This is a genomic window from Salibacterium qingdaonense, assembly GCF_900114715.1.
Taxonomy (GTDB): domain Bacteria; phylum Bacillota; class Bacilli; order Bacillales; family Marinococcaceae; genus Salibacterium; species Salibacterium qingdaonense.
Map to the genome: position 1 here is coordinate 1 of NZ_FOTY01000008.1, position 57671 is coordinate 57671.

Genomic DNA, 57671 nt, shown 5'->3' on the forward strand with positions numbered 1-57671 from the left:
AAAGAAAATCTTCAATCCAGGGATCCGTCATATCTTCATCCAATGGACACTTCAACCCCCGTTTTTCCGCAAGTCGTATGACTTCCGTCACCTTTTGCCGGGAGTGACGAGTTATAGCGGATATGCTTCGTAAACTCCTTTCTTCTTCGCCATGTAATTCCAGTATTCGACGATAAGGGAACATAAAAAACCTCCTGTATTCCTAATGTCATGCCGTAAGGCATGCCCACTAAGTATACAGGAGGCAGTGGAATGGTAAAGACAAATGCAGAGAGTGGTAAAATACGCTGCATTCGTTGGTAAAAAAGATTGCATTGGTGGTACAAATCAAATGCCGTACTCATTTTCTGTACAGCGTAAGTGTTCTCGAGCAGCCACGAGTGGTTCTGCGAGGGACAGAAAGTCTCAGCACCGCCGTCCGTTCTCCGGAGAAAAATAAAGGAAACCCCGATGCACACAGATGACGTTCGCGGCATCGGGGTTTTTCTCGATCGATTCTCCGGATTTCCTGATCGATTCTATTATTTCTCCATCGATTCCGGGGCGATTTCTGTTTTTCTCGATTGATTCTCTCGATTTCTCGATCGATTCTCAGAATTTCCCGATCGATTCTGATTGTTTTTGCATCACTCCCCTCTTTTTACCTGTGTTTCCTTATATAAAAGAAAAAGGGGGATGCACCGATGGAACGGATTCAATCCGACGCTCACATGGAAACCGCTGTCCGCTATTCTTATTTTTCCTCGATCGATCAGATGGACCGGCACGTCAAGCAGCACCGCCGCACGCTCACCTGGCAGTCGACGGAGGACGCGGTGCTCTGCCTGCTCGCCCGGCGCTCACTCTCCTACCCCGGCACAAGCTGGATGAAAGTGAAAACGATCGCCGCCGCGGTCGGCAAAAGCCCGCGCACCGTGAACTACGCCCTGGCCGCCCTGGAGGAAAAAAAGATCATCCGCCGCATCCCGGTCATGCGCGAAACAAACGGCGGAAGCAGCAGCAACGTCATCGCGATCCTGCCTTATGCCGCAGATTGCAGCCCGTCTCCTGCAGACCGCCAAAACGCCGGAACCCCTTGCCGCGCAGGCGCTGAAGCGTCGGAGGCGTCCGGGGAATCAGTTTCTTTAGAATCACTTAAACAAGAAAAATATAAATATATGAGCTATTTGAATTTTTCCTGGTTAATTCATCACAAATGGAAAGACAACTGCGTGAAGCACGGCTCGGCTTATATGGAAAAAGTCGTCGAGTCGTTGATGCGGGAATATGAATACCGGCAGATGAAAGAACGCCTCCGGAAGCCCCGCCCGCGCCGCGTGCCGCGGCCTGCGTTTCTCGACTATAACTGGCTTGAGCATTAATCGCTTTTCCGTAAAAAAAGCACCATCGTTACGTTTGTCGTTTTATTTTCACGACAAACGTTACCATGGCGCTGTCATGATGACGTTTTTTCATCAAAAGCCGTCTCTAAACGTAAGGATGGCACGTTCATGGTGACGTTTAGACGTCTTCGGACAGGTATAAACGTCACTTAAGAAGATGTCCGCTGGACCGGGATCCAGATTTCACTGCGGAAGTCGGGGGATGTCGTGTCGCTGCTTTCATTCCAGAGAATCTCCGGCCCTTCCGCCGCTTCATAGCCGGAACCGGGAAACCATTCGGAGTAAATCCGGCCCCAGACGTCCTGCAGCGCATCCGGAAACGTGCCGGCGGCTTCAAATACCGCCCACTCCGACGCTGGAACAATCAGGGCCTCCCATTTCGCAGGCACCTCGTGTGTCGTCGCCGCGCCGATGTAGTGATCAAACGTCCCGTTTTCCTCCATCCGTCCTTCGGAAAAATGAGTGGACGCACTGATCAAGCCGGAAGGTTCGGTGTTGGACAAGGCTTTCAGCTCCTGGATGTTCGCTGAATCAAGCGACTGCCACATCTCCTCAATCTCCGGACTCACCCCGTGGAACTGCACGGCCACTCTTTTCTTCAATCCGGCGATGGAAAACGATTCTTTTTGTACGATACGATACTTCATGCTTTCTCCTCCTTGGATTGTCAGCTGGAAGGTCATCGGAGGATAGGCCTGCAGCGGTGTCCCATCCTTTTTCGCGCGGGAGGGGGAAACTCCGTGCTGCGCCTGGAACGCCCTCGTGAAAGCATCCGGCGAATGGTATCCGTATTTCACCGCGATATCCACGACTTTCGCACCGCCCTGCTGCAGCTCGACAGCCGCCAGCGTCAAGCGGCGCCGGCGGATATATTCGCCCAGTGTCATGCCGGCGAGAAACGAAAACATCCGTTGAAAATGGTAAGCCGAACTATAAGCGGTCCGCGCCGCTTCTTCCATATCAATCGTGTCAGCCAGATGCTCCTCCACATAGCGGAGCGCATCGTTCATCCGTTGCAGCGAATCCACGCGATGACCTCCTTTCTCCTGTATCGTATCAACAACAGCACCCGGCTTCCCGACTTTTTCTGCCCGATGCCGCAGGATTATCCCATGTTGAAAAAACCGTACAGTACTGCGCCGGTTAAAAACAGAACCGCGGAAATAACGCTCAGGAGATACGTCCGCCGTCCTCCCGGGATGCGGGTGCGGTGCCACATGACGGCGAGGTACGCATAGTGAAGCACCGGCAGGAGAAAAATCAGGATGCGGTAAGAAGGAAACATAGTGAGGGTTAAAACTATAACGATGTGCACCATAACATACAGTGATTTATCTATGTATTTGTGCCGCTTATTAACATAATCGGGATCAGACGCCGGAAGTTCTACAATGCCGCCCCGGCGCAGTATGTATGACAGGAATTCACTTAACACAGCAATGCCGGCTATAAGGGCAACTGGCAGCAGCATCGTTTCGATTCTCTCCTTTGCTCTATCGATACTCAAAAGGCCGGTATCGCTTGTTATTCGAAATACGGCACACTCCGCGCCCGGCACCACTGCCGCATAAATTCGAGATACCCTTCAAGCCGGTACGCGTTCCAGTCTTCCTGCAGACCAAGTTCCACGACGCGGTCCTGAAAACGACGCATCCGCCCTGTCCCGGTCAACTCCCGCGCAAGCATCGTCCGCATCATCGGGTTGGAAAGCTCCCGGACAAACGCCTCCATCAGCGCGGACTCATCCACCTCGAGCCGGTTCGGCAGCGGCAGGTAGTCATCCTCTGTCGCCGCCACTACCCGAGCGGCCGCGCGGAATTCCTCGTCATCACGCGCATCCGGCGCTTGCAGCTGCGCCCGCCGCAGTACATCATCGCTGATCCGCAGGACCTCTCCCGTCTTTCGGTGCAGAAACATCGTCACCCCGTCCGGCGCATTCCGGACCGCTTCGAGCAGAGAGGGTAGATTCACAGACTGTTCCACCTGCATCTCCTCCTTTCCATTATGGTTCGCTGTACTATTTTAATCGTCACGTATCAAAAAACGCGGAACGACACGTATATAAACGAGTTCGCTGACAAGCTCTATCATCGTCTGGGTAATAACAACAGCAGCCACGATAGTTCCGATTTCCGGTATAGTTAGGGCAATAGGCAGCACAACGAGCGAATTCCGTGTGGAACAGCTGAAAATAAGAGCCCTTCCTTCGCCCGGCGCTAATCCAAACCACCGCGCCGCGTACTTCGCCACAAACGGCATCACCATCATAAACACGATATATAACGGAATGACTTTTACAACCTGATCCGCATAATCCGGCAGTTTTGTCATTTGAGAAGCTGTCACGACAAACAACGTCAACGCCATAAACGGAACCGGCAGCCACGCCGATCCTCGCAGCACCTTTTCACCAAATGCCCTGTTTTTCCCGAAAAACTGTAACAACAGTGCTGCCGCGAGCGGAAGGACGATCAACCCAAAAAACGCTTCAAAGAAAGGAGCAGGCTTCACCATCGCGGCAGCATCCGCCCCCATAAACAGCCACAAATACACGGGCAGCAGAACCATCTGCACAACGAATAATATCGGGGTCGACGTTAACACCAGGTTCTCATCTCCTTTTCCTAAGGAGGTAAACGCGATGACATAATCAATACAAGGCGTTAACAGCACCAGATAAAATCCAAGCAGCAGCGCAGGTTGATCAGGAAGCAGCTGCGATAACAGCCAGACTACGACCGGCACCAGGATAAAATTAACCAGAAGAAGCGCCTGGATATACGTTCTGTTCCGGAAAGCCTGTCTTAACGCAGCAAACGGAATCTGGGAAAACATGCTGTACATCAACAGTGCAATGACGACAGAAATCACAGCACCCAGGCGCTCCGCGTAGGACGGCAGCAGAAATCCGAATCCCGCCGCCATGATGAAACTTATGATATAAATCCCCACCTGCTTCGTTTCCAGCTGCTCCTTCGTGACCAATATCCTTCCCTCCTCTACCGGGAATCAAAAGCCGTACATCAACCAGGCAAAAGACACCGCGTTCAAACGTTTCTCTTTATATCAATCATACAGAAAAACATTTCGTTTATCAGCAGACAATCAAACAGCGCTGCTCCCCCATTCTAACCTAACGTACTGTTTTACTGGAAAGAGGCAACCATAGCCTGATCATCAACCACTATGACAACATTTCCGTTTCCGCACAAAGCTTTCCATTAATCTATGGTATAATAGTAAAAAATCCCGCCAAGCAGGAGGATCAGTCATGGACCAGAATATGGAACAAAAATTGGACACTGTGATGGAGACACTGACCGAATTCAAAAAAGAGTTCACTGCCTTACAGGAAGACATTCACACCCACCGTCTTGAGTTCTCCAGATTGCAGAATGACTTGAATGCCCACCACTTGGAGTTTTCCAGCCTGAAAAGCGAACTCGCCTATCACCCCGGAAAGTTACAGAAGAAAACAGTCGAACGACTGGAACGCATCGAAACATCGATACTGCGTCTGGAAACCGAAGCCCTTGAAGATCTGACCAACGTAAGACAGGAATTCAGCGGCCGCTTGACCTCACGGGACTATGAAACGCAGGCGTTAAACAAACGGGTCCTTCAGCTGGAAGGCAGGCTGGAGAGCCTGGAACAGCAATAAAAACAAAGCGCCGCCTCCACGTATTCTTTCTCTTCCCCTTACAAAAATGCGATTACGAACACACAACAGCCATGTTATACTAATAGCGCAGTAAAATCAGGATAAGGGTGAAAGAAATGGAAAAACAACAGGAGTGCAGCAAATGTGACGTGTCCGGTGTGATGCTCACAACGTGTGACAAATGCGGAGGAGAAACCACCATCAATAACAGCATCTGTATGACATGCTTCGGTAACGGCTTCATCGAACTCGACTGTGACGCCTGTGATGATTCAGGGGTTATTGAACCATAGCAGGTGCATAAAAAGAGGGGACAATCTATATCCCCTCTTTTACTATGAATCTTTCAGCAGATTTTCATAGGAACAGCCTTTTAAATCTATATCATAAGATACTTTTCCTACATTGGGATCATTCAGGTTCTGTAGAAAGTCACTCAGCTCTTTCCCCGGGAAATCCTCATCCACCGGGTACTGCCGCATATCCAATAATTTATATTTTTCTCCTCTGGCTTCTGAACCTTCCGGAAATCCAACAGCATCCAATTCCACATTTAAGAAAGAACGATCTAAACCGAGTGCTGCAAGTTCTGCCACCATATCTTCCAGAGATGCCCCCGTATTTGATTTTTCAAACCTGCACATTACAAGAAAATCCGGATCTCTCAGCTGAAATTGACTGCTTATAGTCAACGTATCTTGATATTTTGAAGTGGTCGACTTAACTTCAAATGCTTGGTTTCCTGATTCAACATCGTAAGTTGCATAGTCCGTCGGTTTCCACTTTACATTTTTTTGCTGCTTTAAAAGATACTGTACTACATACATTTCGCCCAAAATACTATGTACTTGTTTATGCTTCACAGCATTCCCAAGCAGTTCTCTCCATTTTTTCCACCATTCCAAGGGTTCTTCTTGAATTTCGCGCCGGTTTTGATGGTTTTCACCCGGATCTGCAAAGTCCGCACAGAATAAAGCAAATTCATTACGAAGATGCAGCAGAGTTGAAGCCAGAATTAGAAAGTTCTGCTCATCTTCGCCGAACACTGCATTGGTGGAATAAAATTTAACATTGGCAAATTGTTCATTTACCTTACTCCCGTCATATGGCACAGCAGTACCATACGTTCCATCCTCAAACATGAATACCCATGCATCATAGCCCTGCAGTTTATAAGCTTTACTTTTTTGAAGGTTGGCGAACTTATCTTTTATTTCCTGCACGAGATTCATATAAAAACTCCCCTGTCTATAAAGTCGAAGCTTTTTCTTTTTGAAGCCATTCCGCAATGCTCGAGGCAAGTGCTTTCGATAAGAGAGGCGGCACTGCGTTTCCAATCTGTTTAAACGCATTGCTCATTGTACATTGAAACATAAAATCATCGGGAAATGATTGAATTCTAGCCGCTTCGCGTACAGAAATGCCGCGGGGTTCCCACGGATGAATATGGCTGTATGTGTCTGTTGATAAATGAGCCACCAGTGTGTGGGATGTAATTTCCGGGTCCAATCTTTTCCATTTTTCCTGAAACTTATCCCGGCTGTATGGTGGAACAATCTTTTTTTTCATTTCTTTATATGAATCTTCATGCTTCATAGGATCAATACCTAAGAACCGGCATTGCTCTTCCAATAAGTCATCCGCAATCTTTGAAGCTTCATTGTAATTATCTCCGGAATTCATCCTCTCAAAAATAGGAAAATCCCTGGTAGTTTTTCTATAAGCATGCCCGCTCACCTTCAAGGCGTTCGTCTTTCTCATTTCCTGCTGAAATGCATTGACCGGATCTTTTTCATAAGGAAAAGAAAGATTAAGCGGGTAAAATTGATATTTATCCCTGGAGCTCTTATACAGTGTCGGAAGGTCCGATAAAGCATCTCCGACATTTACCCATTCTGGAAGATGCGCCTCCGGATAATTCGGTTCCATAAAATGCCGGGATTCATGAAAACCTTTCATTCTTTTCACAGCAGGCGTTATTTTATTCCTAATGGGTTTATGGTTAGGAATAGGAAGCACTTCGGGAGTAATTTCTTTATGTTTGGATGCTATCACAAACACTCGCTCTCTGATCTGCGGAACACCGTAATCCGCTGCGTTTAAGACCGTCCATCCCGTGTAGTATCCGTTTTCCTGCAGAATTTCACAGACAAGATCCGGGATGTTTAATCCGCCGTAGTTCACCGACTCGAGAACATTTTCCATCACTGCCATATCAGCATTAAGATCGACCACACCCTGAATAAAATCTTCGAAAAGCATTCCACGCTGATCTTTCGTATGGATGCGTTCATCCCCCAGAGATCTCAACTTGGCCCGGCCGATTTGGGAATAGGCCTGGCACGGCGGTCCTCCCAGCACCAGAAGAGGCTCGTCATCCGGAAGTTCTGATGAAAGCTTATCTAAATCAAAATCCCTGACATCACTGCGGAAATGATCCCGGTCTATTCCGTCTTTCCAATGTAGATTATAGGAAGCCGTGTTCACCGCACTCTCATCATTGTCCAGACCGCCGGTGACATCGTATCCGGCCATCTTAAATCCATAAGAGAACCCCCCGCATCCGGAGAATAAATCTACAATCTTAGGAAGTTTCCGACTGTAGTTGTTTCTGCTGGAAGTATTCGAAAAGTTCTCTGGCATAAGCTTCTTCTCCCTTTGGATGTAATTCTGGTTCGATTGATCTGACTTTAACGGTATTCAGTTTCATTATACTGCGGAACATTGAATTGCTACGGGTTTTTTGCGTATCATCCAATGAGCCGTACATTTTCATTAACTCCCGCGTTAGCTTCACACGATAACCGTTCGGACCGGACCGTTCAACCAGCTGTACGATTTCATCCGTAGAGTTGTTCCACAGTGTGTCCCTGGTTGTCTCCAAATCACCCTGCCATGATAAATGCACATACCACCAAATTTTCCGTAACCATATTCTCCGGGTGGTTCTGTAAAAGTAATCAGATTTTAACCCTGATCTTATGTATACTATATCAGGTATCACTTTGATGGATAAATATCTCCAAAAATCATTACTGGAGGCTGTTCTCAAAGTGAAATCAGAAGAGGAGTTTAAGTAGTCATATAACTGCAGACCGAACTCCATATCTACTTTGTACGTTTGTTTATTCCAGGAGCCCTGCTCCTCCAGCCCCAAATTCTCCAAAACGTCATTAAATATCTTTACCAAATCTTCTCTAATAGATTGGTATTCCCCGCTGCATGAAGCAGAAGGCTTCTCATCATTCCAGGATTGGAAAGCTTTTTCGGCTTCATGCTGTTTTAATGTTTTCCAAGTAATCTCAGACACCCCCGGTTCATAAATTATTTTCAAGATACTGGCGGATATGAAGACTTAAATTCTCCGGTGAAGAAAAATCCCAGTTAAAAGTTGATTTAAAATAATATAATGCTTCTCCAATACTTCCCGGCAAATTATTATAGTTTGCTATAATGTCAAACCAATAATCCGATTCCTTAACTTTACGGATGATGATTTCTAAAGCGGACGCCATGATCTCAATAAATAAATCCGGATCTTTAATGACATTCCCTTCATACAATCTCTTGTAATTTTTATGTCCTCTGTTAATACACAGTTTAACGTGTTCTTCATCAAATGGATCTTCCTGTGGATCAGTCCATAAACATTCCACCCACCAAAGCGGCATGGATGGTTCATAAACTTCCACAACAGGAAATTCCGAACCGCTTCCCTCCAGTATAATTTCCGTGTGATTAATTGTCCCGAGAAGCAGACCGGATTCATTACCCAGCATTTTCTCATCCTCTTCAGGAATTCCGGACTTCTTAATATAGACTACTGTTTCGAGTACAATTTCACTTTTCAATGTACTTTTGGGAAAATTTAATTGAACATTGCAATTCAACGGGGCTGGAGAATCCGAGCGTATAACCTGTATTTCTTCCGCTCCTCTGACACCTGCAGCTTTGCAGGACCATATGACGCCAACACCCAGCTCAGCACTGCGCGGAGCTACACCATTTGATCCGAACAAAAAGCGCGGATTATTAATCTGCACTTCTTTTTCTATTTTTAAATTGTGCTGATCCACATCCCATTCGCTGCCGGGATCTTCAATAAAGACAATATCCCTCATGCGGTTTTCATCCGGATATTGGGTGTTCAAATAGACATCTCTATTTTTCATGTATGAAAAGTGATACTCACCGTTTTGAACACCAAGCTTTTCAAACAATTTATCATTTATTTCTGGATAAAAACTAATTGAAATACTCACTCTTTACCACCCGCTTCATCCACAGTGGATATAGATCCCTGAATATCCCCCTGGATTGTTTCAAAAGTTACACGGCCCTTAATCGTACAGCTGTTTTCTGCTGTATTCTTAATCAGTTTAACACCATTCGTGACGTTATAACGGTTTGACTTCATTTCATACAAATCTACATGATCCATCTCTAAATAACCTGTATCTTTATGAAAAACAACATTAACCTTAGCATCATACTCATTAACTGAAATATTATCTATCTCCAATTGGTTTAACACTATAGGAAAAGGAGAACCTATTTCTTTTTCATCTTCCCAGCTGTCAGCTCTTATATTCCCTGATTCCGACATAACCCGCAGTTCCACTGCTGTTTTGTTCACATTTTTACCAATCGTTAATGTGAACGGAATGTGAATCTGAGCCTGCTCAAATTCGGGATTGTCCTCAAAAGTAATGACGGATTTTGAAGTGTGATCGCTCACCCCGCCGGAAGTATCTTCTCTCCTTTTCCCTGTAGGTTTTCTACCGAAATTGTCGGGAGGAAGAACTGCTTTCGCAATCGCTTTTCCGATACCGGCTTTTCTGCTTTTTTTGTCTTCTTTATTTTGTTCCACTAAATTTTGATTAATTTTACTGGAAACATGGTCTTTTGTCTTGGAAACGATTAGAGGATTGCGGTCATTAACTGTCCAATCATTCCAGGAAGTGTGATCAGCTTTTTCACCGCGTCTTATGTATTCTTCTAAAGACAAGCCTCCGAGCGAATCATTTAGACTATTTTGTGAGTTAGGGACGAACAAACCGATAATATACTCATTTGCAGAAGGCGGTTGAATATTTTTCATCCAGCTTCCATCTGCATCATAATTAACGATCATACCGGGTTTTCTCAGATAACTGATTAAAGGTGGATTATATTCCTCATCATTAAACCGGGTGTCAGCCTGCTCATAAGGAGACCGCTGATTGTCAGGCGGCTCCATCTGCAGTTCGTCACTGGTTACTTTAGCAAATACGATCCTGCCGGCTTCACCGGTGTTTTTAAAAATATTACGAAGTGATATTTTCTCGCTGTAAATCTTTTGACTATCCAGTAAAATATTATTACCGGGATTATGAGCATAACCTGAATTGTTATACAGATCCTGTACCGCCTGAAATGTGGACAACATATGCTCCGGCCGGATCATGCTGCCGTTAACAGATGCAACAATCGGTTTGTTTAATGCATATGCTCTATTATTTATGCGCGGCGCATACCAGCGCTGCACAGCAGCATAAACATAATCTTCCATGGAATACAGCCACCATCTCTGCCGCTGGTCATTCTCAGTGTGTGAAGCACGGGCACTTTTCATTAATGTATTTTCATCAATAAAGGGAATAATGATAGAGGTCCCGGTTTCATCATTTTCAAATGGAGTTATATTTAACCCCTGCAGAACATTCTCAATTTCCTGTTCATCCGTTAAAGGAATGGTTTGTCTGCTGTCTTTAGCGACTCCCCACCAGGCAATGCCACGTTTAGGACCATCTCCCTCTGAAGGAAGAAGCGCGTTGTCACTTCTTTCATCTTCGACCAGGCATGCTGCAAGCCGGGATTCAAAGCTTCCATCTTCTTTTTGAATCCTGCTGTAATAAACAACCAAACCAATGCCCACCCGGAAATAAATAGTTTTACCGAGCCCCCAGGAACCGCCGGCACCTTCACGCTGCTGGGGGCGGCTTATTTCATAGACCAAATGAATTAGATTCCCGAGAGAATGATCTTCGGCTTCACTATGATGAAGGGGGCCGGTCAACCCTGTTGTATTAGTATCACGAATTTCAAGATTTTTTGCTTCATCAGTATACGCTGCATTAAGTTTTTCTGTAATTCCCTCAAAATGAAGGGTTAAATTTGCTGGATCAAATGTATTGATATTAAAAGAAATATTCACTGTATCAGCATCATCAAGAACAGCATCAGAACTGTTTTGAATAGACTCACGTACCAGCAGATCGACTGTTGGAAGCTCATTATTTTGAATAAGCCTCATCAGCGAACTTCCTGTTTCTGACATTCTTTCGTGTGGTGCTATCTCAATCTTCATCTTCAATCTCCCCAATATCCTGTTTGTCTTGTGGAATTTCTATCTGCAGAGCTCCGTATGACTTTCCGGTACTTGTGTTAGTTCCAGGGATACGGAGACATAAGCCTATAATATCTTCTTCTGCATCTAGATTTGGACGATTTTTAAATTTTGATGTTGACGCTGATGTTGAATTTTTGTAAATTCTATAGATAATCAGCTGCGGTGTATCCTGAAGTCCGGCCGATTTCCGAATTTCGCCCACTTTTGTGACACTCGGACTGCTTTTGGTTAATTCATCAGCTTCACTTTGAGACAATTTGCTGGTATCAACATCAGCATATAAATCTGATGGAGCCCTTAACACACCAATATTTATAGTACTACTTCCTTCTGAAGATTCTTTTCTATTACGTGTTACCTTTCCTATTTGTCCGGCATTTGGTACCTCCCAGATTTTTTGGGGATCAGAGTCTTTTACAACAGTCCCCGATACGATTACGTTCCAGTTGTTCAGCAGTTTTTTTTCTGATTTTTCCTCTACCCACTCAATAAATGGGTCTAAATCTTTTGGACTAAATACATGAGTATTTGGATGAAAAGTCATTGCTTTAAGAAGTTGATTTTTTATTGTATTGAAATCTACATCACGCCAGACAACCCGGTTGTTTTTAATTTCAGGACTTTCCAATGAAGATAAAAACGCCTCCGCCGCATGAATATTATCAACCTGCTCTTTTTTATCGTTGTTAAAAAGTATCGTCTGTGCACTGGAACCTGTGAAGTCCATATCAACATAAGAGGCAGCCTGCTGCCGATTCGCAGCTGTAACTCTTAACCCTGATGCTCTAGGAGTATTCTTAACTCTCGGGCCATACTCTTTTGGACTTGCGCCGCCCTCAGAAAATTGTTTCAAAGTCTCTCTCAATTCATATTCCAGTGTAGACAGGAATTCAAATTTTTGTTTGGTATTACTAGGCATCCAAACTCGTGGATAAATTTCATAATTTGGACGATATCCAAACCAACGACCCATCTGCATTAACGTATCTGCTTGTTTCACAGATCGCTTAAAATACGTACTAACAAGGCCTTCCATTGTTAATCCACGGGAAAGTGTAGTTCCTCCTACCACTATAAACGCAGTAGCATGATTCAACTGTTCATTTTGTATTTTATCTGGATAAGCAAGTCTAACAAACATTCCGTCTTCATTTATGCCGTTGTTGGAACAATTATCAACGCATAGGTGTATGTGCTCCGAATAGGAAAAGTCACCTTCTTCATCCATTTGAATATGCGTTATATCTTGGATTAAAGTATAGATTTCCTCTTTAATTTCCTCAAACTGCTGAAAATCATACATTTTATCTCGAAAATCGTCGAAATGCGGAATCATTTCTATTAACTTGTTTTTTGTAAAACGATTGGTTTCTTTGTTCCATACATCTCTGCATGTATCAATAATCTCTTCAAATGTTTTGTTATTAAGCCACAGTTTTATAGAATGCGAAATATTGGAATGATGCTCTTGTTTCGGACTTGTATGGATCATCATAGTTAACGGCTTTTTATAGCCTTGAACCTTTAAGGAGGATACAGCACATAGAAACCATCCGATAGATTCCTCTAAGCTTTTCGGAATATTAAAATCATGACCTTTATGTATATTTTCTATCTGCTCCATATCGGGATCACCGATACGTCGGATAATGTCCAAACCTTGAAAGTCTTCATGCCCTTCAACCCCGAAAATTTCTTTCGGTCCGAAATAATCATTTGATGTACTTAAAGACTTTATAAAATGTCTAGGGTATAAAGATTCTAATGAATATTCATTTAAGAAGTTTGCATATGGAGTTGCTGTGTAACAGACGTAATTCATAGCTTTAGGTTTTTTATATAAATATGTGCCATTTTTATCGTAACCCTCTACCAAATTGACAATTAAACGGTTGATTGTGTTTCTGTCACTGGTGGATATATCTGCTGTATTTATGCTCCCTTGATCGGCTTCATCATCTATCACAAGTACTTTCATTTGTTCATATTTATTTAAATCTTTCTGCATCCAATCGAGCAATCCCTGCAGCCTGGTCTTATTCTTAAGACATACATATAAGTGTGCATCATTACTGTCGATAAAATAATAGTTTTGTACATCAGAACCCGTGGGAGCATTACGCTTGACATTGGATAAAGGCATCCAATTTATATTACCATTCTTCCTTAGATCTTGAATTAATCTTTCCTGCGTTTGTTTCCGTAAATTTTCGACCATACCAGATAGTACAATGAACATATTCCATCCATGATCAGCAGCCATCGCCATCAAACCTGCCATGTTTGCCGTTTTACCGGACTGAACGTTTCCTACAACCATACCTTTCACCGGATCCATATTTGTTGTATCACTGCTTAACTGCGATAAAATGGATTGACTTGCTGATTCAATTTGTGCAATTGCAGACTCTTTGAAATTCTTATCTATTAGATTGTTTTTATAGAGCTGCCAGGACGATTTTCGGTCTTCAGGAACTTTTGAACTATTGATTTCCGCGTTTTCAGTTATCATTGCTTCTTGATTTTTAACTTGGGCAGCCACTGCCTCGTCTTCTACCCTTTTCACCCCTTCAACCAGCACATACCATTCATGAGGTGAAATTTGAGGCCACCGGTCTTCATCTTCCTTTCGCTCCAAAAAATCTTTTAACCCCTGTTCGTTTTGTTTTTTTGCATATGCAATACTGTGCCAGTTTTCATCGTGATCTCTTTCCGTCTTGATCCATTCCCTGACCTTATCATACTTTACGTCTGAAACGTCATTCATGAAATACTCCACCTTTATGCACCTTTATTACTATAGAACTATTGCTTTGATTTTACCATTTAAACTGGTAGAAATTAATACATTTTGTCATTTTCTGCTGTGGTTTTTATATCGTTCATTTCAGGTTGATCATTCTACTTCATTCATTGTAATCAGCTTTTTACTTTTTAAATAATCTAATTGTAGCTTTGGGTCCGGTTGAACATTTTCGTATTCAATTCCTGCTAGTGAACGTAATAAAGCTTCAAATACATGACATCCTCCATCAGGGGGCACGGCCATTCCTATCTGCCTGCGAACTGACTGTTTACCTCCAGAAAAAATGAAATCATCCGGAAATGTTTGAAGTCTTGCTCTTTCTCTGTTGGTTAAGGCCCGATCTTCATCCCAATGATACATATGAGTACCACCACCTCCACTTCCAGTCACAGTATATGCAGGTTTATCAGGACGAAGTTTTCTGTAGATTGAGCTCATTCTAGCTTTACTTACATTCAACTGGTATTCTTCAGGAATCTCAGAGTTCCAAGCATTTCCTCCAGCTGGAATATGTTTCAGCATACCTTTTACTCTATCAGAGTGCACAGGTATTTCGTGATTCGGTGTATACTCCATTATGGGAGGGTCTGTTAATGCTTTGTACGATGTTATCTGGTTTTTTGGATATGGAGTGGTAGGAGCCGGAACTTTAAATTGAAAGCCTTGATTATGTAAATCATCACGAATACCCACTATTATAATTCTATGTCTGGCTTGTGGCACTCCATATTCTTCAAATTTATATAGATGTGGAGTTAATTGATAACCGCACTCTTCCAATTCAGATAGTATTTTCACAAACGCTCGACCTTCATTAGAACTCCGGAGTCCACTTACATTCTCAGCAACAAAACATTTTGGCTTATAGTGGTGAAGTACACTAACTCCATAGGTATACAAAGGACCAAATTCACCGTTCAACCCTAGTCTTTCTCCTACTTGACTGTGATCATTACATGGAAATCCGAAAGCAAAACAGTCAATATCTTCTAAAATACTGCGATCTCCTATTGGTAGATCTTCTACAGGAGAGTTAATAACAGTCGGATCTTTATAATCACCACTTATATTACGTTTATATGAATCACAGGAATCTTTATCGTAATCATTGGCCCATACATGTTCAAAAGACCATTCCTCACCATTATCATCAATTACAGGACCTGCTTTTTTTGCGGCAAGCCCTAATCCACCGGGGCCGCAGAATAATTCACCTTTTTTCAATTTCATTTGTTTACGCTCCTCTTACATCACTTGACAATTAAATTCTAATTAATGATATACACTTTTTTAAAATATATATGTTAACATTCTTAACAAATTGAATTTTTAGTTCATAACTCACTGATATACAAAACACTTAAATCTACTTAGGAGCAGATTAATTATGGCTGACAACTTAACTTCAGAACAGCGGAAGAAAAATATGAAGGCCATTCGTTCCCAATCCGAATTGGAGAATGTGGTATCCAGAGAACTTTGGAAACGGGGGTGGCGGTTCCGCAAAAATAATAAAACATTGTTTGGAAAACCGGATATCGCCATAAAAAAGTACAAGGTTGTGATTTTTATTGATTCGTGTTTTTGGCATTGCTGTCCCGACCACGGAAACTTCCCAAAAAGCAATCAGGAATTCTGGGAACAAAAGCTGCAACGCAATGTGCAGAGAGATCAAGAAGTGAATGATTATTACAATTCTATCAGTTGGAATATAAAAAGGGTATGGGAACACGAGGTGAAACAAGATTTAGACCAAGTAATTGATGAACTCAGCGGATTTATCGAGTCCTGTAAAAGTCATTGATTATACGGAATCTTATTACGCCGTTTTGTGCACCATCTACAGTCGCGCATCCCATCCCTCGGTTTTTTAGTACGACATCCCTCGCTGATTCAATAACTTCTCCAGCATTTCTTATTTTAATTACACTTATATGTTTTATGTATACTAAGTACCAATCTGTAACTTGCCGCTCCTCCCAGGTAGGCAGCGAGATCAATCGGATCGCTGATACTTCCGGGGACGTAAAACGGAGCCGCGTATTCCCAGAACAGGCCGGCACCAGCTGTGACGGCGATCTGGAACGCTCCGTTGTAGATAAGCTGGTCCGGGCGGTAACGGCTGATACGAGCGAGAATCTGCAGAACCGCAATCATGAACCAGCCGGCGAGCACGTCGTTGGCATAGAACTGGTACCACGACGGAAGATGGGTGTCCCCCATCCATTCATGACAAATATAAAGTACAGCTATCAGCAGCAGCGACACGCCGTTTATAGAAAAGATGCTATGATAATGGCAACCACAACGGCTCCTACAATACCCCAAAACCCCAGGCCCTGTCCTTCCCGTTCCGGTGGCGGTGGCGGCGCCTGGTTTCTCAACGGATGGCCGCAGTTCGGGCAGGTCCTTGCCTGCAGTGATACGTCGTGATCACATGCCGGGCATTTTGTTAATTGGTTCTGACTCATTTGGTTCACCCACTATGTAAAAATCGATATCATACACATCTTACCAGATCACTTGATTGATGACGATTCTTTTAAAAAAGATGTTTTAACAATGATAAAAGAGGGTATAGTGTTTATATCGCATTTTGCTTAATACAGAATCTATTATCCTTATGTTGGAGTGACCGAGATGGATGTTGTTTATAAACAAGGGCAGACGATAAAGGATTTTTTTGAGGAAAACCGGGATGTATTTGAAGAACAGCTGCTGCAGGAAGCGGTGACAGTCCGGGAAAGGATTAAAGAAATCCATCGGATTGGTAATATTAATCTGATTTCGAACGCCCATACCCTTGTAAGCTATATTATCAACCAGCAGGAAGAAGAACTGATCACGTTTTCCGAACAGGAAGGCGAGGCGTGGGCGAAGTATTCGTTGACGCTGACGTTGAAACTGGAATGGGTGCAGGCGATCCGCCGCACGTTGTGGCGTTTTATGGAGCGGTATGAGGAAGTCTCCACGGAGACGCGGGAAGCAGCAGATTTTTTTGCGCTCGAAAAACAGATCAATGATTGTGTGGACAAGTTTTTAAATTCGTTTTTTCTGCGTTATTCGAGTTACAAAGATGAACTGCTGGAATCACAGCAGCAACTCGTCGAAAATCTGTCGGTGCCGTTCATTCCGGTCAGCGACTCCATGTTTGTGCTGCCGCTTATCGGTACGCTTGATCTGGACCGGATGAATGTGATTGAAGAGAAGGTGCTGATGCAGATCAGCGATCAGGCCATCAAGACGCTGATTGTGGATCTTTCCGGCATTGCCGATATGGAGGCGGATGTGGCGCAGCGACTGCTCCGGTTGATCGACGGCATTCACATTATGGGAAGCCGGCCGGTCATCACCGGCGTCCGTCCAGAAGCGGCACGGAAGATGGTCGAGATGGGGATTGACCTGGAATCCAAAGTGGAGACAAAAGGAGACCTGCAGCAGGCGCTGGCACCCTACTTCGCCGCTGCCTCTTTCGAAGAATAAATAGAAACCAACCGGGAGGAACAGCCGCTTCCCGGTTTTTTTCTCCATCACAAAACGAATAACGCGATACATACCAGTCCCAATGCCAGCGTCAACAGGGTCGTCACGGGGTATCTTGCATCCCGGAGAAAAACCTGCTCCATCGCAGCCTGGTAAAGAAGCAGCACGGTTATAAATCCTGTCCAGAATCCAGGGGTTTCCCGGCCTGGCTCCGATGGCAGGACCGTAAAAACAATCCCAACTCCCGCCGCTGCCAACATCCCGGTTCCTGTCTGATAAATCATTTTCCCTGACGTCTCTTTTATTTTTCTACGTTCTTTTCCTATCATCATTCGGCCAAGTATTTCATACACGACGGCCATGACAATGAGAACCACCATGATTCCCATAGATAGATTTCTCCCCTCTCCTGCGTTTCCGCGGACTTTCCTGCTGTTATGTATTCCCGGAATCTGTTGTTGTATCGTTCTCCGCCTGTGTATCGCTGTCGAATACGTCATCATAATGGTCCCGGGGCCTCTCCGGAATGCCAAGTTCTTTTTTGATAATACCAATCTCTTCAATAATAATTCTTGTGTTGATCCAGGCGGCAATGGATCCGGTAATGGCAAGAATGACAACCATCGTAATGATCACTTGAAACATAATTTCCCCCTCTATCCTTCTAAACAATTACAGAACGAAAAACAGAACGTACACCAGCGTAGCAGCCAGGGTCAAAAGCGTGACGATATAATACCTCGGGTCCGGAAGATACAATCGCTCCATCAGTGCCTGATACAGCATAACGCTGATCATAAGAAGCGTCCAGAATGCTATATCTACTTTCGCTTCCATAGCAGCAAAGACAACTAAGCCCGTAATCACCAGTACGATGATGCCCGTATAATAGATGGTTTTTCCGTCTGTGTTACTGACATCTTCTCTATCTTTTCCCATTACGGCCCGGGCCAGTGTCTGATGGATAACCGGAACTATCGTGATAAGCAGGGTCCAGGTCATACCAATCCTTCCTTTTCCATACGGATTACACATTTCATTATTTCAGCAGATGGCTGGAAATTCAATATCTATGTGGAAAAGGAAAAATTCGTGGAAGAACGACACATGTGCCATTCATTCCCAATACATTTCGTTTGAAATTTTGTTGTGGGGTGGTAAAATAGCTTGGTCCTCAGTAAATAATTTACTGAAAATTACCAATCAACAGCAAGAGGTGTTTCTCATGACGGGTAACGATGCAGCATTAATACAGGATCCTATGGCTATTTTTGCTTATTTAACCGCGATTGTCGGAATTTTATTCATGTTATCTACGATAGATAATAAATTTCTGAATAAGCTTTTCCGATATGCTCCCCCTTTAATCTGGATGTATTTTTTACCGATGATTTCTACGACGTTTGGTATCATTCCGCAAAGTTCGGATTTATATAGTTTTCTAGGTACGTATATCCTTCCGGCGGGTTTATTATTATTAATGATTGGTGCGAACGTTCCGGCCACATTGAAGCTCGGCGGGAAAGCTATTGTTTTGTTCCTCGCAGGGACGGTGGGTGTTGTTATCGGCGGTCCTATCGCCTTTGCGCTGTTCCAGGGGATCCTGCCGGAAGACGCCTGGCGCGGTGTCGGCGCCCTTGCCGGCAGCTGGATTGGCGGAACAGGTAATATGGGTGCCATGATCGAAACCTTCCGTACACCTGAGGATATATTAAGTCCGGTTATTTTAACAGACACATTGGTCGGAATCAGCTGGATGGGTGTCATGATTGCATTAGCCAATTTCCAAAATAAGTTCAATACGTGGAATGGTGCGGATAATTCTACTATTAAACGGGTGAATGAAGATATTGCGACAGATATGCAGCGAAATGTTAAACCACTCCAGCTGCCGCAGCTGTTTGGCATTTTAGGAATTGGGATGGCAGGTTCTTATATCATCCGCGTATTCGCCGGCATGGACTTCCTTCCAAAAAGCGATATCATGAGCACGTCCACCTGGTCGTTTATTATCATTACGGCTGTTGGAATCGCTCTTTCCTTCACAAAAGTAAGAAACCTCGAATACTACGGGGCCAGTAAGATTGGTTATTTAGGAATATTTTTATACTTAACCGGTATTGGCGCGCAGGCGAATTTAGCAGATATTGTGCAGTCCCCGCAATTCCTGTTGATGGGCGTAGTTTGGTTGTCCATCCATATCCTTTGCATCTTTGGTGCTGCCAGATTATTAAAAGCCCCGCTCTTCTTCGTAGCTGTCGGATCCCAGGGCAATATCGGCGGAACCAGTTCTGCCCCGATTGTGGCTTCGGTCTTCCAGCCGGCGCTGGCGCCTATTGGACTACTCATGGGTATTTTAGGTAACGTTGTCGGAATCTATGCCGCCTTACTATGTGGACAGCTCGCAAAGATGATCGCAGGAGGCTAGGCAGAAAGCCGCCAGCTTATCGAGTGATTCAGCCGATCACTAACAAAATGATCCCGTGATCATGGAGACGGCCATGATTACGGGATCGTTTTTTTACGGTTTGGTCACGATGACATAAAACACGGCTTATCCCACCTTATCCGTTTATCACTTCTTCACCTCGTACGCAGTCATTCGATATGCTGCAGCACAAAAAACTGAATGCACAACAGACCGATGATTTGTGCAGGTGTTGTTGCACATACGAAGGGATAAATATATAATTAAGACAGTTGAATACGCAGGGAGGAGTGTAATTATGAAAGAGCTTACAATGGATTCTAAAGAGTTTAAACGGATTCAACAAAACTTACATTTAGAAAATTTAACTCTTCATCCATCCCTTCAAAAAAAGGTAATTGAGTTAATCAACTCAAATGTTACAATTACCCAGCATATGATTAAGGAAATATTGAGCGGCAATTGATCTATTAATGGAGGAAAATACCATGATGACATGAAACACATGTCACCCTCCCCTACTTCACCTTCTCCAAAGGAAAACTCCTGTCTGCAAAGAAGGAGACGGCCTTATCGAAGAGCGTCATCTATACCAAACAGCAGTCCCATGACAATAGGTACTAGTAAATAATAGAGACCAAGGAGGAAAGGAGACCCGATTCCTATATATTTTTTCTTCTCCGGCTCCCCTCGGAAAAGGGCTGTAAGTCCACTTATAAATCCCAAAACCATCAAAAATAAACCTAACTTAAACAACCATTCTATTAGAAAGGCGGTTAAACCTTGTGGTACATCCGGCGCTGCGTAGCTGAGCATATAAAAAAAGAAACCCGTTATGCTTGTTAAAGCAGCCCAGAAGCTGTACGTTTTACTGCCTATCATCCCATTATTCCTTCTCCAATCCGCAGAATGTACACCAGACCGGTGGCATGTATCAGCAGGCTGAAAGTATTCCCCGCCGTCTGCTTTTCTTTCCCTGCCAATACACGGCCTATACCCTTTTGCACCGCCGTCCTAACCATAAACATCCTTGTCAGGTTCATGCGTCTTATTCTTTTTCATATAGTGGTTTTTTCCAATTGTTTCAACCCTTCCGGTAACAGTCAATGACTATTCTAAGGTTCCATGACTGCTGTCGGGAAAGGGCACGAGGGGCCTGCGGTTATACCTTTATATCGTATTCCATTCTCTTCGCTGTTTGTTTCGCAACTGATTTGTCGTGCAGTCGGGAAAGGACATGAAAAGACATATTTATTCCTGCTGAAATACCGCCGGACGTAATAACAGATCCTTCATCCACGTACTTCACGTCACGCACGACCGATACGGCAGGAAACTCTTTTTCCAACCTGGCTGCGTCCATCCAGTGTGTGGCAGCCCTTTTCCCATCCAGAATTCCCGCTTTGGCAAGAAGAAACGCTCCTGTGCAGACCGATATCATGATTTCTGTCTTGAATTGCTGCCGTTGGATCCATTGGATAACGTTTGGGTTATCGATTTCAACGGCTTCCGCCCCGTATCCTCCGGGTATAATGACAATATCGAAGGCGGGGTGATGGTCAAAACTGTAATCCGGCGTCACCTTCAATCCGTTTCTGGCGGAAACTGTGCCGCCGTCTTCCGAAACAGTTTTCACGTCAAATAATGGGCGATCGGAATCAGGCAGAGCCCCCAGCGAAAAAACCTCATACGGCCCCGCAACATCCAGAACTTCCACTTCGTTAAACAGGAAAATTCCTACCGTGCGTACCTGCATCCCCGTCCTCCTTCGGCTGCCTTCATCACACATTTTTTCTACAACGTCGTAATAATGGGACCTTCTTTTGTCAGAATGATCGTATGTTCGTACTGCGCCACAAAGCTTCCCTCCGTTAACAGCGTCCACCCGTCGTCTGATTGATATACTTCTTCTTCATCGGTGGAGATAAAGGGCTCAAACGCAAGAACCATGCCGTCTGTCAGCAGTTCGTCATCCCAGCGCGAAAAGAAATTAAAAATATGCTCCGGTTCTTCGTGAATCGAGCGTCCAATCCCGTGTCCCGTCAGATTTTTAATAACGCTGAAGCCCTGCTGCCGTGCTGTTTTGTTCACCATTCTTCCGAGCCCGCTTTTTTTTGACCCTGGTTTGGCCTTCTCCAGTCCGGCGTCAAAAGCTTCCCGGGCCGTGTCACATAATCTCTGCAGCATCTCTTCTCCGTCCCCGACGACAAACGAAACGCCGGTGTCCGCGAAATACCCGTCTTTTGAGCCTGAAATGTCGACATTCACGAGATCACCTTCCTGAATCACGCGTTTCCCCGGGATGCCGTGCGCCACTTCTTCGTTCACGCTGATGCACCCGTACCCGGGGAAATCGTATTCGTCTTTCGGCGCCGACAACGCTCCTTCTTTCTCAAACATCATTCCGGCTGTATCATCCAGTTCTTTCGTCGTCACTCCGGGCTTGGTCCGCGAAACCAATTCATCCCGGATTTTTCCGCAGATGCGGCCGATTTCTTTCAAACCGTTAACATCTTCTTCTGTCTTCGCAATCATTTGTTAACCCCGCTTTTCCTGTATCTTCAAAGTCGTACTCTCTTTCATCTCCCTTATTTTTTTCAAAAACATTTTTGAAATGTGGTTGATGATCGTACCAGGGAGATCTCTTTATACAGTATAACGCACCACTGCCTCACAAGCATGCTATGCCGCTTCTTTCTATACGTTCTCCCCGCCGCTGTCTCCTCTTGATATCCACAAGTCTGTGCCGTCGTTCTTTTTTTGCCTGCGGGAATGGTTGAGCACCGGCCAAAGGTATTTACCAGCCAAACATCGACAGTTACGAGCCGAATTCCTCCATTTACATGCCAAATGAACAGCAATACGATCCGAGTCATACGTTACAGGCTGAACGCGGCCTGTTACATGCCAAGCAGAGCGATTTACATGTCAAACAAGCAGGTTTACATGCGGAGTAACATTGTCTCCCTATTTATTTAACTTCTATTTCGATAGGATCCACCCGCAATTCGCTTTGGGCGGCGTTTTTAGGTATCTCTCCCATATCATCTGTGACAGCCTCTTCATTCCCTTTTCCTTCTATATATTCACCATTTACCTTGAGAGAAGTCGTGGAGGCCGATACGTGCTGCGTTCCCGATTTTTGGACGTCAAAGGTTTTTTCCGCTTTCATCTTACCGCCGGGCTGCAGGGTGGATTGTATTCCTATATCGTTATATTCATTCGCTCCCTCTTCCCCGGAATAAGACATCCTTACAATAGGTTCACCGTGATAAAGGTCGATATCCTCGTTGCCGCGATACGTTAACACAGCTTGCACCTGCATCGATTCTCCTGCTTCCACGGTGGCGGGAGCACTTACTTCCAGTGAAAAATCGGAAGCTTCCACGCTGCTTGTTTTCCTTTCTTGAATGTTTTCTGTTTCATTGCTGCATCCGGCAATAAGAAGCCCCATGCATAGGGACATGATATACGTTTTACTCTTCATGTTTTCTCTTTTTTCTATAATAGAATGCGGTGCCTGCGGCAAGAAGCAGCATCGGCACGAGCACCGGCGACAGGCCGACGAAAAAAACCGCGATGCCGGATGCGGCGGAGACGATACCATTGAGGGTCCGCGTGAAGAGCTGCGTGGATCTTTCCCACGTGTTCAGGTCTTCCCCGCTCTGCAGCGATGAGGACCCGCGTTCCTGCAGGGTAATGTCGACGGTGGCGTTAGCGCTATGGTTTTCCAGGTAATTCATCCGCCCTTTCAGCTTCTCGATTTCCTCCTGCACCGCGGACAGGTCTTCCGAGATCTGCAGGAGCGCGTCGGTGTTCCCGGCTTCTTCCATAAATGCTGTCAACCGCTCTTCCTGGGTTTCTTTGGAACGCAGACGTGATTCGAGATCAACGTATTCTTCGGTAACGTCTTCCCCTTGGGTGGAACGATCCAGCACCGTGGTTCCGACTCCTTCCATATCCGTCATAAACGTAGAGAACTGTTCCTGCGGAATCCGTACCGACAGCGATCCTTCCCGTGCTTCATCTCCGGAACGCTGCACGCTGGATTCGACGATATAGCCTCCCATCTCGTTCACCCGCGTCTCAATATCCGACCGGGCCGCGTCGTATTCTTCCACTTCAAGCGTCAAACTTCCGCTGTGAATCACCATCCGCTCCGACGCGGCGTCTTCCTGCGTCGTGTCTTCCTGTGCACTATTGGACGCTTGATCCGACGCCTGATCGGCCGTGGACTGCTCCGTGTCCGCCGTTCCTCCCGCCGAACCTTCCGACGAGCGCTGCGCCTGACTGTCAGAAGATTCTTCATTGCTGCAGGCAGACGCCAAAAGCAGAACAACGCCAAGCAGGACCAGACCTATCTTTTTTACCATGTCTTCTCCCCCTCTTTTCGTCCATTTTTCGTTCTACCCCTTTGGACGGGAGAAACCACGCCTGTTGATTTACCATATAAAGGAATGGGAAAGGATTCTATGAGGAGGGGGCATCTGTGATCAAAGCATGTATCCCCTTTCTTTTTCGTTGGACGAAGCCGTCTGCCCAACGCCCGCGGAAAGCGGGAAGGAAAGGTGGAGTCCGACGAAACGATTCCTATATTTGGATAATCAACAGCCGTAGCAGTATCCAGTTCTTGAATGGAAAAGAGCATTTTAGAATGGAACCGACATCCTTAGAAAAGATGGTCGGTTCCATGATGTTAGACATATATTTGTTTCAAATGGGACATTCCAAAGCAGTCCGGGTTATGGTTTTCCGCGTTCATATATATCACGCCGATGGCCAACTTCTAAAATTAGAATAGTGATCGCCTCATCATCGATATGGGCAATGATTCTATATTCGCCTACGCGATATCGCCATTCCCCGGATCTGTTCGCTGTTAATCCTTTGCCGTGTACTCTAGGCTCGGCGGTGCCTTCTAAATTCTTCTTAATCCAGGCCATAATGATGCCAGCCTGATACTTATCCATTTTTTTTAACGCTTTTTGCGCTCTTTTTTCAAATCTTACCTGGTATGCTGTCATTGGGGTAAGTCCAGTTCCTTCATCATCTCATCAAAGGAAATATCGTTTGGATCATTGTGATGGTCTTTCATTGCTTGATGATAGAGTTTCAAGTCAATGTCATTTTCAATTTTTTCTAAAACAGAAGAACGGAGTAACTCGGATATGCTAAGGTTATTTATTTTGGCATATTCTTTAATTAATTTTTCTTCTTCTTCATTCATGCGCAAGGAAATAGTAGACATAATCTCCCCTCCTTTGTATTACATTGTAATACAAAAATCTAAAAAATAAAAGGTGCTATCGCCTTTATTATGGGTACGTTTTGAGTATTTACTGGGCGTATTGTTGTATGGTACCCAAAACGTCAAAAAAAGAAACGACAGCCTTTTAAAAAGACGGTCAGTTCAGGGTGTTAGACAGTCACTGCTGTTGTTGCTTTGATTCTTCGGCGGACACCAGAACGGTCTCTGTACCTTTGTGAAAAGATTCGTACTCGATGCCCTCTCTGGGTTTTTCTGTTTCCTTACCGTACCCGGCAATAAGAAGCCCCATGCATAGGGACATGATATACGTTTTACTCTTCATGTTTTCTCTTTTTTCTATAATAGAATGCGGTGCCTGCGGCAAGAAGCAGCATCGGCACGAGCACCGGCGACAGGCCGACGAAAAAAACCGCGATGCCGGATGCGGCGGAGACGATACCATTGAGGGTCCGCGTGAAGAGCTGCGTGGATCTTTCCCACGTGTTCAGGTCTTCCCCGCTCTGCAGCGATGAGGACCCGCGTTCCTGCAGGGTAATGTCGACGGTGGCGTTGGCGCTGTGGTTTTCCAGGTAATTCATCCGCCCTTTCAGCTTCTCGATTTCCTCCTGCACGGCGGACAGGTCTTCCGATATCTGCAGGAGCGCGTCGGTGTTCGCGGCTTCTTCCATAAATGCTGTCAACCGCTCTTCCTGGGTTTCTTTGGAACGCAGACGTGATTCGAGATCGACGTATTCTTCGGTAACATCTTCCCCCTTGGTGGAACGATCCAGCACCGTGGTTCCGACCCCTTCCATATCTGTCATAAACGTAGAGAACTGTTCCTGTGGAATCCGTACCGACAGCGATCCTTCCCGTGCTCCGTCTCCGGAACGCTGCACGCTGGATTCGACGATATAGCCTCCCATCTCGTTCACCCGCGTCTCAATATCCGACCGGGCCGCGTCGTATTCTTCCACTTCAAGCGTCATACTTCCGCTGTGAATCACCATCCGCTCCGACGCGGCGTCTTCCTGTGCACTATTGGACGCTTGATCCGATGCCTGATCGGCCGTAGACTGCTCCGTGTCCGCCGTTCCTCCCGCCGAACCTTCCGACGAGCGCTGCGCCTGACTGTCAGAAGATTCTTCATTGCTGCAGGCGGACATCAAAAGCAGGACAACGCCAAGCAGGACCAGACCTGTCTTTTTTACCATGTCTTCTCCCCCTCTTTTCGTCCTTTTTTCGTTCTACCCCTTTCGACGGGAGAAACGTGATTTTGTTTCTTTTAGAAAGGGGTTCTACAATAAATGTTGGGGTTTTAAAACCATTTCGTGCTAAAAAAACACGCAAACTCCCTTATCCTTTATACTTGAATTGTCCAGAAACAAGAAAGGATAGGAGTTGCGTGTCTAAGCATTTTACCATGAATGTGCCCGGTTTTTGTTTGAACGGACATCGTGTCTATTTTACCGAAAGCGTCGTTATGTCTGTTCCTGTGGTAAGAAGTTTCCGGAAAAAACCGTGTGGTGGAGAGTTATCAATGTCACACGGGGAATGGAATCAAGCGTTAGGTCTTCGGACCATTCAAGGTAAGAAATTTAAAGATACCGCAGGTCCGTTTTTACGTCTCCTTCAACAGCTATGCGGCGGTTTGACCGTCTGGCGGCACCTATGATCCAGGAAGTGAAAGAACTACCCGGGATCATTGCTGAGTATAAAGGTGATACAGACCATGGGAAGTATCAAGTCCTTATCGATCGTACAGCTGTCACCATCAAACCGTATTTACGGGAAAAAGGGGCGAAGGTGGAGATCGTGGTGGTGGAATAGGAGCCCTTCCTTTAAATCCGCTGTCCAGCAGGCATTAGGATCTCCGATCATCATCGCGGACCGTTTTCATTTCTGCCAGTATATTTACTGGGCCCTGGATCTGGTTCTCCGGAACGTTGAGAAAGACTTTCATGAATACGACCGCAAGAAGTGCAAACGTATGAAACATGTTTTTCACAAATCCCTCGAAAGCCTGAGTGAGAAGCAGTACTGGTATTTAGAACGGTATCTGAATTTATCCCATGCCTTTGGGTTTCAACGATATGATCAGCTGCGGAGTAAAATTTTATTACACCATCAGATGAAAGATCAGGATGTTCAACTAGGATAAAGGGGCAGAGGCCGACAGCCTCCACCCCAAAAATTGACTTAGAACCGGCTGTGTCAAGCTGACAATCCGGTGGTCTATTTGTGTTGTTCGGTTAGCCATCATTTGTTTCTGCTGCCGGTATACCTCCTGTATGACCAACAGATCCCGGTACTGAGGTCTTGAAAGAAGAAACAGTCCGGATCGCGATGCCCCTTCGGCGATATGTCGGAAATCCCGACGCACACACTGCAGCTGTTTTTGTTTGGTGATCTTCAAGTATTCCTTCCGGGTATTGCTGCGATAGGTTCTCGGTTTGGCTGCCAAACCATGCTGTGGTTCATGCAATGTATCAATGATGGCCTCCAGTTTTTTCTTTCCTGATTGAGAAGATTTACATCGGTTGGAAAAGCTATATCCGCCGAATTACATGTAGCATCCAGCAATAGATACCCTTTATGGGGAGGCTTTGTATCATGCGTCTTGTTGGGGATGCAGGATCTGATAATCCTGCATCCGACCCGGAATCCGGAAGATCATCGTCATCGGATGTCCGGTCTTCCTGTTGCGACACTGTGATCCACTCATTAACCTGCTGAATCATGTCGGGAGAGATACGCTTCTGAAAATGGGTCGTCGAGGAGGCATGAAACGGAGGCTCCTCCTGGTAAGCAGACAGCCCAAGAAAGTACTGAAGGTACGGATTCTCACAGACCTGTTCCACCAATTCCCGGTCACTGATCCCTAGCCGGTCTTGATAATAAGCGCGCCAAAAGCCATACGCACAGCGTAGGCCCGGCCTCCTTTATCAAAGCTTCGGAAGAAATAAGTTGGATGCAGTTGATGAAAGAGTTGTCATTAAACTGGGCTATCAATTAATTTAACGGCTATTTTCATTTAGCTTCTTTATAAGATTATTTATATAAATTAAAGCTAAAAGTATTGGCAACATAGGATAAAAAGTTATAGAAGGTACTTCATATTGATAGGGGTGAATCATCCCTAAAACTGAATAGATACCATTAATTACGACTGTAACAAGCAATAACACCCTCAAAATATTTCTTATTACCATTAGACTATTCATAACATTTTATTCTCCTGTTATTGAGAATGTATCCAATATAAGTCTCCTGAATTCGAAGTCCTTATTCTAATTCCAGTATTCCCATTATTTGCTGAAGAGACAGCTATTTCGCCAACGCTTAAAAAACCCGCAGCGATTGATCCTGGTATAGTCATGTGAGGTAAAATCGCTGATAGAGTTGAAGCAGTAGCACCTGCTTGCAAAGCATTTTCTAAAGTTTGGGCTTTGCATGAGTCTAAATAAATTACATTGTCAAACCAATTATCATTGACTTTAGTTACACCACGACAATTAGGAGTAACTGATCTCATTATCTTGTTTTGGTTATCTCTTATCTCTTGATTAATTTTTTTTATATCATCCGCGGTTTTTTCAGCAAGATTCTTATTTACACCGTTTTTAATCGCTTCTTCTTTATTAAATTCTACGAAAGTGCCCTTAGAATTTATATAAGGTTTAATTTGTTCTGCTTCTTTATTAATTTGTTCTGCTTCTTTTTTACTTGAATTTGCTACTTTTGATTGATTTGTCTCTGCAATAGCCGATTGCGACGATACAGACACAGCTATAATGATAGCAACGAAAAATAAACTAAATAATTTTTTCGTTCCAAAAAACTCCTTTTATGTATTGAATCTACCAATAAATTAACATTTAAATTTATTAGTGTAAATAGTTAGTTATAATAGTGAAGACTACTGGAAATATTTTAGTGCAGTAGAGGCTATGGGCATCGTTCTAACATCTGGTGAACCGACAGGCGCTATTAGTATAAATAATGCAATCAGACAATTAACAGGAGATCAAGACGCGATACAGGATTCAGAAGGAATTCCGGTTTGTCAGACAGGATTCGCAAGTGAATCAGCTCAATGCGGTACTTTGTCTAGTACTGATGTAAGTTATGAAATTTCTGGTTCGCAATTCTATGGTTTAAGAGGTACTACCATGTCTACAGTGGGTGCGACAGTGGAGGAAGAGTGTATAGTAGTCAAACTCTTTATGGCATAACTAAAGGATCTAGGGGAGGATATTCTCACGTGTATACTCATCAAGGACACATTGAGAGTGATCTTAACATGTTGTACTAAGCTATACAGTTGCAAGGTATCTAGCATTCATGGGGTCTATAACCTTCCAATAAACCCTATGGATGCCTTTTTGGATTCACATGTGGCTTTACAATAAATGTTTGAATTTTTAAACATTTTTGAGCGTAAAAAAACACGCAAGCTCCTTTTATCCTTGAATTGCCTAGAAACAAGAAAGGTTAGGAGTTTCGTGTATATGCATCTTACCATGCATATGCACGTTTAGAAGTATTCAAAGGATGAAAACTGAGATGTGTAACTGCTAGATTAAAGTTTTTTGGTTGATAAGATTGAACACTTTTTCGTTACGAATCTCACTTGGATACGGGATCAGGTCCAGATTCTTGAAAGAGTGTAAACGAAGTCTGTTAGCTGGAATTAAAGAATTAGGATGTGGGATTAGCAATCATTCTCTTCCCTCACGAACGTACGACTCCGTATCGGTGGTTTGGTGAAAAACAGATTGCGACACAGTATTTCTCCATTCTAACCCAGGGAAATCGATACGGTTCTAGACCACGCCGGAAAGGGGCTGCCCTCTTAACCCTGACCGAACGGCAGACACGCCAGGAAACTTATCATGAAAATCGCGGCCAAAACAGCGGAAGCTGTGAACCAAGCTGTCCAGCGGCTCAAAACCAGGTTTGGGGACGCTTTTTCATCCATTTTTCCATCTATCACATCCGACAACGGTTCCGAATTCAGTGAGCTGACCGAGGCCGTTGATTGTGACCAGATAAGCGTCTATTATACGCACCCCTATACCTCCATCGAGAGAGTCACGAACACCATAATGGACTGATCCGGCGGTTTATACCCAAAGGACAATCCATCGATGACCTGGACGATGCCGTCATTTCCTATGGGCAGAATTGGTGCAACACCCTCCCAAGCAAAATACTGGGATACCAGTCTCCTAATGACCGATTCGAACAGGGGTTGGCACCCATTTTACAATTACCAATAATGGAATTATGTGGTTGTTTCATTTATTATTGCAATTTAAGTTTTAAAAATAATATATAGATGGGAAATGCGTTTTCGATGTGCAGTTGTTCGGAGTCTCACAAGATGTGCGCGACGTAGAAGTTCCACTTTTCATCCGAACTTCTATGATTCACGGCGCTTTCGATTTCCTTATAAAAAAGGTTGTGACATTTCCTATCGAAAAGATGGATGGCTGGTGCATTTTTCGTAAAAATGGAGACAGAGAGGAGGAAGAGCATGAGACAGCGTTTGATTGTGATTGGAACCGGGATGAGCAGCCTGCGTTTGATGGAGACCGTGGTGTCCGAGGCGCCGGGTGCGTTTGAGATTCACGCGTTCGGAGAGGAGCCGTTTCTGCCGTACAATCGGATCAAGCTGTCGAGCTACCTCCAGCAGGAGCACGAAGAGACGGCGCTGTACCCTTATACACGCACGTGGTACAACGAAAACGGGATTACCCTTCACACCGGAGCGCCCGTCACGCGTATTGATCCAAAGCAGAAGCTTATTTTCACAGAAAACGGGGATTCCTGTTGTTATGATAAAGCAGTGCTTGCCACCGGGGCATCCCCGGTTCGTTTGAACATTCCAGGGGATGAAAAGGAAAACGTTCATACGTTCCGGACGCTTGCGGATGCGCGGCGGCTGAAAACGACCGCCTCCCGCGGCGGACGGGCGGTCGTTGTCGGGGGCGGTTTCCTCGGACTGGAAGCGGCGTACGGCATGGCAAAAGCGGGGACGGCGGTCGACGTCGTGCAGCGCGGTGCCACCTTGTTGAATCCGCAGCTCGACGAGACCGCTTCTTTGTATCTCCAGCGGGAACTGGAGACACACGGCATCCGGTTTCATTTCAACACCTCGGTGCAGGAAGTGACCGGAGACAGCGCCGCGGATGGCGTCATTCTGGAAAACGGCGGGACTTTGGCTGCGGATGATGTGTTGTTTGCGGCGGGAATCCGGCCGAACACGGGGTTGGCGGAAGAAAGCGGCATCCACGCCGGCCGTGGGATTACAGTCGATGATGTGATGCAGACGAGTGCACCGGATGTGTACGCGGTCGGTGAATGCGCGGAGCACCGGGGCAAAACGTACGGACTCGTGCCGCCGGTGTATGATCAGGCGCGCACCGCCGCCCTCCACCTGGCCGGAAAGTCCCCCTCCCCCTACCGCGGGTCGACGTCGTACAGCCATCTGAAAATCGCCGGCATCGATCTGTTTACCGCCGGCTCGATGGCAGAACCCGAGGGCAGCCACGTTCTCGTGCAGGCGGACAGCACCCGGCCGCTGTATCAAAAAGTCGTCATGACGCGCGATATGGTGCAGGGAGCGGTCCTTTTCGGTGACACCGCGGTCTCCGACGATATCGCGGCGCGGCTCCGGAACCAAAAACCGCTTTCGGCGTCGGAGAAGAAACAGCTTTTTTCCGGCGAAGGCAAACAGGAGACACTCATCCAGTGCGCGCCGGAGACAACGATCTGCAAGTGCAATCAAGTGAACAAACAGACGATCCTGCGTCACATCGCAGCAACAGAGGATGCCGATACCTCCACCATTCAAAAAGATACCCGGGCCTCCACCTCCTGCGGCGGATGCGCCAAAGACGTAAAAGGCCTTCTGCAGGTATTCGACCGCTGCCGGGATCAGGCGGCGCCGGCTGTGTTTTGTTCCTGTACGGACCTTGAGGAAGAAGAAGTCCAGCGCCGTATTTTCACCGGAACGTGGCAGCGATGGGACGACGTTTTTGCCTCAAGAGACTGGCATGGAAACGGCTGTGATGCGTGCCGGCCCGCACTTCGGTATTATTTTGCCGTAACCGGCCAGGCGGAGCTTACGCAGGCGCCGTGGATCACACGCGGGAGCGGCGGGTCGTATGCCGTCACCTCCCTGCCGCTCCGGGGACCGGATAACGCGGAGGGGATGCAGGTGTGGCTCGAACTTAAGCACACCCTCCCCGGCGCTGAACTGACCTTCGAACCGGGGTCCCGGCTGCGCCTTTCCGGTGTACCGGATGAAGAGGTGGACACCGTCTGCCGCCGCACCGGCACGCCGCGCTTCGTGCAGCCGTCCGCGAACCTGTATCCGTTCCTGCTGGAAACAACACAGCAGCAGGAGATTTTCATGACACTGGAAAGCCACCTGTTTCCGCTGTCGCTGCCGGGTCCGTTTACGATCCGCAGTACAGAAGCTTTTCCAGCGGAGCTTTCCCGGCAGGAACTGGCTGTCGTCTGGAAAGATGGGCTGTGGGAAATGCACGCAGAAAGCGCCGGCGGACGGATGATTATTTTTGCTGCGGATGCAGACGAACTGGAAGACATGATGAAAGGAATCGTGCAGTATTACCGGGAGACGGCTTTTTTCAACGAAACGTTTGCCGATTGGGTCGTCCGGCTGTCTCCAGCATCCATCCGGGAAACACTGCTCGACGTGGACATGACGGTTCTTGCCGACATGCTGGACGCCCATATCAACGCCGCCGCAGCGGAAGAAACCGCGCTGCAGCCGTAACACGCCGGAAGGAGGAAACATAATGAGCAATCAGATGCTCGCGACGTTCCGCTCGCGCCAGCAGAGCGTGGGAACAGAAAGGGTGTACCATACACAGTGCCCGTTTTGCAGCATGCAGTGCAAAAAGAAGGTGCTGGAGGAGAAGCAGGGCAGCCGCCTGCGTTACCGGACGATCGGGGTGGACAATCCAACGACAAAAGGACGGCTCTGCGTCAAAGGCAAAAACGCCTATCAGCATGCGGTGCACCCCGAACGCATCACCACACCACTCATCAAAGTGGATGGAGAATTTCAGAAAGCCGGCTGGGACGAAGCGCTTGATCTTATCGGGAAAAACTTCCGCGAAGTGCAGGAGGCTCGCGACAAGGACGCGGTGTCACTGTACGGCGGCGGCTCGCTCACGAATGAAGAAGCATACCTGCTCGGTAAACTCGCCCGCGTCGGCCTCGGGACGAAATACGTCGACTACAACGGCCGCTTCTGCATGTCATCGGCCGCTTCTGCCAGTACGAAAACATTCGGACTCGACCGTGGTTTCACGAACCATATCGATCAGATACCTGACGCCAAATGCATCATCCTTGCAGGCACGAATATCGCCGAATGCCAGCCGACGTTTGTCCCGTATCTTGAGGAAGCGCGCCAGAACGGTTCGTTTCTGATCGTGATGGATCCACGGGAAACGGATACCGCCGCGATGGCGGATCTTCATCTGAAAGTGAAACCCGGTCAGGACAAACAGCTCGCGCTTTTGATGGAACACTATATCGTGCAGCACGGCCTGCAGGATGACGCGTTCTGCCGGGAGCAGACAGCCGGTTATGATGATCTTCTGGCACGGCTTGCGGAGGTGAATCCGGTAAAGGATGCGGCGGAAACAGGCCTCAGGCTCGAGGATATCGAAGAAGCGGCCTACCGTTTCGCCTCCGCCCCTACCGGCATGATCCTGACCGCACGCGGCATCGAGCAGCAGGTCGACGGCCACGACACCGTGCGGCACTTTCTGCATCTGCTTTTACTGACCGGCAAGATTGGAAAATACGCGTGCGGCTACGGAGCGGTGACCGGCCAGGCGAACGGTCAGGGCGGCCGTGAACACGGCCAGAAAGCCGACCAGCTTCCCGGGTACCGCTCGATTGAAAATTCCGAGCACCGCCGCTGGATCGCAGAGGTGTGGGGTGTTCAGGAACCGGACCTGCCGGGAAAAGGGGTGTCCGCCTACGAGATGATGGAACGGATGGAGGAAGGAGAGATTCAGGCGCTGCTGTTAATCGGCTCCAATCCGGTCGTTTCCAACCCGAATGCCAACCTTGTGCACCGCGCCTTTTCGTCGGTATCGTTTATGGTGGTTGCGGAGATGTTTATGACCGAATCGGCAGCGTATGCGGATGTCATTTTTCCAACCAGTTCGTATCTCGAAGATGAAGGGACGCTTACGAATCTGGAAGGCCGCGTTACCCTGCGCGAAGCATCTAAGGAGCTGCCCGGGCAGTGCCGCCACGACTGGCAGATCATGATGGCTGTGGCAGAGGTGATGGGAAAAGGAGACTATTTTTCCTACGAAAAGGCCGAGGATATTTTCAACGAACTCCGGCTTGCGTCCCGCGGCGGCAAAGCCGATTACTACGGGATTTCGTATGACCGGATCCGGCGGCAATCCGGCGTGTTCTGGCCCTGTCCATCCGAAGACGCGGACGAGGCGGAAACACTCTTCACCAACTCCTTCGCGACGGAAGACGGACGCGCGCACTTTCTCACGGAACCGACGGCAGAGGAAGGAGCGAAAGAAACCGTCGACGCGGCGTATCCGCTCTATCTCACGACCGGACGCACGATGAGTCACTATTTAACCGGCGAACAGACGCGGCGGAGCTCCCGGCTCGCCGCCCGGGAATTTGAATCGTACGTTGAGGTCCATCCGGACACCGCCCGCGACCACGGCGTGCGCTCCGGCGAACTCGTCACGCTCGCCTCCCGCCGCGGCACCGCCGTTCTGCGCTGCGTCGTATCCGGTGATGTACGGCGCGACACACTGTTTGCCCCGATGCACTGGGGAGGGCGCCAGAACATCAACCGCCTCATCGACCGCACCCTCGACCCTGCCTGCCGCATGCCCGGCTTCAAACGCACCGCCGTCTCTCTGCATCCGGCAGCCGGGGGTTAGGCAGGGGTCAGACGGGGGGGGGTGGGAGTCACAATCCAGTTCCGGAATGGCTGAAGGGCATTTTAGAGTCGAGCTGGAGGATACATGCTGCTTTCCGGGCGGAGGGTGTGTCGGTTAGAGACATTTTGAGCGGCGGAATGTCTCTAAAATGGGGGTTACGGACACTTTTCCCGGTTTTTCTATCGAAAGTGTCCAGTAAAATGATTTACTGGACATATCAGGCATGAAAATGTCTGTAAAACTCCGGTTAGAGCCATTTTGGCATCCAAAGTGTCCGTAACCGCCGGAGCATATCAGCTGATGTCTAAGGGGCATATTTATTGGAGACCCTCTTCTTTTAAACCGCTGGACGATTCGTCGATTAATAGAGAGTCCAGTTCTGATAGGGATTTTTCAAAGGTTTGAAGGAGACGTCCTTTGTCAATTTCATTGGGATTAATCATCTCGTTTCTTTTATAATGAAAGGATTCATCAAAGGAACTCAATGCCTTCTGGAGCACCTCGAGCTTTTCAGCATCCATGTTATCCACAGATTGCTGTATCAAATTTCTCCCATTAGCCCACATGTTAGTTATCGTATGATAAGCGTTCTTCTGATCTTGATTTAGGTGAGCTATCTGTTTTTCCGGGAGCCAAAACCATCCTGTCGTTTCCGTAGATGTTGTGTATTGCAAAGAGAGCACAAAATGCCCCGCCCATTCGGTCCATGCTACATAATCCGCATGGACCATGTTGACGGTTGATTCCTGTACATTTTCATTTTGTATTTGTGTTATCAGCTCTTCTATAGATTGGGTGGTTTGTTGTGTCTCATGTTTACGCAGCAAATAATTTGTCATGACCTCGCTATTGTCCTGAAAATGATTCATACGGTTCGTCTGATGGTTTATGTGTACCTGCTGCACCACATTAAACACGATAGAAATAATACATATAATAAGCAAAATAATCGTCAGCGGGGAGTATTTTTTTATGAAGGTTTTCATATTGGTTTCCTTTCTGAACATGTCCTCCAGCGAACTTACTGGAGGATGAACATAAACTATCAACCATGATAACAAGCAGGAATTGATTTATTCTACGGCTCATGATGTAAAAATTATGTAAAGACATAGAAATTTCCCTATCTAAACATAAACGCCCGACTGCGGCGCCACTTTTTCCACTTCTTTGCCTTACGTTTTCGGTGTACGGAATGATGGATGTCAGCCGGGGGTTAAGTGACACCATGTGGTATCGTAGTCGAAAAAGCGTCGGTTAGAGGGAAGGTAAAAGACACAATCCAGTTCCGGAATGGCTGAAGGGCATTTTAGAGTCGAGCTGGAGGATACATGCTGCTTTCCGGGCGGAGAGTGTGTCGGTTAGAGACATTTTGCGCGGTGAAATGTCTCTAACATGGGGGTTACGGACACTTTTCCCGGTTTTTCTATGGAAAATGTCCGGTAAAAATTTTTACCGGACATTTCGATTAGCAATATGTCTGTAAAACCCGGGTTAGAGCCATGTTGACATCCAAAGTGTCCGTAACCGCTGGAGGCTGCATAGAAAACAGCCGTATGTCACACCGAAATCAAGCAGAACAGCAGCCTGCGGGTCACAATTCCTCCCGGTGGATGAGATTGTGATTGTTAGCCGGCGTCTAAGGGACACAATCCAGTGCCGGATTGCTTAAAGTGCATCTTAGAGTCGCGCTTAAATACACTTTTCACCTTCCGGGCGGCCATTGTGCCGGGTAGAAACTTTTCTGCCTATGGATTCTACCGGATCGTATCGGCCGGCGGCTGGGATTGTTCGACTTCTTTGCGGATTCTTGCCGATGTCTTCACTACGTACGTTCCGGCGATGAAGTCGTGGATCGCTTTGCGGTCTTCGCGGAGACCGATCATAAACGCGCTCACGATGACTCCGATCCCAAGCGTCCCTACGTAAACAAGGCCTGCCACGAGCACCCGCATCAGCATGGTACCAAGCGTGACATCCTCCCCGGATTCCTTCACGATGCGGATCCCGACAATCCGTTTGCCGATTACATAACCGTGCCAGAACACCGGCAGTAAAATAAGATAAGACAAGCTGATAAAATCGGTGATATTCCATTCCTCCCGGTAAATTTCCCCATATATCAGCCATGTCATCATACTGAACACAGTCCCTGTAATGAAGAAATCTAAAATAGATGCACCCAATCTGAGCCCGAATCCTGCCCGTTCTTCCATCACGGTCTCCTCCTTCTTCCATCATCTTGTTATTTTCCTGCTGTCATCCCTGTTATAATAACAATGGACAGCAGAACCACCCCAACGCCGAGAAGCAGTGAAATCATGCTCAGCCCCCTCCCTTCTCCTTTTCATTACGAAGCAACTCTTCTCATTGTTTCAATATTCTGGTTTTCCTTCAAGTTATATTACACAAAAACCATGAAGAAAAGCCATGGAAATTATTCTTCCATGGCTTTTCTTCTTACGATGAATTTGTCATATCATATGCTTCACGATCTATTATCACACTTAAAGAAGAATGATAACGAAGAATGCTGGCCGGATGAGCGGGTGATACTTCACCGTACAGCATGTCACGCACAGCGGATCGTTTCTTTATTCCATTTGCAATGACAATTACTTTAGAAGCATCAAGGAGCTGTTTCATACCAAGAGTTACCCCTTTTTGCGGAGGATTCATAGAAGAATGAAAATACTTTCGGCCTACTTCCTGTGTTTTTTCATCTAAAGATATGACATGGGCTTCCCCGTCGAGGGATGTACCAGGCTCATTAAACCCAACATGACCATTCACTCCAATTCCCAGTACGGCAACATCCAAGCCGCCTATCGAAGACAAATGGTCATTCATTTTACGGCACTCCATATCAAGATCTTCAGCTTTGGCATCAAAAACATGAATATTATCCTGTTTGATCCCAAGCGGTTGGAACAAATGATGACGCAGGAAATGCTGACAGCTTCCCGCATCACTTTCTCCCAGTCCTTCCCACTCGTCCAATCCTATAAATTGGCATGATGTGAAATCCACGCTGCCGTTTTCCTGGGATTGAACCAAATAGTCTATCATACCAGCCGGAGTGTCTCCAGCGGCTATACAAACCACAGCTTCCGGCTTATGCTGCACCGTTTGAATAACGCTTTCCGCGGCAATCCAGGATAATTCATCATACCCATCAGCTATGTTCACTTTTGTTTTGTGCGTTTTCATCGAAAGCCTCCTTTTACTTTGTTCAGGTTTTATAGATTGGATTTGGGGCGGTTTCCTTTATCCACAGACTGCAGCAGCATTGTACCTATCCAGCATAATGCCAATAATGTTCCTCCCATTCCCCCAAGCATTGCCAAAGCAGGAACGAGGTACATGAGTAATAGACAGACAATAATAGTCATCCCAAAAGCTGCGGTATGGAAAGGATAGGAAAGTGCTGTGAAAAACGCTCTCAAAAAGGTTTGCCGGTTGGAATGGTTATAGTCTGTTATCGTACAAATAATAATAGGAAACATAGATAAAAAGAAGAAACAAAACATGATATTAAACGCTGTGAACATCGTGCCGTACCATTCATTCCAATGAAGCGAAATGCGTAGATCCACAATGAAAAAAGCTAAAATGGCTGTAGATAGATAACCCAGAACATTGGCTTTGATGAACACTTGTTTATACGTCTTCCAGTACCTGAAAAATAACTTATCTGTCCCCTGTTTTTGAAAAATGCATCGGCGGACACTATCAAATAAAGCACAGCAAGAAGGAAAGAAACCAAGAATAAACAAACCCAGCAAAGTCCCTGCTAACCACAACACGTGGATTTTCAAAAATTGATAGAATGCGTTGGAAAGCGTATAGATAGCTGAGTTAAAATGACGTTCCATGGTTTTTCCTCCCCTCTCTTGTCATAGATACAGCGCTCCTTCAATACTTGGCAGCTGATTATTCACCTTCGAGCCATCAACAAATAACTCTCCCGTTTCATTTAAATGAATATTTCCATACCCGGGATCATTCACGGTGATATGTTTCACCTGTTCCTTGGCATATACGACATCTATTTTCGTTGAAAGTATTCTTTCCCTGAATGTCTGAAAATCATAGAATTCTTTCTCTTCTCCCATTCTAATCAACCAGAGATTACTTCGCCCTGGTGAAACAACTTCCCTGTGCTGGTCCATTCCTTCCGTGGTTAACGTATATCCATTTTGCGCAAACAGAGCGGTATAACTATTATTTTTTCTTAGGAATAACCAGTTTTCGTCGAAAACACATTCATCGAAGACTTCCAAAGGAACATAGGCATGCGTGAAATCCACTTCATGATGTTCTTCTATTTTAAAATAGCTGAGCAGGATGCCACGGTGTTGTTGAACGAGAGGGAGATTCCCATTTCCTGCCCAGTATCCCGGGCGTCCATCTCCTTTTTTGGCATGTTCCCCTGGATGATTGACCCAGATATTCTCTTCCGGACCAAAACTCGCCTGCCATACATGCTCCTGATATCCTTTTTCAAATGGGCGGTAGCAAAGTGCGGACGATAGCATATAACCTCTCGACTTAAATGTATACAACGGAACCTCTCCATCTAACCCCTGGGTATGATAATATACGAAAGTATTATTCGAAGCAGAAAGTAGATGGCTGTATTCAAACGGAGGAATATAGGTAGACAGAGCCAGTGCAACAGATGCAAAGGAAGAGTAGTTGATATTCGCTGCTCCCCAGGCCAGCCAGGATAAATTTGTCGTCTGTGTATTATAATGACCTTTCAACTCTTTTTCATATACTCTTCCCTGAGAGCAAGTAAGGTATCCATTATAGCTATTGGCGGCCAGCCAATAGAATATATAATCGAGTGCTTTCAAAGCCCGTTGACTAATCTCATGGTCTGTGGAAAAATCGTATAATTGGATCAATCCTATGACATTGATAGGAATATAAGGACTGGAATTCCATTCAGCCAGTCCATCTTTGAAAAATCGCTCAAACCATGAAAGCAGAAGCTGCCTTGCTTTTTCATAATGCTCTTTGCCGTACATGGAAGCGTTTGGGAAAAATGTATCCGGATAACGCTGCCCGGCAAGCAGTTCGCTCGTGTGAAAAATCAAGGCGTGATTTTCGCTGAAGAACCACATCACATCGTTGCCGGGTTCATCCATCCAATAGCGGTAGTCGATAACAGCTTGTTCGATACGATTTCGTAAGGCTGGAGTTAACACATGCTCTCTATCATCCATATCCAGTAATCGAAAGTACATGACAATACTGAAATCGCTGCAATCCAATCTATCTTCCACCCAGCTGACATCTTCACGCAGTATTTCTTCCCAATCGGCGGATGATTTTGTGGTTGCTTTAAACATAGCCAGCACTCTGTGAACATTGGGTTCTCCGTGCACAGAAACAAGATCAAGCAGCAATTTTTTCCGGTCATTTAATGTATCCGCATGAAAATGTTGAAAAGGTTCCGGATAAATCTGTATACCGAAGTTTTTACGAAGATGCACGTTTCCATTACTTAGAATAACGGTAACAGCGTGATATCCCATCTGAAAGGTTTCAGCGGCACCAAAAGTTATTACGTTATCTTCTGATTTCAGTTCCCGATGCAGCGTCTGGGCGTTACATCGCTCCACCTTGAATACTCCAGTGACACGGAACGGATGTTCAGCTTTTTTTCCAAGATGGAAGATTACTTTTTCATTTTGATACGTATCCTGACTGAAACACCCCTTCTCCAATAACTCTTTCATCCGACCGATTTCTACAGGATCCTCTCCGGCGATCGGAAGCATTCCTTTTAATGATGTATTTCCGGAGATATAATCCATTCGGAACAAAAACTTCGTATCTCTCTCCGCCAGATCATCGTAATACACATAGATAGAATTATTTCCTTTGTTTAATGGAATGGTTAGATTTTCTGTTTGTGCTTTATTCCGTGTGAAAGGCGCCATGGTATGCTGCAGCACTTCATTCACCCAAAGAGACATTCCTCCGCACACAGAGATGGAAAATGTCACCCACTGGTTTTCAGAACTCTCTATTTCCGTATAAGCCCATGATTCAATATGCGCGGGTTCTGACCAGAACCCCTTTGTTTCCACCGCTGTTTCTTCAAATGGAAGATGAAGCTCCCAGGTTTTCTGTTGTCCCTGATAACGTACTTTTTGCTGCAAATCGGGTGCTTTTATATCTTCAGGAATAGTTCTGTATGGTTCTCTCGAGCTGATAAACTCGGAACGCCCGGGAAATTCATGCGAAGCCGCCCCTGTTTTTAACCAGGCATTCACTTCTCCATCCATCGTGCTTGCTTCAAACGTTTTACGGTTTTCAAAGGTTCCGAGAATAAGCCAATGATTTAATGAATCTCCGGGATCGAGAGTGAAAGGTAATTTGTTCATCTTTTATCATCCATTCTGTCATGGGTTAATCTTTCATGCCTGTCATCATAATCCCCCGTATGAAAAATCGTTGAAAAATCAAGAATATGATGATTAGTGGAACCATCGTCAATACTGCCATAGCAAGCAGTGGTCCCCAGTCCACCGAATACTGACCAACAAAATTGGCCAGTGCAAGTTCGAGTGTATACAAGTTGGAATCCGAAATGGCAATGAGCGGCCAGATGTAATCCTGCCAACGCCACATGATAGAAAATATCGTCAATGTAGCAAGAATCGGTTTCGCCAATGGAAGGATCAACCGAATGAATATTTTCCAGTCACTTGCTCCATCGATTTTTGCCGCCTCAATCATTTCGTCCGGCACCGACATCAAATACTGTCTGACCAGAAATACACCGGTTGGAGTTGCAGCTGGAGGAATGATAATCCCCCAAAGCGTGTTATATAACCCCAAATTCTTTAAGACGATAAACATCGGAATCATCAATGCCTCTAAAGGAATCATCAAAGTTGAAAGAAAAAAGACAAGGATAACCGCACTGCCCCGAAACCTATATTTTGCCAGAGCATAACCGGCCATGGTGTTAATTACCAATGTTAATACAGTAGCCGCGACTGTCACAAAAACAGTGTTAAATAAGTAACGTGTAAAATTAGATTCCTGAAAAGCACTTATATAGTTGTTCAGCGTGAAATTCTGAGGAATAATGGAAGGCGGCCAGCTGAAGAGTTCCCCGGATGGTTTCAGTGAAGAACTTACAACCCATAACACCGGGAAAAGCATGAAAATGGCAATGAGGATTAAAGGAATGTACAGGATCCAGTTTTGTTGTTTCGTATGTTTCATGCTATACCCTCCCTCCGTTGCTGACTTTCCATTGAATCAAGGTGACAATTCCCATAATGACAAACAAAATAAGCGACAAGGCACTCCCGAGACCGAATTCACCCATTCCAAACGCCGTGTCATAAGTGTATTGCACGTAGTATCTGGTAGCGTTGATAGGACCACCGCCTGTTAATGAAACAACCAGGGCGAATGTTTTGAAAAACTCAATAAAACATAAGATGATAACAAGCAGTGTAATCGGCCTTAGCATGGGAATGGTGATGTTGCGGAACTTCTTCCACGTACCTGCTCCGTCTATTTCGGCGGCTTCATACAATGTAGGAGAGATATTCAGAAGACCGGCAATAAAAATAAGCATGAAGAAGCCGACTCTGTTCCACACCGTCACCAAGATGACAGAAATGTTGGCAAACACTGGATTGGAAAGCCATCCAACCGGCTCAATATCCACCAAGGACAAAATATAGTTAATGAGACCCGTATCCGTCTGAAGTATCCAGTTCCAAATTAACCCTGCGACAATAAAAGAAATCATGACAGGTAGAAAAAAGATGGCCCTGAATACATTACTTCCTTTTAATCCTCTGGTTAGTAACCATGCCAGTCCTAAAGCACAGACAACTGTTAATGGAACGACGGCAATGACATATATTAATGTGCGAAAAAGCATTGTCCAAAATTCACTATCAGTTAGAATAGTCTTGAAGTTCTCAAGACCTATAAAGGTTGCGCTGGAAATACCGTTCCATTCCGTAAAAGAATACACGATTCCATAGACGGCCGGTAACCCGACGAATATGCCGAATATAAGAGCATTTGGCAGCAGAAAAGCATAAGGAATCCAAGGTTTTTCGCTTTTCATATTTATTCTCCTCACCTGAAAACTCGATAAATTGTTAGAAGAAAGATGGGGGAAACCCTCATCTATACGCCCTTATGAATGGTTCCCCCACGTTGCTTTTACTCTGAACCGACGTCAGAACTTTCTACGATGCTGTCCATTGCCTCCTGCGGAGTCATAGCTCCATCCAATGTCCGCTGCACATTCTCTGTGATCTTCTGTTCAACGTCCGGCATATATTCAAAGTTACTCCAGTCTTCTGCAGTCGCTTCTGGAGTGACCGACAGTTCATTGTTAAAAATGTTCATGGCTTCCGTTTCTGCTGCGTATTCTATATTTTCAATATCTGATCTCGGACTTATAAATAATGATTCTGATACATATTTTTTATTCTGTTCTTTGGAAATGAAATATTTCATGAACTTCACGGCTTCTTCTTTGTGCTCAGAATCTTTAAACGTTACCATTTGTTTCCCACCTGCAACGGAAGAACGCTGTGCCTTTTGCGGCATATACGTCACTCCCCATTCAAAGTCCGCGTTATCCGAGTAATTCTGCAGATTCCAGTTTCCGGATAAGTGAGCTGCTGCCTGTCCTGAACGGAATAACGAGTTGGGATTCTCTCCTCCAAGCCATATGGACTGAGGAATAATTTCACGTTCATGCAGTTCGTTAAAGTACTCCAGTGCCTCTACGGATTCACTTTCATTAATTTTTAGTGACTGTCCATCTTCCGAAAAGATTCTGCCGCCGTTTTGATAAATGAGGGTGGAATACCTGGAAGGTGACATATCATAGGCGAGACCCATGCGGGCGTCACTATTCTCCTTCACTTTTTCAATCGCATCGGCAAATTCCGACCAGTTCCATATATCCTCGGTAGAATCCGGAACTTCGACACCGGCTTGTTCAAAATACTCCTTGTTATAATAAAGGCCATGTGCTGTAAGATCTGTCGGTACGGCTACAAATTCACCATTCACTTCTGCCCAGGGACGAGCAGACGGCTTCAATTGATTGTAAAATTCTTCTTTGTTTCCAAATTCTCCATCAAGTCTTAACAGAGCATCAGAAACTGCTCCAGGATTGGATATCCGAGCGAGATCCGGAGCGTCTCCACCTGACACTCTGGTGCGAATACGGTTATAGATATCATCATAAGGCGTCTCTATAATATTAAATTCGACATTCGGATTTTCACTTTTGTAATCTTCTGTAATTTCTTTAAATACTTCTCCTTCATTACCATCACTAAACCAAATGACGTCCAGTGTTACAGTATCACCGCTGGAACTATCCTGACCCGTTTCCTCTCCGCCGGAACAACCGGCTGCCACCAGACCACTCAATACTCCCATGGCAATCATTGCTGCTGGTTTTTTCATAATCAAAACCCTCCTAATTAGAATAATGACAAGCTGATTATTGAATTCGCTTTCAAATTTTTTAAGAAATAGGTTAAAATACGTAAAGCATTTCAACCCTATAATTCTTCCGCTTCTTCCAGTTCCGTGTATGCGTGATAGATGGCTCCATATGCACCAGCAGCTCCTCCCAGACTGGCTAGTTTAATGTTGGTTTTAATCGGTGTTAAAGAAGCAACTCGTTCATTCAATTCTTCTATCATTGAATGCATGGACTCTGAGACACCTCCTCCAATCACCACTAATTCCGGGTTCAGCAGATTGACACTATTGGTAATGACAAGACTCAACTCTGTGAAGAAATTCTTGACGACGGGCGAGGATCCATTTGTATGCCCGGAGTATTCAGCAAACACATCTTTTGCAGTACGATCTCCGTTTCGAAAAGCTTCCCCGGAAATTTTCTTTTCAAATTCTCCAAATTCACCCTCCGTGTTTAAATCTTTTCGTTGGAGATCTTCCTTAGACAACTGATAACCAATTTCCCCACTTTGATAATTGTGACCATACACGAGTTCACCACCAGATATAATGGCACTGCCAACTCCTGTTCCAATCGCAATAAAATAAAGGTTATCTGACTCTTCACCTGATCCCAGCCATTTTTCACCTAGTGCAGCGCAGTTTACATCATTGTTAATAAACACCGGATAGTCAAAATGGGGCTCCATTTCTTCTTTTAAATTACGTTTGTTCCACTTTAATGCAGGCGCTTCTATCACAATGCCAGTATCAACCTGTACCCATCCGGGAACACCGATTCCAAGTGCGATAATATGACTGCTGTCCAATTCTGACTCTTCAATAGAATAATGGATTAGCTGAATCAACTCCTTCACGTCATTTTGAGATGAGAATTTCTTTTCATAAAGAATTTCTCCATCTAAATCTGTCATAGCAATCTGGATCTTGGTTCCTCCAACATCCACTCCTACCGCGAGGGAAGATTTGGGATTAAACTGCAGCAGCTTTCTACGGCGGCCGCCTTTATTGGTGGACGAACCTTTTCCCGATTCCTCGATCAACTTACGTCCAAGCAGTTCTTCAACAATGGCTGATACCGTGGATTTGCTAAGTCCCAGTTCTTGAGCTATCTCCGTCCTGCTGATGCCATCACTGGTTTTCACTTGATCCAATACCATTTTTCTATTCATTTTTTTTATGGTCTCGATTGCGTTCGATTTGTTATTCATTGAGTACTCCTAGGAAATGTAGTATTAATTTAAGTTAGTTTGTTCATTTGAATTAACTAACTTAAAAGTATCAGTGATTCATCAAGTTGTCAATCTGATTTTTCTGAAACGATATAAGTGCGTCTTTCGTATATTTTTATTAAATGGGTAGAAGGAGGCAGGGCTATGATTTCTTCCAAAATCGAGCAGTACACCGATTATTATGAAACGTTGAAAAAGGAGCTTCGCTGGAAAGCGTTTGATAACCTGGTGATCATGAATACGGCGTCGATCTATGTGATGAACGGGCGTACGCTTGATACGGCGCGGTTTCTGGAGCTTGCGGAGCAGCTTAAAAAGAGGTCGGGGATGTTTTCGGCGATGAGTTCGCATCCGCGGTTCACGATGGCGGGGATGTTGGATGCGTCGTTGGAGGATCCGGAGGCGGCGGTGCCGGAGCTTTTCCGCGTGTATCAGATGCTGAAGGATCATAACTTCCGCAGCGGCGCTTCGACGTACATGGCGGCGTTCACGGTGATGAAAAACGCCGCGCCGCCGGAGGAGACGGCGCGGCGGACGATGGATCTTTTTCAGAAAATGAAAAAAGAGCATCCGATGCTGACGGATGCCAACGATTATCCGCTGGCGGTGCTGCTTGCGATGGAAAAAGAAAGCGACATGGCAGCGCGGATCGAGACGTGTTATGACGCGTTGAAGCGGGAGGGGCTGACGTCCGGGAATTCCCTGCAGTTTCTCAGCCACATTCTGACGCTTGGCAGCGGCGGGCAGCCGCAGCAGGCCGCGGGGCGTGCGGCAGAGGTGCTTGATAAGTGGAAACGGACGGGGTTAAAGGCGAAACCGATGTATTATCCGGTTCTCGGGATGATGGCGCTGCTGCCGGAGGAAAGCCTCGATCTCGAAGCGGTACGTGATACAGCAGCACAGCTGAACCGGACGAAAGCGTTCAAGTGGAGCAAAGATATGAATGTACTGGCCGCTGCTTCGTTCTTTGTGAGTGATAACATGGAAGAAGGCAGCCTTGCAGAAACGGGCCTGTACACCTCGGTGGAAGCGATCATCCAGGCGCAGCAGACCGCGATGATTGCCGCGGTATCAGCCGGCGCCGCCGCATCCGCCGCTGCCAACTCCGCGAATTGATTTTTGCGGCGGGGCAGGCTGCCGGTGGCGGACATTTTTCACCCGGAAATGTCTCTAATCCCGCGTTTACAGACATTTTAATGGATGACTTGTCCAGTAAATATATTTACTGGACATATTTTATAGAAAAACCGATAAAAATGTCCGTAACCCCCATGTTAGAGACATTCTGCCGACGCAGCTGTCTCTAACCGGCACACTTCCTGCCCAGCCGGCAAATGGTTCCCTCCATCCCCACTCTATGATGCACTTCAGGCATTCCGGAACTGGTTTGTGTTCTCTAGACATCGCCTGACATCCACGCCGGGAAGCATGGTGACCCGCTGCCCTCACTGTTTTCTGGAAAAATACAGACTGCCGTCCTGCTCCATCTCGGCATAAAAGACGTCGGATACCTGATGCAGCCCGGCGTTCTCCATCTCACGGAGCACCTCTTCGCGGGAGAGATTGAGTTTGTTCATGTTCGCCCTGTGCCAATGTCCGTCGGAAATAATTTCAGTCGGGAGCATGGGGGAAACGTTTGGAGCTGCAGGATTTAGATCGCTCTTGACCGCGGGCTGATTGGCTGTTTTCTTCATGACGGACAGGTTGCCGTCCGTCTCGAGCACCGCATAGGCGACCTTTGACACAGCAAACGCGTTTTTCTGCCGGAGCATAGCTTTCAATGCATTAACATCCAAACGGGTGCGGCGCAGCGCCTTCTCCAGGATTTCCCCCTGGTGAATAAGAATGATAGGCTCCCCCTCCATAAGATGGCGGGCTTTACGGGAATGCAGATCGACCAGTCCGAACAGAACCGTCAAGGCGGACCACACAACGAGTGCTGTCATCCCGTTAAGAAGACTGAATGTGTCACTGGCGATGAGGTCGGCGGCAATCGAACCGATGGCAATGCCGGAGATAAAATTGAAAAACGTGAGCTGCCGCAGCTCCTTGCGTCCCATGATCCGCGTAAGAACAAGCAGCGCAAGGAAGGCACACACCAGCCGCAGCAGAAGTTCTGGCATCGACACTATAACCGCTCCTTTTTCTGCTTAGTCTGGCTGAAAGCAAGGCAAACCATACACCCAAACCGTTTGGATGCCAACATGGCTCTACCCCGGCGTTTACAGACATTTTAATGGCTGATATGTCCAGTAAACATTTTTACTGGACATATTTTATAGAAAAACCGATGAAAATGTCCGTAATCCCCATGTTAGAAACATTCTGCCGCGTGAAATGTCTCTAACCAACACAACCTCCGCCCCGCCGGCAAAGTGTGTCCTCCAACCCCGCTCTAAAATGCCCTTCAGCCATTCCGGAACTGGATGGTGTCTTTTAGACCCCGGCTAACATCCACAATCCCGGCCGCCCGAAGAGATTGTGACTCCTACAACGCCCCCCTCCCCAGCAGCCCCAAAACCTCATAAAAAGGCTGCTCCGTCCGCCGGAACAGCCCTGTTGTGTGCGCCTAATCACCCATTATTCTACAATCAGATGGTCCATTCATCATTCACAAGAGCCACAAGCTTCCATTCCCCGCTGTCGTCCTGTTTCATGACAACATTCAGAGCCGACCAGTTCATGTCCGCGCTCTCGCCGGACCCTTCGACGTAGAATTCGACTACCGTCGCCTCGGGGAACACGTCCTGAATATTATTCTGCACATTACCGCGCTGCGATGTTTCTCCGACATTGATTTCATCGGGGTCGCTCAGTCCGGGGTCGTAGATATACTCTTCGTAATACGAACTCGGGGTCATCTCAATCGGACGGCCGCTTCCGTCCTGTGTGCCCCACACGTACTGCTGTTCATTCTGAAAGAACGTTTCAATGTCCTCTGCCTGAAACACCTGGGCTTCATCCTGCTGAATATACACATACGGGGAAAAGAGCACCCCTTCTTCCGGATGGACGAGCTCGGAAAGCCGGGTCAGATCCTGGCTGATCAAATAATCCACGACGGACTGCGCGGCAGACGCCGCAGCCTCATCACCGCTCCCGGCATTTTCCCCGGCGGTATTGCCCTCATCAAGCTGCGTCGAAACGATCTCATCGAGAATCCAGCGGTCTCCGTTGTACACCGCGTGATATACCATCTCCACATGACCGAGCATCTCATTGTTACGCTCCTGAACGATGCGGACGTGGTCCCGGGCTTCCTGCTCCAGCGTAAACGACTGATCCTCCTGCAGCCACGTCGGCGCATCCATTGCCACCACGTAAATACCATCGCTTTCTTCCCGGAAATAGGAATCCGTCATCCACTGAGCCAGGTCCTCCGACATCACCTCCTCAAAATGCTGCCGGACGCCATCAAGCGACTCATACGACTCCACGCGCTGACTATCCGTCTCATTCACGAGCGTCTCAAACGACTCACGGTAGGCCGTCATCACCTCCACTGCGCGTTCCTCCGTCAACTCAGGCGGCGTCTCATCCTCCGGTTCCGCAGGCGCTTCCTGCACCCCGCCGTCCGGAGTCTCCTGCTCCTCATCACCCGGAGCCGTACCTAAGCCTTCCGTTCCTGGAGCGGTGCCCTGCTGACTCATGACAAGAAGGGCCGCAATGCCGGCTGCAGCAAGTGTTCCGCCAAACGTATAGATCCGCTTCCAGGACGTCTTTTTCTTCGATTTCTTTTCCACACCCTGAATAATCTCGTCCGGCGAAACCGAGGGCGGCATATTGTCATAACCTTCCTCCAGCTCCTTCATGCGCTCTTCAAACGACTTACTCATCAGACTCCCCCTCCTTTTCCATCGCGGCTTTGAGTTTCTTTCTCGCCCGCATCACCTGGGATTTCACGCCGGACTCGGACGTACCGGTTACTTCGCTGATTTCAGCGTACGTCTGATGGTGAAAATAATGAAGCACCAGCGGCACCCTGTACTTCTCATCCAGCCCCTGAATCAAATCATGAAGCTCCATCGCCTCCTCACTCACCTGCAGCGTCTCATACGCATGATCCGGCGTCGTCTCCTTCACTCTCTCTACCTTGCGCCGCTGCCGTTTCTGCTTACGCATCATGTCCCTTGCGGTGTTCAACGTAATCGAATACAACCACGTCGTAAACGTCCCACCCGAAAAACTCCCAAGCGACCGATACACCTTCAAAAACACTTCCTGCGTCACATCATCTATTTCATCCGGCTGCACCCCAATCTGGTAAGCAAACCGCTGCACCGTCTGATAATACGCGTGCACCACGTCATGAAACGCTTCCTTACTTCCGCTTCGGGCAAGTTCCAACGACTCCTCAACCGTCATGACTCTCCCCCCTTTGTTGATCCTTCTACCTATGTAACGACACCAACCCCGAAACGGTCCCACATTTATGAGAAAAAAAATCTACCGAAGACAGCGCTCCAGGCACAAAAACCTGCTCCGCAGCCAACCATCACACCGCAACGCGCAGTACCCTGCAAAAAAAAGAGGCCCCGATTCCTCCCGGGACCTCTTGCTGTACATTGTGCCGCCTGTGTTACGACTGCTTTGTGAAAAAAGGAAGATCTTCCACCCCGGCGGTGCGGGCATACGTGAAAAGCTGTCCTTTATGATGGATTTCATGGTCAATGGCGTTCGTTAAAAAGAAATGGCCGGGCTCGTTCATGCCCATCATATCAAAGGTCTGCTCCAGATCGTCGTCGGAAAGCGCCTGGAGCTTTGCATCGGTTTTTGCCGTATAGTCTTTCACATGTTCGAGTACGTCATGCATGGTCTCGAATGAAGGGGTATCCGCCATTTCCGGAGAACCGCCGCTGACGAGTTCTGCGAACATGTGCGTGGAGGCTGCTGTATGGGCGGCGAGCTGTCCAAACGGCATCGCGCCGTCCCACGGAGCAAAATGAACATGGTCATCGGCTGATGCTTCCACCAGTTCCTCCAGTACCCTGCGGTGCCGCATCCACCTTGCTCTGATTGCTTCTGCCTGGCTCATCGGTCATCCTCTCCTTTATTTTTGCGCGGTTTGATGTTTGTTTCCCCTATTTATGTTCCACTTTCTATGAGCAGAAAAACGTCCTGTCTGCATTTTTTCTTACAGGTTTTCTTTCTCGTTTGAATAAAATCATGCTTAGAATCCGCTGAAGTGAAGGAGGTATCCGCCGGCGGTGCCGAGGAGGACGATCATCCAGGCCGGTACTTTCCAGACGTTCAAGAGTGCAAACAGGACGAGGCCGAGCGCGAAATCGGCGGTGTCAAAGATGGAACGCTGCACGACGGGGTCGTAAAACGCAGCGAGCAGGATGCCGACCACGGCGGCATTGACGCCCATGAGAACAGCCTGAAATGATGCGCGCCGGCGCAGTTCATTTAAAAACGGCAGGGCGGCCGTTATAAGCAGAAACGACGGAAGAAAAATCGCGATTGTAGCGGTAACGGCGCCGCCGATGCCCTGCATCATTGTGCCGAGGTAGCTTGAAAAGGTGAACAGTGGTCCCGGCACCGCCTGCGCCATGCCGTAGCCGGCGAGAAACTGGTCGGCCGACAGCAGTCCCTGCGGCACGAGTTCGCGTTCGATCATCGGCAGGACGACGTGACCGCCGCCGAACACGAGCGCCCCGACGCGGAAGAAGATGTCAAAGAGGCGCACGAGCGGGTTGTCCGTGGCACCGGCAAGTACCGGCAGCATGACGAGAAGAGCCGCCAGAATGCCGAGTGATGTCACACCTGCTTTTTTGGACAGTCCGGTCTCAAACGTTTCCAGGTTGGAGTCGGCTTTGTTTTGAAACAGCGTCCAGCCTGCGATTCCGGCCGCGGCGATGACGAGAAGCTGGACCCAGGCGGATGGAAAGAGCAGCATCACGACTGCGGCCGCCACCGCCATAGCGCGCCGCATCCCATCTGGGGCAAGCTTTGCGCCCATGCCGAGGAGCGCATGCAGCACGACAGCCGCTGCCACAACTTTCAGGCTTTGGATGAAGACCGCGTCTTCAAGAGAAAACGTCTGGTACAAGAGCGCAAACACAACCAGCACGATCACCGACGGCAGCGTAAACCCAAGCCACGAGACAACTCCTCCAAAGAAGCCGCCCCGGAGCATGCCGATCGAGATGCCGACCTGGCTGCTCGCCGGCCCGGGCAGAAACTGACAGACCGCGATCAAATCGGCGTACGTTCTGTCGTTCAGCCAATTTTTGCGGTCGATGTATTCATCCTTGAAATACGCCAGATGCGCAACCGGCCCGCCAAACGACGTGAGGCCCAGTTTCAGCGATGTCCACAAAATCTCCAGCAGTGTCATGATACGATGTTTTTCTTTCACGGTTTCCATCTCCCATCACTTGATTTCTTTGAATAGTTCATAGGCTTTCGCGCGGGCTTCCTTCATGACTTCGACCCCATGGTCCGTAGCACCGTAGTATTTGCGGATATGGCCTTCCACCTTGACCTCTTCTTTGTAAAGCAGGCCGTCCTTTTCCATCTGGTGCAGCATCGGATACAGCGTGCCCGCGCTGATATCATAGCCGTGTTCCTTTAGTTCCTCAAGCATCCACGAGCCATATATCCCTTCTTTATCGGCGTGATAAAGAATATGGATGTGAATGAAACCGAGAAACAGTTTCCGTAGAATTTTATTATCCAATCCGTCATCCCCTTTTGATATCGACATTCGATATCGCATATCGATATCAGTGTATAACTTTCTTTCTTTATTGTAAAGATGTTATAATACGTTCATTTCTGCGGGACATAAGAAGCAGCTCCGGGATCCTTATATTGGCGTCCTGAGACTGAGTCTGTTATGGTTATAAGCAGAAAAAACAGGGAAACTTTGTGGAAGGGGTGAAGACGCGTGGCAGACGAACAGAAAAATGAAAACCAGGAATTCGAAAACCTGGGAGAAGAAGAAGATCAGGATAAACTGCTGCAGGAAGACGAAGAGGAAGAGGAACAGGACGAAGAGCCGGAGGAATCCGACGAAGAGAAGGATGAGGACGAGGAGGAAGAAGAAAAATCGTCGGGACCGGATGTCGGCAAATCCCTGTTCACCATCGGACAGCAGGTCTCCTATAAAAACAAGGCTTGCACCGTCATCAACGAATACGAGCGCAGCCTTTGTATCGAATATAACTACTTTCCTTTTCAGGATGAAAACGAAGAAGACTTCCCGTACCGCCGGGAAATCATCCGTAAAGGCGAAGCGGAAGCACCAGTGGAATAACTCTTTCGGGTTAAAACGAAACAGGCCGGGCGATTTTCATTCATCGCCCGGCCTGTTTTCTTTTTTATACAGGGAAAAACGCCGCGTGCAACGGTTCATGATGACGTTTGGCATGCCTGCGGGCGGCTTAAACGTAACCGTGACATCTTCATGGCTGCGTTTACCTCCCTTTTTCACCCGTGAACGTCACTCGGACGTGCGCCCAACGACGTTTACACAACAAATCGATATCTAAACGTCGTTATAATCCCCCTCAAGCTCTCCGCTTTTTTCTCCATAAGGAAAATTCCAGGACGAGCAGGCAGACCGTGAGCCAGCAGAGGCCGAGGGAGAATCCGCCGATGACGTCGGTAATGTAGTGCACATTCAAGTACACCCGGCTGAAGCCGATCAGCAGGGTAAGAAGCACGAGAGCAGTGTTCACCAGCCACTTCGCCGCGCGCGGCAGCGAACTCCGGAGCACGAGATAAACGATGAACCCGTAGAACACGACCGGACCGGTGGAGTGGCCGCTTGGAAAGCTGAAGCCTGTCCCGTCGTGCTGCTGCAGCACATCGGGGCGCTGCCGTTCAAAGGTGAGCTTCAGGGATTTGGTCAGTATGCTGATGCCGATCATCGCCACGGCAAAATAAAGAAGGCGCCACCATTTCCGCCGGTACGCGAAAAATATGAACGCCGCGAGCAGAATCGACCCCGTCGTCAGCCACGCTACCGATCCGATTTCCGTGATGACTGCCATGGCCGTATCCAGCCAGCCGGTCTGAATCGATGCCACGGCATCCGCTGTCATCCGGTCCAGCGCAAACTTCTCCTGCTCGGCCACCTCATCAGCCAGTTCCACAAAAATATAAAAGGAGCCGCCGATGGCAATCAGCGCTGCCACACTATACAAAAACGCCTGAACCACCGGCTTCAAAAGTTGATGGGACGTAAAGGACGGCATGATTATGTTCCTTTCTCTCGGTGATAAACCCTTGGGTATACAGACCTTTATCCGCTTCCTGCAGGTGTTAAACGGAAAAAATAATGCCCGGTCCGTCTACCTTCCTCTCGAATTCCCATTTCCAGGGTCTACATCATCCGCCGGAAGCAGGTCAAAAATCTCGCCGGACTCCATGGCGCCGACCAGCTTCTGCAGCCAGTAACAGTATTTTTCGTATTCCTGAAGCTGCTCGAGATCTTTATCTGCTCTTTCCAGCAGATGCGTCTCCGTCTCCTCATCTTCGAGCACATCCCGCAGCTCATCCTGCGCCTCATGGATCGCATAAAGATTCAGCTCCGCTTCCCTTTTCCATTTATTCCCGAAAAAACGGGTGAAATAATTAAAGAAATCTTTCTCCGCTGTAAAATGGTCTTTACGCGACCCTTTCTGCCAGGTCTTACGGACAATCTGAATATCCTGCAGATTGCGCACCGCGGTACTCATACTCGGTTTGGTCATTCCGAGTTCGTCTTTCATTTCATCCAGTGTCATCGAATCGTGTTTAAAGTACATCGTCGCATAAAGACGGCCGATGGAAGGGGTGATGCCGTACAGATCCATCGTTTCGGCGATCGCGCTGATCACTTCATTTTCGGCGTCTTGTATTTTTGATTCCGCGGATTGTTGTCTCATCGAATCCCCCCATCCTTTATTGTATCATTACGATTGTTTGAGTGCTCTCCTCCGCTCGGTTTCTGCGTCCCACTCTTCATCGGTCGGCGGGGTCGTACGCTTGAGCTTGAGCGACAGCAAAAGCGCACCAGCGGTCAGAACAAAAAGGACACCAAACGCCACTTTTGCTCCGAAAATATCAGTGTGTTCAATCGCCGGCCAGCTTCCCGCCGACTGCTGCGCGGTCGTCATCGTCGTCACAAGAAGCGCCGTTCCGATGGAAGCCGCGAGCTGGCGGGTCGTGTTTGTCACCGCCGCCCCGTGTGGAATCAGTTTAGACGGGATTTCATTCAAACCTTCCGTGTTGACCGGCATCATAACCATCGAAAAGCCGAGCATCCGCACCGCATACAGCACAGCAAGCAAAACCATCGGCGTTGTCGTCCCGATAAACATGAATCCGGCCGTCGACACCGCCATGAGAACAAATCCGGGAATGGCAAGCGCCTTCGCTCCGACTTTGTCAAAAATACGTCCTGTAATCGGCGACATGAGTCCCGCGATTAACGCTCCGGGAAACAGCACAAGCCCCGATTCAACCGCGGTAAAATCACGCATGTTCTGCATGTACAGCGGAATCAGTGTCTCCAGGCCGATCAGCCCGACAAAGCCGACCATACAGATAATCGTGGAATACGTAAATATACGCTGCCGGAACACCCGGAACTCGAGCATCGGATGCGGGACGCGGAGCTGCCGGCGGATGAAAAAGTAAATCAGCACGAGGCCGGCAAACAGGGCAATCAGCGTCAACGGATTGGCCCAACCGTTATTCCCCGCACTCGTAAACCCGTACAGCACCCCGCCGAAACCAAGTGTAGACAGCGTGATGGAAATCGGGTCGACTTTTGGATTTTTCAGCTCTGTCACGTTCCGCATCACAAAATAGGCCACGACAATCATAATCAGCGCAAGCGGCACAATGCCCCAGAATAGAAGACGCCAGTCATAGTTTGTTGTCACCCAGCCGGACAATGTCGGTCCTATCGCCGGAGCGAATGAAATGACAAGGCCGATATAGCCCATCGCCGCCCCGCGTTTTTCCACCGGGAAAATAAGCAGAAAAATCGTCTGCATGAGCGGCAGCATAACGCCCGCCCCGGCCGACTGAATCACCCGGCCCGTAATCAGAAACGGAAAATTGGTGGCCAGGCCCCCGACCACGGTTCCTGCGGCAAATACACTCATCGCCGTCAGAAACAGCTGGCGGGTCGTGAATTTTTCCATCAGAAATGCTGAAACCGGTATCATAATCCCATTAATCAACATGAACACCGTCGTCAGCCACTGGGCGGTGTTTTCACTTATGTTCATTTCCTGCATGATCGGCGGAATTGCCGTGATCATGAGCGTCTGGTTCAATATAGCCACGAAAGACCCTGCGATTAACAGCGCAGCAATGACCACGCGGTTGTAGCTTACTTCCTCACTCATTCTACCAGTAACTCCTCTTAATCGTTCTTTTTACGTGAATAGTTCATTATACGCTTGTTGGATAAGAGTAGCAAATAAAGGTGCTTCTTTTCCACCAACTCAATTTTATGTCATATCTCCCACCCCCTCTTTCCCTTTTATTCCTTATATATAACGTGAAAGGAGGTGAGAGCCGATGGCTGAAATGATCAACTCCCGTCTCACACTTGAATTCAACGCCGGAATGGATGAATCCGGAGAGACGGTGTTCAAGCAGAAAAATTTCAACAACGTCAACCTGGAAGCGGCGGATCCTTCGCTTTTGACCGTCGCGACTGCCCTCGGACAGCTGCAGGAATTCCCTGTCACCGCTGTCACACGCACGAACGAGTACGACATCACCGAATAATTTTTCATAAAAAATAAGGAAAGGAGGCTTCGCGCATGACGAAGCGTATTGAACTGCGTTTTTCCAATGAAGATGGCCGGAATGTCACGGTTGCTGTGGATTCTCCGGTGGATCCGGTAGATCCGCAGGCGGTGGAAGCGGCGATGGATGCGGTCCTGAACGAAGATGTTTTCTACTCTTCCGGTGGAAGCATCACCGCCAAACGGGACGCCCGTATCGTGGAACGTACCGTCGACACGGTGTTTGAAGCATAAGCTAAAGAAGACCGGCTGATGGGGCCGGTCTTTCTTTTTGGAAAGGAGGTGCCGGTATGGATGTGTGGCTCAATGCTGTCGGGGAATACGGTATCAGCACGGTGATCGCGTTCTACCTCCTGCACCGGATGGAGAAGAAACTCGACACCCTGATCTATGTCGTCCAGGCCCGGGAGCAGACAGACACGGCAGCCGTCCGCCCCGTTACTCTTGAATCCCATGAAAAAACAACGCCGCTTCAATGATAAGCGCTCCCGGCCGGTTGGTCCACCGTCCGGGAGTGCTTTGTTTTGTTCTACGGGTCACAAAGAGGCGGGCTGCTGCACATTGTGACGTTTAGACCGAGGCAAACATCCACAATCGTGAGCTTGGGGCAAAAAGTAACGCTTAGGCTCCATCTAAGCGTCACAATGCCAAGAGATTTTTTCCAAAGTGCACTTTAGAAGAAACCCTTTTACGAACATTTTCCGCCGCAAAGTGTCCACTATGTTGGTTTACCGGACACGCTGCCAGGCAAAATGTCCGGTATTTTTACATTACAGACATTTTTACGCCCGAATTCCGTAAAAATGTCTCTAAT

The 57671-nt window shown here is 47.1% G+C and carries 58 protein-coding genes and 4 pseudogenes; 16 read left to right on the forward strand and 46 right to left on the reverse strand.

Annotation, left to right across the window (positions count from 1 at the left end; translation table 11 throughout):
- A pseudogene (locus tag BM058_RS18505) lies at window positions 1-184 on the reverse strand (IS21 family transposase); the annotation flags it as partial.
- Window positions 185-683: 499 nt separating this feature from the next.
- Between BM058_RS18505 and BM058_RS08240 the strand changes: the two are divergent.
- Complete coding sequence (locus BM058_RS08240) at window positions 684-1361, forward strand: helix-turn-helix domain-containing protein (protein WP_090926560.1); 678 nt, start codon at window positions 684-686, stop codon at window positions 1359-1361.
- A gap of 170 nt (window positions 1362-1531) precedes the next feature.
- Here the strand turns inward: BM058_RS08240 and BM058_RS08245 are convergent, their stop codons facing one another.
- The 4 genes from BM058_RS08245 to BM058_RS08260 all read right to left on the reverse strand — a co-directional run bounded on the left by BM058_RS08245 (window position 1532) and on the right by BM058_RS08260 (window position 4367).
- A complete protein-coding gene (locus BM058_RS08245; protein ID WP_090926561.1) occupies window positions 1532-2410 on the reverse strand; it encodes an AraC family transcriptional regulator in 879 nt (292 codons plus the stop codon).
- A gap of 77 nt (window positions 2411-2487) precedes the next feature.
- Window positions 2488-2853 carry a DUF4181 domain-containing protein gene (locus BM058_RS08250; RefSeq protein WP_090926562.1) on the reverse strand — a complete coding sequence of 122 codons (366 nt, stop codon included), beginning with the start codon at window positions 2851-2853 and terminating at the stop codon, window positions 2488-2490.
- A 53-nt stretch (window positions 2854-2906) separates the two neighbouring features.
- Window positions 2907-3365: a UPF0158 family protein gene (locus tag BM058_RS08255; protein WP_177195481.1), complete on the reverse strand. Its 459-nt coding sequence runs from the start codon at window positions 3363-3365 to the stop codon at window positions 2907-2909.
- Between the two features lie 39 nt (window positions 3366-3404).
- Entirely contained in the window at window positions 3405-4367 is a 963-nt protein-coding gene (locus tag BM058_RS08260; RefSeq protein ID WP_090926564.1) for an arsenic resistance protein, read from the reverse strand.
- A 286-nt stretch (window positions 4368-4653) separates the two neighbouring features.
- Between BM058_RS08260 and BM058_RS08265 the strand changes: the two genes are divergently transcribed.
- Window positions 4654-5043 (forward strand): hypothetical protein, encoded by a 390-nt coding sequence (locus BM058_RS08265; protein ID WP_090926565.1) that lies wholly within the window; start codon window positions 4654-4656, stop codon window positions 5041-5043.
- Window positions 5044-5159: 116 nt separating this feature from the next.
- On the forward strand, window positions 5160-5336 hold the full coding sequence (locus BM058_RS18195; protein ID WP_177195482.1) for a hypothetical protein: 177 nt from the start codon (window positions 5160-5162) through the stop codon (window positions 5334-5336).
- A gap of 42 nt (window positions 5337-5378) precedes the next feature.
- On the opposite strand, the gene BM058_RS08270 is transcribed toward BM058_RS18195, so the two are convergent.
- The 7 genes from BM058_RS08270 to BM058_RS08300 all read right to left on the reverse strand — a co-directional run bounded on the left by BM058_RS08270 (window position 5379) and on the right by BM058_RS08300 (window position 15470).
- Window positions 5379-6275 carry a PD-(D/E)XK motif protein gene (locus BM058_RS08270; RefSeq protein WP_177195483.1) on the reverse strand — a complete coding sequence of 299 codons (897 nt, stop codon included), beginning with the start codon at window positions 6273-6275 and terminating at the stop codon, window positions 5379-5381.
- Between the two features lie 16 nt (window positions 6276-6291).
- Window positions 6292-7686 carry a DNA cytosine methyltransferase gene (locus tag BM058_RS08275; RefSeq protein WP_090926567.1) on the reverse strand — a complete coding sequence of 465 codons (1395 nt, stop codon included), beginning with the start codon at window positions 7684-7686 and terminating at the stop codon, window positions 6292-6294.
- On the reverse strand, window positions 7628-8353 hold the full coding sequence (locus BM058_RS08280) for a hypothetical protein (protein WP_143082997.1): 726 nt from the start codon (window positions 8351-8353) through the stop codon (window positions 7628-7630). Before BM058_RS08280 ends, BM058_RS08275 begins: the two co-directional genes overlap by 59 nt.
- Before the next feature lie 7 nt (window positions 8354-8360).
- Window positions 8361-9305 (reverse strand): hypothetical protein, encoded by a 945-nt coding sequence (locus BM058_RS08285; RefSeq protein WP_090926569.1) that lies wholly within the window; start codon window positions 9303-9305, stop codon window positions 8361-8363.
- Window positions 9302-11392, reverse strand: a complete 2091-nt coding sequence (locus BM058_RS08290; RefSeq protein ID WP_090926570.1) for a hypothetical protein — start codon at window positions 11390-11392, stop codon at window positions 9302-9304. The genes BM058_RS08285 and BM058_RS08290 overlap by 4 nt, the downstream gene beginning before the upstream one ends.
- Window positions 11382-14201 (reverse strand): Z1 domain-containing protein, encoded by a 2820-nt coding sequence (locus BM058_RS08295; RefSeq protein ID WP_090926571.1) that lies wholly within the window; start codon window positions 14199-14201, stop codon window positions 11382-11384. Before BM058_RS08295 ends, BM058_RS08290 begins: the two co-directional genes overlap by 11 nt.
- Window positions 14202-14330: 129 nt before the next feature.
- Complete coding sequence (locus BM058_RS08300) at window positions 14331-15470, reverse strand: DNA cytosine methyltransferase (RefSeq protein ID WP_090926572.1); 1140 nt, start codon at window positions 15468-15470, stop codon at window positions 14331-14333.
- A 157-nt stretch (window positions 15471-15627) separates the two neighbouring features.
- On the opposite strand from BM058_RS08300, the gene BM058_RS08305 reads away from it, so the two are divergent.
- Entirely contained in the window at window positions 15628-16044 is a 417-nt protein-coding gene (locus BM058_RS08305; RefSeq protein ID WP_090926573.1) for a very short patch repair endonuclease, read from the forward strand.
- Window positions 16045-16160: 116 nt separating this feature from the next.
- On the opposite strand, the gene BM058_RS08310 is transcribed toward BM058_RS08305, so the two are convergent.
- Window positions 16161-16508, reverse strand: coding sequence for a hypothetical protein (locus BM058_RS08310; RefSeq protein ID WP_090926574.1), 348 nt, complete (start codon window positions 16506-16508; stop codon window positions 16161-16163).
- Between the two features lie 5 nt (window positions 16509-16513).
- A complete protein-coding gene (locus BM058_RS17995) occupies window positions 16514-16711 on the reverse strand; it encodes a zinc ribbon domain-containing protein (protein WP_143082998.1) in 198 nt (65 codons plus the stop codon).
- A 169-nt stretch (window positions 16712-16880) separates the two neighbouring features.
- On the opposite strand from BM058_RS17995, the gene BM058_RS08315 reads away from it, so the two are divergent.
- Complete coding sequence (locus BM058_RS08315) at window positions 16881-17723, forward strand: STAS domain-containing protein (RefSeq protein WP_090926575.1); 843 nt, start codon at window positions 16881-16883, stop codon at window positions 17721-17723.
- A 47-nt stretch (window positions 17724-17770) separates the two neighbouring features.
- On the opposite strand, the gene BM058_RS08320 is transcribed toward BM058_RS08315, so the two are convergent.
- The 3 genes from BM058_RS08320 to BM058_RS08330 are packed head-to-tail and all read right to left on the reverse strand — an operon-like array spanning window position 17771 to window position 18725.
- Window positions 17771-18112 (reverse strand): hypothetical protein, encoded by a 342-nt coding sequence (locus tag BM058_RS08320; RefSeq protein ID WP_090926576.1) that lies wholly within the window; start codon window positions 18110-18112, stop codon window positions 17771-17773.
- Between the two features lie 46 nt (window positions 18113-18158).
- Window positions 18159-18368 (reverse strand): hypothetical protein, encoded by a 210-nt coding sequence (locus BM058_RS08325; RefSeq protein WP_090926577.1) that lies wholly within the window; start codon window positions 18366-18368, stop codon window positions 18159-18161.
- Window positions 18369-18395: 27 nt separating this feature from the next.
- Window positions 18396-18725 carry a hypothetical protein gene (locus tag BM058_RS08330; RefSeq protein WP_090926578.1) on the reverse strand — a complete coding sequence of 110 codons (330 nt, stop codon included), beginning with the start codon at window positions 18723-18725 and terminating at the stop codon, window positions 18396-18398.
- A gap of 223 nt (window positions 18726-18948) precedes the next feature.
- On the opposite strand from BM058_RS08330, the gene BM058_RS08335 reads away from it, so the two are divergent.
- Both BM058_RS08335 and BM058_RS08340 read left to right on the forward strand, forming a co-directional pair.
- Window positions 18949-20151, forward strand: coding sequence for a DUF819 family protein (locus BM058_RS08335; RefSeq protein WP_090926579.1), 1203 nt, complete (start codon window positions 18949-18951; stop codon window positions 20149-20151).
- A 298-nt stretch (window positions 20152-20449) separates the two neighbouring features.
- Window positions 20450-20617 (forward strand): Zn-dependent hydrolase, encoded by a 168-nt coding sequence (locus tag BM058_RS08340; RefSeq protein WP_090926580.1) that lies wholly within the window; start codon window positions 20450-20452, stop codon window positions 20615-20617.
- A 104-nt stretch (window positions 20618-20721) separates the two neighbouring features.
- Here the strand turns inward: BM058_RS08340 and BM058_RS08345 are convergent, their stop codons facing one another.
- From BM058_RS08345 to BM058_RS08380, 9 genes are all read right to left on the reverse strand, one after another.
- Window positions 20722-21033 (reverse strand): hypothetical protein, encoded by a 312-nt coding sequence (locus tag BM058_RS08345; RefSeq protein ID WP_090926581.1) that lies wholly within the window; start codon window positions 21031-21033, stop codon window positions 20722-20724.
- Window positions 21034-21313: 280 nt separating this feature from the next.
- The gene (locus BM058_RS08350) at window positions 21314-21907 is read right to left on the reverse strand and encodes a DJ-1/PfpI family protein (protein WP_090926582.1); all 594 of its coding nucleotides are present in this window, start codon (window positions 21905-21907) and stop codon (window positions 21314-21316) included.
- A 38-nt stretch (window positions 21908-21945) separates the two neighbouring features.
- On the reverse strand, window positions 21946-22686 hold the full coding sequence (gene map / locus BM058_RS08355) for a type I methionyl aminopeptidase (RefSeq protein ID WP_090926583.1): 741 nt from the start codon (window positions 22684-22686) through the stop codon (window positions 21946-21948).
- Window positions 22687-23122: 436 nt separating this feature from the next.
- A complete protein-coding gene (locus BM058_RS08360; protein WP_090926584.1) occupies window positions 23123-23638 on the reverse strand; it encodes a hypothetical protein in 516 nt (171 codons plus the stop codon).
- Window positions 23628-24524 carry a DUF4349 domain-containing protein gene (locus tag BM058_RS08365; protein ID WP_090926585.1) on the reverse strand — a complete coding sequence of 299 codons (897 nt, stop codon included), beginning with the start codon at window positions 24522-24524 and terminating at the stop codon, window positions 23628-23630. Before BM058_RS08365 ends, BM058_RS08360 begins: the two co-directional genes overlap by 11 nt.
- A 369-nt stretch (window positions 24525-24893) precedes the next feature.
- Complete coding sequence (locus tag BM058_RS08370; protein ID WP_090926586.1) at window positions 24894-25175, reverse strand: type II toxin-antitoxin system RelE family toxin; 282 nt, start codon at window positions 25173-25175, stop codon at window positions 24894-24896.
- Window positions 25172-25399 carry a type II toxin-antitoxin system RelB family antitoxin gene (relB, locus tag BM058_RS08375; RefSeq protein ID WP_090926587.1) on the reverse strand — a complete coding sequence of 76 codons (228 nt, stop codon included), beginning with the start codon at window positions 25397-25399 and terminating at the stop codon, window positions 25172-25174. The genes BM058_RS08370 and relB overlap by 4 nt, the downstream gene beginning before the upstream one ends.
- A 178-nt stretch (window positions 25400-25577) precedes the next feature.
- Window positions 25578-25742, reverse strand: coding sequence for a hypothetical protein (locus BM058_RS18200; RefSeq protein WP_170841064.1), 165 nt, complete (start codon window positions 25740-25742; stop codon window positions 25578-25580).
- Window positions 25732-26613, reverse strand: a complete 882-nt coding sequence (locus BM058_RS08380; protein ID WP_090926588.1) for a DUF4349 domain-containing protein — start codon at window positions 26611-26613, stop codon at window positions 25732-25734. Before BM058_RS08380 ends, BM058_RS18200 begins: the two co-directional genes overlap by 11 nt.
- 226 nt (window positions 26614-26839) lie before the next feature.
- Here BM058_RS08380 and BM058_RS18580 point away from each other — a divergent pair.
- A pseudogene (locus tag BM058_RS18580) lies at window positions 26840-27560 on the forward strand (transposase); the annotation flags it as partial.
- Window positions 27561-27948: 388 nt separating this feature from the next.
- Here BM058_RS18580 and BM058_RS18850 read toward each other — a convergent pair.
- Together BM058_RS18850 and BM058_RS08405 are read right to left on the reverse strand one after the other, a co-directional pair.
- A pseudogene (locus BM058_RS18850) lies at window positions 27949-28287 on the reverse strand (transposase); the annotation flags it as partial.
- Between the two features lie 353 nt (window positions 28288-28640).
- Window positions 28641-29186 carry a hypothetical protein gene (locus BM058_RS08405; protein WP_090926593.1) on the reverse strand — a complete coding sequence of 182 codons (546 nt, stop codon included), beginning with the start codon at window positions 29184-29186 and terminating at the stop codon, window positions 28641-28643.
- 1024 nt (window positions 29187-30210) lie between these two features.
- On the opposite strand from BM058_RS08405, the pseudogene BM058_RS18940 reads away from it, so the two are divergent.
- The 3 genes and pseudogenes from BM058_RS18940 to nasC all read left to right on the forward strand — a co-directional run.
- Window positions 30211-30740 (forward strand): annotated as a pseudogene (locus BM058_RS18940) (IS30 family transposase); the annotation flags it as partial.
- A gap of 198 nt (window positions 30741-30938) precedes the next feature.
- Complete coding sequence (locus BM058_RS08415) at window positions 30939-33206, forward strand: FAD-dependent oxidoreductase (protein WP_177195485.1); 2268 nt, start codon at window positions 30939-30941, stop codon at window positions 33204-33206.
- A gap of 22 nt (window positions 33207-33228) precedes the next feature.
- Window positions 33229-35370 carry an assimilatory nitrate reductase catalytic subunit NasC gene (gene nasC / locus BM058_RS08420; RefSeq protein WP_090926596.1) on the forward strand — a complete coding sequence of 714 codons (2142 nt, stop codon included), beginning with the start codon at window positions 33229-33231 and terminating at the stop codon, window positions 35368-35370.
- Window positions 35371-35687: 317 nt separating this feature from the next.
- On the opposite strand, the gene BM058_RS08425 is transcribed toward nasC, so the two are convergent.
- From BM058_RS08425 to BM058_RS08465, 9 genes are all read right to left on the reverse strand, one after another.
- Window positions 35688-36356 carry a hypothetical protein gene (locus tag BM058_RS08425; RefSeq protein ID WP_143082999.1) on the reverse strand — a complete coding sequence of 223 codons (669 nt, stop codon included), beginning with the start codon at window positions 36354-36356 and terminating at the stop codon, window positions 35688-35690.
- Between the two features lie 771 nt (window positions 36357-37127).
- Complete coding sequence (locus BM058_RS08430; protein ID WP_090926598.1) at window positions 37128-37586, reverse strand: RDD family protein; 459 nt, start codon at window positions 37584-37586, stop codon at window positions 37128-37130.
- Window positions 37587-37830: 244 nt separating this feature from the next.
- Window positions 37831-38580 carry a glucosamine-6-phosphate deaminase gene (locus tag BM058_RS08435; protein WP_090926599.1) on the reverse strand — a complete coding sequence of 250 codons (750 nt, stop codon included), beginning with the start codon at window positions 38578-38580 and terminating at the stop codon, window positions 37831-37833.
- A gap of 29 nt (window positions 38581-38609) precedes the next feature.
- Window positions 38610-39245 (reverse strand): YesL family protein, encoded by a 636-nt coding sequence (locus tag BM058_RS08440; protein ID WP_090926600.1) that lies wholly within the window; start codon window positions 39243-39245, stop codon window positions 38610-38612.
- Between the two features lie 21 nt (window positions 39246-39266).
- The gene (locus tag BM058_RS08445) at window positions 39267-41768 is read right to left on the reverse strand and encodes a hypothetical protein (RefSeq protein WP_090926601.1); all 2502 of its coding nucleotides are present in this window, start codon (window positions 41766-41768) and stop codon (window positions 39267-39269) included.
- A gap of 25 nt (window positions 41769-41793) precedes the next feature.
- A complete protein-coding gene (locus BM058_RS08450) occupies window positions 41794-42618 on the reverse strand; it encodes a carbohydrate ABC transporter permease (RefSeq protein WP_090926602.1) in 825 nt (274 codons plus the stop codon).
- Between the two features lies 1 nt (window position 42619).
- Window positions 42620-43483 (reverse strand): carbohydrate ABC transporter permease, encoded by an 864-nt coding sequence (locus BM058_RS08455; protein ID WP_090926603.1) that lies wholly within the window; start codon window positions 43481-43483, stop codon window positions 42620-42622.
- Window positions 43484-43581: 98 nt separating this feature from the next.
- Window positions 43582-44847 (reverse strand): ABC transporter substrate-binding protein, encoded by a 1266-nt coding sequence (locus BM058_RS08460; RefSeq protein ID WP_090926604.1) that lies wholly within the window; start codon window positions 44845-44847, stop codon window positions 43582-43584.
- Window positions 44848-44945: 98 nt separating this feature from the next.
- Window positions 44946-46079, reverse strand: a complete 1134-nt coding sequence (locus BM058_RS08465) for an ROK family transcriptional regulator (RefSeq protein WP_090926605.1) — start codon at window positions 46077-46079, stop codon at window positions 44946-44948.
- Between the two features lie 165 nt (window positions 46080-46244).
- Between BM058_RS08465 and BM058_RS08470 the strand changes: the two genes are divergently transcribed.
- Window positions 46245-47216 (forward strand): DUF4003 family protein, encoded by a 972-nt coding sequence (locus BM058_RS08470; protein ID WP_090926606.1) that lies wholly within the window; start codon window positions 46245-46247, stop codon window positions 47214-47216.
- Window positions 47217-47545: 329 nt separating this feature from the next.
- Here BM058_RS08470 and BM058_RS08475 read toward each other — a convergent pair whose 3' ends face one another.
- The 6 genes from BM058_RS08475 to BM058_RS08500 form a co-directional block, all read right to left on the reverse strand.
- Complete coding sequence (locus BM058_RS08475; protein ID WP_245736904.1) at window positions 47546-48223, reverse strand: DUF421 domain-containing protein; 678 nt, start codon at window positions 48221-48223, stop codon at window positions 47546-47548.
- Between the two features lie 468 nt (window positions 48224-48691).
- Window positions 48692-49936, reverse strand: coding sequence for a hypothetical protein (locus BM058_RS08480; protein ID WP_090926608.1), 1245 nt, complete (start codon window positions 49934-49936; stop codon window positions 48692-48694).
- On the reverse strand, window positions 49929-50465 hold the full coding sequence (locus BM058_RS08485; RefSeq protein WP_090926609.1) for an RNA polymerase sigma factor: 537 nt from the start codon (window positions 50463-50465) through the stop codon (window positions 49929-49931). Before BM058_RS08485 ends, BM058_RS08480 begins: the two co-directional genes overlap by 8 nt.
- A gap of 214 nt (window positions 50466-50679) precedes the next feature.
- Window positions 50680-51135 (reverse strand): DinB family protein, encoded by a 456-nt coding sequence (locus BM058_RS08490; protein ID WP_090926610.1) that lies wholly within the window; start codon window positions 51133-51135, stop codon window positions 50680-50682.
- A gap of 135 nt (window positions 51136-51270) precedes the next feature.
- Entirely contained in the window at window positions 51271-52470 is a 1200-nt protein-coding gene (gene chrA, locus BM058_RS08495; protein ID WP_090926611.1) for a chromate efflux transporter, read from the reverse strand.
- A 6-nt stretch (window positions 52471-52476) separates the two neighbouring features.
- A complete protein-coding gene (locus BM058_RS08500; protein WP_090926612.1) occupies window positions 52477-52782 on the reverse strand; it encodes a PadR family transcriptional regulator in 306 nt (101 codons plus the stop codon).
- 210 nt (window positions 52783-52992) lie between these two features.
- On the opposite strand from BM058_RS08500, the gene BM058_RS18205 reads away from it, so the two are divergent.
- Window positions 52993-53361 carry a hypothetical protein gene (locus BM058_RS18205; protein WP_177195486.1) on the forward strand — a complete coding sequence of 123 codons (369 nt, stop codon included), beginning with the start codon at window positions 52993-52995 and terminating at the stop codon, window positions 53359-53361.
- A 253-nt stretch (window positions 53362-53614) separates the two neighbouring features.
- Here the strand turns inward: BM058_RS18205 and BM058_RS08505 are convergent, their stop codons facing one another.
- From BM058_RS08505 to BM058_RS08515, 3 genes are all read right to left on the reverse strand, one after another.
- Window positions 53615-54304 carry a phosphatase PAP2 family protein gene (locus tag BM058_RS08505; RefSeq protein WP_090926613.1) on the reverse strand — a complete coding sequence of 230 codons (690 nt, stop codon included), beginning with the start codon at window positions 54302-54304 and terminating at the stop codon, window positions 53615-53617.
- Window positions 54305-54400: 96 nt separating this feature from the next.
- Window positions 54401-54976: a choline uptake/conversion transcriptional regulator CudC gene (cudC, locus tag BM058_RS08510; protein WP_090926614.1), complete on the reverse strand. Its 576-nt coding sequence runs from the start codon at window positions 54974-54976 to the stop codon at window positions 54401-54403.
- A 27-nt stretch (window positions 54977-55003) separates the two neighbouring features.
- Complete coding sequence (locus BM058_RS08515) at window positions 55004-56449, reverse strand: MDR family MFS transporter (RefSeq protein ID WP_090926615.1); 1446 nt, start codon at window positions 56447-56449, stop codon at window positions 55004-55006.
- A 175-nt stretch (window positions 56450-56624) separates the two neighbouring features.
- On the opposite strand from BM058_RS08515, the gene BM058_RS08520 reads away from it, so the two are divergent.
- The 3 genes from BM058_RS08520 to BM058_RS08530 are packed head-to-tail and all read left to right on the forward strand — an operon-like array spanning window position 56625 to window position 57336.
- Window positions 56625-56837, forward strand: a complete 213-nt coding sequence (locus tag BM058_RS08520) for a DUF1659 domain-containing protein (protein WP_090926616.1) — start codon at window positions 56625-56627, stop codon at window positions 56835-56837.
- 35 nt (window positions 56838-56872) lie between these two features.
- Window positions 56873-57091: a DUF2922 domain-containing protein gene (locus BM058_RS08525; RefSeq protein WP_090926617.1), complete on the forward strand. Its 219-nt coding sequence runs from the start codon at window positions 56873-56875 to the stop codon at window positions 57089-57091.
- Between the two features lie 56 nt (window positions 57092-57147).
- Window positions 57148-57336, forward strand: coding sequence for a YvrJ family protein (locus BM058_RS08530; protein ID WP_090926618.1), 189 nt, complete (start codon window positions 57148-57150; stop codon window positions 57334-57336).
- The last annotated feature ends 335 nt before the right edge of the window (window positions 57337-57671 follow it).

Coding starts and splice junctions, on each gene's coding strand:
- BM058_RS08240 (WP_090926560.1), top strand. CDS start 684: ATGGAACGGATTCAATCCGACGCTCACATGGAAACCGCTGTCCGCTAT.
- BM058_RS08250 (WP_090926562.1), bottom strand. CDS start 2,853: ATGCTGCTGCCAGTTGCCCTTATAGCCGGCATTGCTGTGTTAAGTGAA.
- BM058_RS08265 (WP_090926565.1), top strand. CDS start 4,654: ATGGACCAGAATATGGAACAAAAATTGGACACTGTGATGGAGACACTG.
- BM058_RS18195 (WP_177195482.1), top strand. CDS start 5,160: ATGGAAAAACAACAGGAGTGCAGCAAATGTGACGTGTCCGGTGTGATG.
- BM058_RS08270 (WP_177195483.1), bottom strand. CDS start 6,275: ATGAATCTCGTGCAGGAAATAAAAGATAAGTTCGCCAACCTTCAAAAA.
- BM058_RS08275 (WP_090926567.1), bottom strand. CDS start 7,686: ATGCCAGAGAACTTTTCGAATACTTCCAGCAGAAACAACTACAGTCGG.
- BM058_RS08290 (WP_090926570.1), bottom strand. CDS start 11,392: ATGAAGATTGAGATAGCACCACACGAAAGAATGTCAGAAACAGGAAGT.
- BM058_RS08295 (WP_090926571.1), bottom strand. CDS start 14,201: ATGAATGACGTTTCAGACGTAAAGTATGATAAGGTCAGGGAATGGATC.
- BM058_RS08300 (WP_090926572.1), bottom strand. CDS start 15,470: ATGAAATTGAAAAAAGGTGAATTATTCTGCGGCCCCGGTGGATTAGGG.
- BM058_RS08305 (WP_090926573.1), top strand. CDS start 15,628: ATGGCTGACAACTTAACTTCAGAACAGCGGAAGAAAAATATGAAGGCC.
- BM058_RS17995 (WP_143082998.1), bottom strand. CDS start 16,711: ATGAGTCAGAACCAATTAACAAAATGCCCGGCATGTGATCACGACGTA.
- BM058_RS08315 (WP_090926575.1), top strand. CDS start 16,881: ATGGATGTTGTTTATAAACAAGGGCAGACGATAAAGGATTTTTTTGAG.
- BM058_RS08320 (WP_090926576.1), bottom strand. CDS start 18,112: ATGGGAATCATGGTGGTTCTCATTGTCATGGCCGTCGTGTATGAAATA.
- BM058_RS08325 (WP_090926577.1), bottom strand. CDS start 18,368: ATGTTTCAAGTGATCATTACGATGGTTGTCATTCTTGCCATTACCGGA.
- BM058_RS08330 (WP_090926578.1), bottom strand. CDS start 18,725: ATGACCTGGACCCTGCTTATCACGATAGTTCCGGTTATCCATCAGACA.
- BM058_RS08335 (WP_090926579.1), top strand. CDS start 18,949: ATGACGGGTAACGATGCAGCATTAATACAGGATCCTATGGCTATTTTT.
- BM058_RS08340 (WP_090926580.1), top strand. CDS start 20,450: ATGAAAGAGCTTACAATGGATTCTAAAGAGTTTAAACGGATTCAACAA.
- BM058_RS08345 (WP_090926581.1), bottom strand. CDS start 21,033: ATGATAGGCAGTAAAACGTACAGCTTCTGGGCTGCTTTAACAAGCATA.
- BM058_RS08350 (WP_090926582.1), bottom strand. CDS start 21,907: ATGCAGGTACGCACGGTAGGAATTTTCCTGTTTAACGAAGTGGAAGTT.
- map (WP_090926583.1), bottom strand. CDS start 22,686: ATGATTGCGAAGACAGAAGAAGATGTTAACGGTTTGAAAGAAATCGGC.
- BM058_RS08360 (WP_090926584.1), bottom strand. CDS start 23,638: ATGAAGAGTAAAACGTATATCATGTCCCTATGCATGGGGCTTCTTATT.
- BM058_RS08365 (WP_090926585.1), bottom strand. CDS start 24,524: ATGGTAAAAAAGATAGGTCTGGTCCTGCTTGGCGTTGTTCTGCTTTTG.
- BM058_RS08370 (WP_090926586.1), bottom strand. CDS start 25,175: ATGACAGCATACCAGGTAAGATTTGAAAAAAGAGCGCAAAAAGCGTTA.
- relB (WP_090926587.1), bottom strand. CDS start 25,399: ATGTCTACTATTTCCTTGCGCATGAATGAAGAAGAAGAAAAATTAATT.
- BM058_RS18200 (WP_170841064.1), bottom strand. CDS start 25,742: ATGAAGAGTAAAACGTATATCATGTCCCTATGCATGGGGCTTCTTATT.
- BM058_RS08380 (WP_090926588.1), bottom strand. CDS start 26,613: ATGGTAAAAAAGACAGGTCTGGTCCTGCTTGGCGTTGTCCTGCTTTTG.
- BM058_RS08415 (WP_177195485.1), top strand. CDS start 30,939: ATGAGACAGCGTTTGATTGTGATTGGAACCGGGATGAGCAGCCTGCGT.
- nasC (WP_090926596.1), top strand. CDS start 33,229: ATGAGCAATCAGATGCTCGCGACGTTCCGCTCGCGCCAGCAGAGCGTG.
- BM058_RS08425 (WP_143082999.1), bottom strand. CDS start 36,356: ATGAAAACCTTCATAAAAAAATACTCCCCGCTGACGATTATTTTGCTT.
- BM058_RS08430 (WP_090926598.1), bottom strand. CDS start 37,586: ATGGAAGAACGGGCAGGATTCGGGCTCAGATTGGGTGCATCTATTTTA.
- BM058_RS08435 (WP_090926599.1), bottom strand. CDS start 38,580: ATGAAAACGCACAAAACAAAAGTGAACATAGCTGATGGGTATGATGAA.
- BM058_RS08440 (WP_090926600.1), bottom strand. CDS start 39,245: ATGGAACGTCATTTTAACTCAGCTATCTATACGCTTTCCAACGCATTC.
- BM058_RS08445 (WP_090926601.1), bottom strand. CDS start 41,768: ATGAACAAATTACCTTTCACTCTCGATCCCGGAGATTCATTAAATCAT.
- BM058_RS08450 (WP_090926602.1), bottom strand. CDS start 42,618: ATGAAACATACGAAACAACAAAACTGGATCCTGTACATTCCTTTAATC.
- BM058_RS08455 (WP_090926603.1), bottom strand. CDS start 43,483: ATGAAAAGCGAAAAACCTTGGATTCCTTATGCTTTTCTGCTGCCAAAT.
- BM058_RS08460 (WP_090926604.1), bottom strand. CDS start 44,847: ATGAAAAAACCAGCAGCAATGATTGCCATGGGAGTATTGAGTGGTCTG.
- BM058_RS08465 (WP_090926605.1), bottom strand. CDS start 46,079: ATGAATAACAAATCGAACGCAATCGAGACCATAAAAAAAATGAATAGA.
- BM058_RS08470 (WP_090926606.1), top strand. CDS start 46,245: ATGATTTCTTCCAAAATCGAGCAGTACACCGATTATTATGAAACGTTG.
- BM058_RS08475 (WP_245736904.1), bottom strand. CDS start 48,223: ATGCCAGAACTTCTGCTGCGGCTGGTGTGTGCCTTCCTTGCGCTGCTT.
- BM058_RS08480 (WP_090926608.1), bottom strand. CDS start 49,936: ATGAGTAAGTCGTTTGAAGAGCGCATGAAGGAGCTGGAGGAAGGTTAT.
- BM058_RS08485 (WP_090926609.1), bottom strand. CDS start 50,465: ATGACGGTTGAGGAGTCGTTGGAACTTGCCCGAAGCGGAAGTAAGGAA.
- BM058_RS08490 (WP_090926610.1), bottom strand. CDS start 51,135: ATGAGCCAGGCAGAAGCAATCAGAGCAAGGTGGATGCGGCACCGCAGG.
- chrA (WP_090926611.1), bottom strand. CDS start 52,470: ATGGAAACCGTGAAAGAAAAACATCGTATCATGACACTGCTGGAGATT.
- BM058_RS08505 (WP_090926613.1), bottom strand. CDS start 54,304: ATGCCGTCCTTTACGTCCCATCAACTTTTGAAGCCGGTGGTTCAGGCG.
- cudC (WP_090926614.1), bottom strand. CDS start 54,976: ATGAGACAACAATCCGCGGAATCAAAAATACAAGACGCCGAAAATGAA.
- BM058_RS08515 (WP_090926615.1), bottom strand. CDS start 56,449: ATGAGTGAGGAAGTAAGCTACAACCGCGTGGTCATTGCTGCGCTGTTA.
- BM058_RS08520 (WP_090926616.1), top strand. CDS start 56,625: ATGGCTGAAATGATCAACTCCCGTCTCACACTTGAATTCAACGCCGGA.
- BM058_RS08525 (WP_090926617.1), top strand. CDS start 56,873: ATGACGAAGCGTATTGAACTGCGTTTTTCCAATGAAGATGGCCGGAAT.
- BM058_RS08530 (WP_090926618.1), top strand. CDS start 57,148: ATGGATGTGTGGCTCAATGCTGTCGGGGAATACGGTATCAGCACGGTG.